Below are 57,671 nucleotides of genomic sequence, written 5' to 3'. Positions count from 1 at the left end.
GCGGTGGGTCTGCCCCGCTGGCGGGCAGGGGCCGCCATAGCCCTTGGGGCCGAAATCGTTCAAGGCCTGTACGGCCCCCTGGGGCAGGCCCTTGCCGTCGGCCGCCCCGGCGCCGGCCGGCAGGCTATGCACCCCCGCCGGGATGTTGAACACCATCCAGTGGCGGAAGCCCTTCTTCACGTCGGCGTCCATGACGATCAGGGCGAAGCTCTTGGCCATCGGCGCCTCTCCCCCCCAACGCAGGGCGGGGGACAGGTTCTTGCCGCCGCAGCCGTCACGGTCCCAGGCCTGCGGCGCCGCCAGGGTGCCGTCCGCCGCCAGGTCCGGGCTGCTCAGCCACATGCCGGCCTGCGCCTCGCCCGCCGCCAGGCCGGCGGCCAGGGTCAGGGCTATCGCCAGCCGGCGCGGCATGCTCACACCCGCTCCGACAGGCGCCGCTCCCGCAAGGGGCGCTTCACCCGGGCCAGGTTCTCACCCATGGCCGTCCCCTGGCGCAGGGCGACGGCCACCTGCAGCACGTCGATGACGGCCAGGTGCGACAGGCGCGAGGTGCGCGGGGTGTAGATGCTGGTGTCCTCATCCACATCCACCAGCAGGGGCACGGTCGCCCGCTCCGCCAGCGGCGACCCGCCGGAGGTGATGGCCACCACCGGCGCCCCGCCGTCCAGCGCCAGATCGACGGAGCGCAGCAGCTCCCGCGTACGCCCCGTGTGGGAAATGGCGATGACGGCGCCGTCGGGGCCCAGGATGCTGGCGGCCATGGCCTGCACGTGCACGTCGGTATGGGCGATGACGGGCACGCCCAGGCGGAAGAACTTGTTCTGCGCGTCCTGCGCCACGACGCCGGAGGCGCCGAACCCGTAAATCTCGATGCGGCGGGCGGCGGCCAGGATGTCCACCGCGCGGCTCAGGTTTTCGGTGTTCAACTGGTTGCGCATGCGGGAAAAGGCGCTGATGGCCCGGCCGATGACCTTGGCCGCCACCTCCGCCACCGGGTCGTCGGGCATGAGGTCGGCATCGACGAAGGGCGTGCCCGTGGCCAAATCCTGCGCCAGGCGCAGCTTGAAGTCCTGATAGCCGCTGCACCCGATGGACCGGCAGAAGCGCACCACGGTGGGCTGGCTGACGTCGGCCTCGCGCGCCACCTCCGCCACCGAGGCGGTGACGACGGCGTGTGGCCGCTTCAGGACGATTTCCGCGATCTTGCGCTCCGAAGGACGCAAGCCGTCCATCATCCCGCGTATGCGACCCAGCATGAAGCTAACCCCCGACCCTGCCGATGACGTGGCGAACGATGACGTGGCGAAGGAACCAGGCACGCTGCGGCGGCGTTCCTCCCCGTTTGTAGTGAAATTACCGGAAATTGTGCGGCCGTGTCACGCGCGCCGTGGCACTGGTTCCATAAGGGCTAAAGGCCGGCCACCCGCTGGACCGTCCAGAACAGCCCGGTGGCGGCGATGGCGGAGGAGGCGGGGATGACCACGCGGCGGCGGTACCACGGCTTGTCCGTGTATCCCCCTGAAGCGCAGGCCAGGGCCACGGCGCCATAGGCGGCGGCGATGATGGACAGTTGCGCTAGCTCGATGCCGGCGTTGAAGCTGACCAGGGCGGGGATGATGTCGCGCCGGGCCAGGCGCAGGTCGGCCAGCGCGCCGGCGAAGCCCATGCCGTGCAGCAGGCCGAAGCCGAAGACCACCAGGGGCCGCCACGGCGTCAGCCGCGCGGTCAGCAAATTCTCCACCGCGACATAGGCGACCGACAGGGCGATCAACGGCTCCACAACCCGCGACGGCAGGCTGATGACCCCGTACAAGGTCAGGCCCAGGGTGACAGAATGGGCCAGGGTGAAGGCCGTGACCTGCACCAGGATGGAGCGCAGGCGCGTGCTCAGCAGAAAGATGCCCAGCACGAACAGGATATGGTCCAACCCCTCCGGCAGGATGTGCAGGAAGCCCAGCGCCAGATACTGGGCCGCCAGTTGGGGCAGGGCTACCGGCGTCGGGTTGGCGGCCAGGTCGAAGGGGGCGCTGGTGGCGTCGCCCTCCAGCCATTGGGTCCGCGCCGCGCCGCCGGCGGCATCGGTGAAGACGACGCCATAGGTGCTGTGCACCAGGCCGTAGCGCCAGGTGAGGGCGCGGGTGCCGGGCGGCAGGGTGCCGCTGGCCCGCAGCACCACGAAGGCCGGCAGGGTGATGTCGCTGGGCATCTCCACCCGCTCCACCATCACAGTGGTGGGCCGGGGGGTGCCATCGGCACGCACCTCCACCTGGGCGGCGATGGCGGCGCTGTGGCCGGGCAGGATGGCGGCCACCCGCTCCGCCGTCAGATCGTGGCTCAGCGGCTGGCCGGCCGCCGCCTCCAGCCGGTTCACCAGCGCGGTTGGGGCCGTGGTGATGACGGCGGACCAGGTTTCCCCGGGGCCCGTCGACAGCTGTACCTGCGTGGTGCCGATCTCATGGGCCTGGGCGGCGCCCCCAAGCCATGCCAGCGCCAGCAGTGCCGCGCACAGCCGGCGGATCATGACGCCCTCCCGGGCGCGGGCTGGGCTGGGCCGGGCCAATCGAAGGTCAGTGAGGCCCAATGGCTTTCCCAGTCCCGCGCGTGCAGCCAGCGGGCCAGCATGCCCGCCCGCACCATGTGCACCGACCGCACTAGCCAGACGCCGCCGCGCCGCAAGGGGAAGGTGAACGCGCCCCGCGCGTCGCTGCGGGTGGCCAGACGCGCCGTCGGCTCGCCCTGCAAATGGGCGGTGACGACCGCGCCCGCCACCGGTTGGCCCTGGAACAGCACATGGCCGCGCAGGGGCGCGCCTCCAGGCACGGTGGGGTCGGTGTCGGGCACGATCTCATAGGTGAAGCCCAGGGGGCGGGTGACGGCGGGATCGGGAGCAGCGCCGGCCAGCAGCGACTTGGCATAGCGGTAGAAACATTCGCGCCCGGCCAGGCCGCTTTCGCCCCGCCGTTCCCGATCCACCACGATGGATTCCAGCCCGTATTGCCGCAGGTAGGCGGTGAAGCGGTCGGCCGGCAGGGTAAGGTCGCTGCCGGTGCTGGTGTAGGCGATCAGCGCCGTGGTCCGGCCATCAGCCCGCACGAAGCCCGCCGGATCGATATTGTCGGCGCCGCTGATCGCCTGTTCCTCCCCCGCCTGGCGGATGAAAAAGCGGTCGATCAGGCTGGCGGTGCGGGGCACCGGGTCGCCGATGAAATCCTCCCCCACGCGCAGTCCCACAGCCACGGCGGTGCCGGGACCGGGCCGGAAGGACGACGGCTCGATCCAGAAGTCGTGCGCCAGGGCGCCGGCCCCCCAGGCGAGCGCCCACAATGCCAGCAGCCCCGCCAACCCTCTCCGCGGCCCACGCCGGGACATCGTCATCAGGCGTCGACCCGGCGCCACCACCACCGGATCAAATGCCGGATCAGGCGCCGGATGATCTCCACCACCCCCCACGCCACCAGGAACAGCACGACCAGACCCAGGATGACCCAGGGCAGCACGCTGTGGGCATTGGAGGGCGCCGGCTTCTGGTCCGGCCACTGCTGGGCCAGGTAGGGCCACTCGGCGGTGAAGGGCTTGTCGTTCACGGTGGCGCGGGGCCAACCGCCCTCGATGAAGGAAATCTCCTGCAGCAGGCAGTCGCCGAAGGCGCAGGTCTGCGCCACCACGTCATCGGTCAGCAGGCGGCCGTTGGGATACCCCACCGGGAAACGGTCAGTATAGACCATGACGTCGGGCTGCAGGTCGTAGGGCCGCAGCTGCAGGGTGAACTGCAGGAAATCGGCCGCCGCCACCGCCCACCATTCCTTGGCGCTGTGCAGGTAGTTGTAGATATTGTCCAGCTTGGCCTTGCGCGCCATCAGCGCCTTCAACTGGTCCTTGGGGGCCATGGTGTTGATGAAGCCGAAGCGCGGCAGCTGGGTGCGGATGGACCGGCCGACATGGTCGATCTCCGTCCCGTCCTTCGCCGTGGTGCCCCACAGGATGAAGTCGTGCTGGTCCGCCGGGAACGCGCTCTTGGGGATGCGCATGACCATGGCGATGACGTTCTTCTTGAAGAAGCGCGGGAAGACGAAGGGATCGTCGCGCACGCCGAAGTAGGTCTTGATCTTGTCGGTGTCCTTCAGCCCGGTGTAGGTGACGCTTTTCAGCGTCACGTCATCCTGCAGCTTCACCTTGATGGTGACGTCGGGATGGATCTGGTCGGGCACCAGCACGGTGCCGCCATAGCGGGCGCGGATGGCCGCATCCTGGAAGGACAGCGGCGTGGTGAGGTCCATATGGATCTCATAGTCGTACGGCGCCAGGTCGTAGGGCTTGGGCGCCAGCAGGGCGCGGTTGACGTCGAAGATCAGGATCATGTCGTCCCCGTCTGGGTAGAAGAACAGATCCGTGATGTTGGCGGTCGGGTCCGTCAGGTTCGTGGGGTCGGCGTGGTCCGATGCGCGCGCCGGTTGTGGCGCGCCCAGGCCCAGCAGCACCAGGACGGCCGCCCCCATGATTCCCGCCCATGGCAGCGCCTTCTTTAACGTATTCAAGCCCATGTCCTGTAGGAACCGATGGCCCATCCTCATCCTCCGTCAATCCCGCCGCTGGCGGCTATTGGGCATCAACCATCTGATTATGAAAGGAAATGTGCGATATTCCGGCTCCCCTGCCTTATAGGGCGTCTACCTCTTTATGGGCAGAGACCACTGCACTTTAGGGATGGGATCGCCTTATACATTTCGAGATAAACGGTACAATAACCTGAGCAACATTTCCTGTAAGTTGTAGGTTTGGCTTGAGCCTAGTTCGCCCGGCGTATAATGTCCAGACCAACGAACAACCTTTCGGGGTGCGAGGTGGGGCATGAAGCGGACTGGTTTGGGGGCCCTGGCGGCCTTGCTGACGGCGGGAATGCTGCTGTCGGGATGCGGTGACAAGCAGGTGGTGGACGAGGCCCGGCAGGCCGGGCGCGCGGCCGACACCTTCCCCGCCGCGGACGAGGACTATTTCAAGGACATGGATGGCGGCTACAAGCTGACCCAGACCGAAGTCATCGGCCGCAACAACTGGATCGTGTGGACGGCCGGCAACGACCGCTTCTGGGATGTCATCACCGACACCGCCTTCGGCAACTTCGACCTGCTGAAGACCATTTCCAGCCATCCCTCCATGGCCTTCGGCCGCCACAACCGCTTCAACCAGCTGGGCCTGATGAACGAGCCCTGCTTCGTGGAACCGACGGGCCCGTCCGAGGATCAGTTCGGCCTGTGGCTGGACCAGCGGGTGAAGGACGATCCCAATTGCCCGGCCGATCCCTTCGCCAATGAGAAGAAATATCCCGGTGTGAAGATCGGTGCCCGTGGCACCACGGTCCCCGTGGGCTCCTTCTACGGCTATCCCACCGGCATCGTGGGCCTGCGCCTGTTCCCCAACCCCGCCTTCGATGAGAAGGCGAAGAAGCGCTGGGACCCGGTGCGCTATTACACCGACCCCAGCTACTACAACGACAAGACGCTGGTGCGGCCCTACCGCGTCGGCATGGCCTGCGGCTTCTGCCATGTCGGGCCCAGCCCGACCAATCCGCCGGCCGACCCGGAAAACCCGAAGTTCGAGAACATGAGCGCGGTGGTCGGCGCCCAGTATTTCTGGATCGACCGCATCTTCGGCTGGAACTACGGCAAGCCCGGCTCGCCGGAGCGCGAGAAGAACGAGCGCAACTACCTGATCCAGCTGGTGCACACCTCCCGTCCGGGGGCGCTGGACACCTCGCTGGTCTCCACCGACTACATCAACAACCCGCGCACCATGAATGCCGTCTATGGCCTTGGCGCCCGCATGAAGCTGGCCATGGAGCGGGGGCAGGAAACCCTGGGCGGCGGGGAGCTGAACAACAAGTTCCTGCCCGGTGACTTCAACGACGCCACCCGCCAGGTGCAGACGCCCCACGTGCTGAAGGACGGGTCGGACAGCGTCGGTGTCCTGGGCGCGCTGAACCGCGTCTACATCAACATTGGCCTGTTCAGCGAGGAATGGCTGCGCCATTTCAACGCCCTGTTCGGCGGCGTGCCCAACACCGCCATCCAGATTTCCGTGGGCCGCGCCAATTCCAGCTATTGGCAGGCGACGGAGGCGCAGACGCCGGCCTTGGCCGCCTACTTCCTGAACAAGGACATCCAGAAGGGCCACAAGCTGGCCGACGCGCCGGGTGGCGCCTCACTGATCGCCCTCGACTCCGCCGTCCTGGACCGGGGCAAGGAGGTGTTCGCCGAGACCTGCGCCGGCTGCCATTCCAGCAAGCAGCCGCCGGTGCCGAAGGATATCGACTTCGCCACCTGCAACGGCCCCAACTACCTGGCTTGCTGGGACAAGTATTGGGCTTGGGTGAAGTCGCCCGAGTTCAAGGAGAAGATGAAGCAGATCGTGAAGTCGCCCGATTTCCTGGACGGGAACTACCTGTCCACGGACATGCGGGTGCCGGTGACCCTGTTGCAGACCAACGCCTGCAGCCCGCTGGCCACCAACGCCATCGCCGGCAACATCTGGGACAACTTCTCCTCCGACTCTTACAAGCAGCTGCCCTCGGTCGGGACCATCAAGATCCACGACCCCTTCACGGGTGAGGAAAAGGACTACGTCATGCCGGCCGGCGGCCGCGGCTACACCCGCGTGCCCTCGCTGGTGTCCCTGTGGTCGACGGCGCCCTATCTGGTGAACAACTCGGTGGGCGAGTTCGTGAACGACCCCTCCGTCGCCGGGCGCTTGCAGTCGTTCAACAGCTCCATCCGGCAGATGCTGTGGCCCGAGCGGCGGGCCCACGACAAGTTCCTGGGCGACAAGGGCGTGTTCCTGATCGACCGCACCACCGTCAACAGCTACCTGGTCGTTCCCGGCGGCTTCCTGCCCGACTTCCTCAAGCCGCTGCTCAGCCCGCTGCACCGCTGGCTGCCCAGCATCTTCGGCGATGGCGACCTGATGGTGGGCCCCATCCCGAAGGACACGCCCGTCAACCTGCTGTCCAACACGGAACTGTACAAGGACGACGCCACCCTGGCGCAGAACCTGCCCCGCTATGTCGAGCTGTTCCAGCTGCTGAAGAAGGCGACCCACGACCTGAAGCAGTTGCCGCCCAACGCGACGGATGAGGAGGCGCGCAAGGTGTTCGCCAACCTGCGGGCGCCGCTGCTGAGCTTCAGCAAGTGCCCGGATTTCGAGGTCAACCGCGGCCACTACTTCGGCACCAGCTTCACGACCGAAACCACGGCGCTCAGCGATGCCGACAAGGAAGCGCTGATCCAGTTCCTGACGACCTTCTGATCATCCTCCGTCCACCGCCGGCCCCCAGCGCAAGGGGGCCGGCGACAGGGGCGGCAAATCCACGGCCAGGCACGGGGGATAGGCTATGGCAAACGTGAGCGACACGTCCGCTGAGTATGATTTCATCGTCGTCGGCTCGGGCGCCGGCGGCGGCACGGTGGCGGCCCGCCTGGCGGAGGCAGGGTATTCCGTGCTGGTGCTGGAGGCGGGGGGCGACCCGCGCAAGAGCCAGGGCGGCGACCCCGCCTATCCCAACGACAACCGTTTGCCGGACGATTACGACGTGCCGGTGTTCCACCCCTTCGCGTCCGAGAACACCGGCATGCGGTGGGATTTCTTCGTGCGCCACTACACCTCGCAGGCCGCGCAGACGGCGGACCCCAAATACGTGCAGGATTTCGAGGGCAAGCCCGTCAACGGCATCCTCTATCCCCGTTCCGGCACGTTGGGCGGCTGCACCGCCCACAACGCCCAGATCATCGTCTATCCCAACAATGAGGATTGGCAGTTCATCGCCGACCTCACCGGTGACGCCAGCTGGCAGCCCAGGGCCATGCGCCGCCTGTTCAACAAGCTGGAGAACTGCCATTACCGCTGGCCCTATCGCCTGCTGTATTGGCTGAGCTTCGGGCTCATCAATCCCACGGGCCACGGCTTCCGCGGCTGGCTGCACACCCAGAAGGCCATCCCCTTGCAGGCGCTCGGGGACAAGCCCCTGATCCAGGGGCTGCTGGACTGCGCCAAGGCGGTGCTGCGGCGCGAGCCCAACCCCGACCAGGGCTTCGAATGGCTGCTGGAGGGGCAGGGCGACCCCAACGACGTGCGCCTGGTGAATGCCGACGCCTTCGGCCTGCGCTACGTGCCCCTGTCCAACCACAACCACGCCCGCACCGGCACGCGCGAACGCCTGCTGGACGTGGCGGCCCGCCATCCCGACCGGCTGCACATCGAGCTGGACGCCCTGGCGACGCGGGTGCTGTTCGATGACGACAAGCGCGCCATCGGGGTGGAATACCTCAAGGGCGAACGGCTGTACGCCGCCTCCTACGAGCAGGCGCCTGGCGGGGAACGCCGCGCCGTCTACGCCAAGCGCGAGGTCATTCTGTCGGGCGGCGCCTTCAACACCCCGCAGTTGCTGATGCTGTCGGGCATCGGGCCGAAGGAGACGCTGGCCAAGTTCGACATCCCCATCCTGGTCGACCTGCCGGGCGTGGGCCGCAACATGCAGGACCGGTACGAGGTGGGCGTCGTCAATGAGATGACCGAGGATTGGGAGGTGCTGAAGGGCGCCAAGTTCGCCCCCGGCGATCCCCAGTACAAGCAGTGGAAGGACAGCCGCGAGGGTGTCTACACCACCAACGGGGCCGTGCTGGCGGTGACCAAGCGCTCCTTCCCCGAACGGCCCATGCCGGACCTGTTCTGCTTCGGCCTGCTGGGCCTTTTCCGGGGCTATTTCCCGGGATACTCGGCCCTGTTCCCGGCGCACCTCAACATGCTGACCTGGGCCATCCTGAAGGCCCACACCCTGAACCGCGGTGGCGAGGTCACCCTGCGCTCCGCCGACCCGCGCGACACCCCCTACATCAACTTCCATTACTTCGAGGAAGGCACGGACAAGGAGGGGCAGGACCTGGACAGCGTGGTGGAGGGCATCCGCTTCGTGCGCGCGGTGACGCGCAAGCTGTACGACCAGGGCATCGCCAAGCGGGAACTGCTGCCCGGACCCGAGGTCCAGACGGATGAACAGCTGAAGACCTTCGTGCGCGACCAGGCCTGGGGGCACCACGCCTCCTGCACCTGCGCCATCGGCAGCGCCACGGGGGGTGGCGTGCTGTCCAGCGACTTCCGCGTCCATGGCGTGCGGGGGCTGCGGGTGGTCGACGCCTCCGTTTTCCCGCGCATCCCCGGCTACTTCATCGTCAGCGCCGTCTACATGATCGGCGAAAAGGCGGCCGAGGTGATCATCCAGCAAACCCGCCGCACGCAGACCCGCAGCCGCTCGGCGCGGGCGTGAGAGACCAGGGGGCAAACCAATGACCAATCCGCTCAGCACCATCGAGGTCTTGCGCGCCGAGGCCAAGGAAATCCATGGCGACCACGCGCTCGACGGGGTGCAGGACGACCAGCTCAACCTGGGGCTCAACGCCCTGGAATCCACCGCCCTCTGCCTGTCGGGCGGCGGCATCCGCAGCGCCACCTTCGCCCTGGGCATCATCCAGGCGCTGGCGGCGCGGCCCCGGCCCTGCAAGGACTTCCGCCTGCCGTCCCCGGACAAGGCGCTGCTGGGGCAGTTCAACTATCTGTCCACCGTGTCGGGCGGCGGCTATATCGGCAGCTGGCTGTCGGCCTGGCTTTTCCGCCAGCCCTATGCCGATGTGCTGCCGCAGCTGAACACGCGCGGTCATGAGGTCAGCGCGGTGGAGCCGACGGCCATCGGCGACCTGCGCCGCGACAGCAACTATCTGACGCCCAAGGTGGGCCTGGTTTCCGCCGACACCTGGGCGGCGGCGGCCATGATCCTGCGCAACCTGGTGCTGAACTGGGTGCTGCTGATCCCCCTGTTCCTTCTGAGCCTGGTGGTGGTGAAGCTGGCGGCGGTGGGCGTGGCCTGGCTGCCCCATCCCTTCGGCGACCAGAAATACGGGGTGGCGCTGGCCATCCTCGCGGCCATTTCCCTGGTCCTGGTCCTCACGGGGCTGCGCTTCACCTTGCGCAGCATGCGGCTCAGCGGCACAGCCAGCGCCACCCAGGAACAGTTCCTCTGGGGCAACCTCCTGCCCATGTTCCTGGGCGGGGTCGCCTGGACCGGGGCGCTGGACACCACCATCGGCTATCAACTGCTGATCGTGACGCCGCTGGCCGACCTGCTGGTCTTCGGCGGGCTGTTCGGGGTGGTGGTCTATGGCGCCGCCCAGGTCGTCACCCTGGTGACAACGGGTGAGTTCTTCAGCGCCCTGCTGGACCTCGGCCGCTGGGCGCGGCTGAAGCATCGCACCACCTGGGGCTGGCTGGTGGCCGGCTTCGCCTATGGCGCCTTCCTGGGCTTTGGCGCCCACCTGCTGGGCTCCGGCGGCGATGCGCCCTTGCGCCTGTTGCTGCTGCTGATGTTCGCCACCCCCTGGCTGTTGCTGTCGCAACTGGTGGCGGAAACCTGCTACGTGGCCCTGACCAGCAACACGCCCCGCTCGGACGAGCAACGGGAGTGGTTCGCCCGCTCCGCCGGCTGGTACCTGGCGGTCTGCCTCGCCTGGATCGCCGGCGTGGCGCTGGCCCTGCTGGGGTCGTGGACGGCGGGGCAGGTGGAACGGGGCGCCGACGCCCTGTTCGATTGGCTGGTGGCCGGTGGCGGCGCCACGGCGGTGATCGGCTGGCTGACGGGCGCCAGCGGCCGCAGCTCGGCCCAGCCCGCCACCCAGGCGCCCAACCGCAGCCCGGTGGCCTTGCTCTACAGCGTGGTGGCCAGCCTGGCGGCGCCCCTGTTCTTCGCCCTGCTGCTGGTCGTCGGCTCCGCCGTCATCGACCTGGTGGTGCTGCGCGACTCCCTGTTCACCTACCTCATCTCCTATGGCAACTACGTGCCGCTGCCGGACAGCACCGGGTCGGTGCTGTTCCAGGGCATGGCGGAGCCGCAGGACCGCAGCATGGTGGTGCCGCTGCTGCTCATCGCCGCCGCCATCCTGGGCGCCATCGCCTGGTTCGCGTCGAAATACATCAATATCAATCGCTTTTCCCTGCACGGCCTGTACCGCAACCGGCTGGTCCGGGCCTTCCTCGGCGCTTCGCACATCGGGCGCAAGCCCGACCGCTTCACCGGCTTCGACATGGACGACAACCCGCCCATGGCGGCGCTGTGGCCCAAGGACCGGGCCCGGCGCACGGGCGACCTGTGGCGGCCTTTCCATGTGCTGACCACCACGCTGAACATCGTGTCCACCCGCAATCTGGCGTGGCAGCAGCGCAAGGCCATGCCCTTCACCATCAGCCCCCTGCACAGCGGGGCTGCGTCGCTGTGCCCCTTGCTGGACCAGCCAGGCGGCACGCTGGCGACCTACCGCGGCGCCTATCGCCCGTCCGCCAAGTACGGCGGCGCCTCGCACAGCGGACGCCAGTGGATCCTGTGGCCCTTCCTGTGGCGCAAGGCGCGCCGCCCGGTGGAGGAGGATGAGCAGAACACCGGCATCACGCTGGGTACGGCCATGGCCATTTCCGGCGCCGCCGTGAACCCCAACATGGGCTATCACTCCTCCCCCACCGTGTCCTTGCTGCTGACGCTGCTGAACGTGCGGTTGGGCTGGTGGCTGGGCAACCCGTCGCCGGTCGGCGACAAGTCCTGGTACCGCAACGGGCCGCCCACGGCCGCCCTGCCGCTGGTCAAGGACGCGTTCGGCCTGACCACCGACACGCAGCCTTATGTCAACCTGTCGGATGGCGGCCATTTCGAGAACCTGGGACTGTATGAGATGGTGCGGCGCCGCTGCCGCTACATCGTGGTCAGCGACGCCGGCTGCGACCCGACCTTCACCTACAGCGATCTGGGCGACACGGTGCGCAAGATCGGCATCGACTTCGGCATTCCCGTCCGCTTCCATGAGTTGCAGGCCATGAAGCCGCGCCCGGCCAACCCGGCGGAGGTGCTGGCCAACGTGCCCTATCACGCCATGGGCATCATCGACTACGCGGCCGCCGACGGCCCGACCGCCAAGCCGGGCATCCTGCTGTACGTCAAGGCCAGCTTCCACAACTGCGAGGAAAGCGCCGGGGTCAAGGCCTATGCCAACAGCCACCCCACCTTCCCGCACGAGTCCACCACCGATCAGTGGTTCTCCGAAAGCCAGTTTGAGAGCTATCGGTCGCTGGGCTTCGAGATCATGGACAGCATCCTGGCCGAGGCCCAGGGCTGCGCCACCGATCTCGCCACCCTGAAGCAGATCCTCGACCGCCTGGCCGAGCCCGCGCTGAGGGAGGCGTGTGACGAGTGTGATCCGCCGGTCATCGCCGGCGCGTGAGGACGCGGAGCTTGGCCATGGCCCGGGTCAGCGCACCTTGGTCTGAACGGAACAAGGTATCGCCCCTGCATCTTTAGGGGCGGGGATAGGCCGCACGGTAGGCGGGTGGCCCATCCCGGCTTCGACACTGAGCGGGGAGGCACGCCTTGGACACGCTGGAGCCGGATTCGGCGCCATCCGCAACCGCGACCGGCCCGCGCAAGCCCCGTACCATTTGGCAGTGCCTGGGCCCCGGACTGGTCACCGGCGCCTCCGACGACGACCCCAGCGGCATCGCCACCTATTCCCAGGCGGGCGCCCAGTTCGGCTATGGCTTGGCCTGGACGCTGGTGCTGACCTATCCGCTGATGGCGGCCATCCAGGAGATCAGCGCCCGCATCGGCCGGGTGACGGGCCACGGCATCGCCGGCAACCTGCGCCGGCATTACCCGCCGCTGACCATCAACGCCATCGTCTTCCTGCTGGTGGCGGCCAACGTGGTCAACATCGGCGCCGACCTGGGCGCCATGGCGGCCGCGTTGGGCCTGCTGATTGGCGGGCCGCAGTGGTTGTACGTCATCGCCTTCGGCGGGGCGTCGGCGGCCCTGCAGATCCTGGTGCCCTATTGCCGCTACGTCTCCATCCTCAAATGGCTGACCCTGTCCCTGTTCGCCTATGTCGCCACCGTGCTGGTGGTGCCCATCCCGTGGGGCGAGCTGGGGCGGGCCATCGCGCGGCCGCACATCGCCTGGACCTCTCCCGATTATCTTGTGGCGGTGGTGGCCGTCTTCGGCACCACCATCAGCCCTTACCTGTTCTTCTGGCAGGCCGACCAGGAGGTGGAGGAGGAAAAGGACGACCCCGCCGCCCAACCCTTGAAAAAGGCGCCGGAGCAGGGGCCGGAGGAACTGCGGCGCATCCGCCTCGACACCTACATCGGCATGCTGCTGTCCAACGGTGTGGCCCTGTTCATCATCATCACCACGGCCGCCACCCTGCACACCCACGGCGTCACCGACATCCAAACCTCGTCGCAGGCGGCGGAAGCGTTGCGGCCCATCGCCGGCACCTTCGCCTTCGCCATCTTCGCCCTGGGCATCATCGGCACCGGCCTGCTGGCCCTGCCGGTGCTGGCGGGCTCCGCGGCCTATGCGCTGGGGGAGGCGCGGCGCTGGCCGGTGGGCCTGGCGCGGCCCTGGAACAAGGCTAAGGCCTTCTACGGCGCCATCCTGGCCGCCATGGCTGTGGGTTCGGTCATGAATGTCATCGACATGGACCCGGTGAAGGCCCTGTTCTGGAGCGCCGTGGTCAACGGCCTGGTCGCGGTGCCGGTCATCGTCATGATGATGCGTATGGCGACCAAGCGCGAGATCATGGGCGACTTCGTCCTGCCGCCGGCCTTGCGCGCCCTGGGCTGGGCCTGTATGGCCGCGATGGCGGTGGTCGACACCGCCATGGTGGTCACCTGGGTGATGTGATCGCCGCCGCCATGATTGCCGCCCGGGGAGTCGCCGCGTGGGCGGCGACTCCCCGGGGCGCAGCAAGACGGCGGGGTCCACGGGCGGTCCCAGGGCGTCGACCAGATCACAGAAATAGCGGTGGCCGCCCCACAGCTCATGGCTGCCAACCACGTACAGCCGCTCCCGCGCCCGGGTGATGGCCACGTTCAACAGATTGGGCTGTGACGATGCCCAGGTGAAGGCGCCTGGGCTGTCCGGGTTGCCGCCCAGGACCAAGATGACGACGTCGGCCTCCTTGCCCTGAAAGGTATGGACGGTGCCGACATGTTTCTCCGCCCACTCCTCCGCGTCCGGCAGGGTGCCGCTGCGGGCTTGGGATCGCAACCCTTCGACCACCGTTCGGAAGGGCGAGATGGCGAAGATGGACTGCTGCGGCTGGTCGCGTCGGATGCGGGCCACGAGATCCAGCGCGACCGCGCCCTGCGCCGCGATGTAGTGCCCGTTCGTCGCTGCTCCCGCCACGTCAACCCAGGCGCTGTCGCCCAGGGGGGCGGGGAACCCCTCACGTTTGCCGCGGCCCCAGACCATCAGATCGTTATAGGCAATGGCGTTGGCCACGCGGAACATGGGGTCGTCACAACGGCGATGCACCCGCAAGGGACTGCCGACCCACATGCCCTTGGTTTCGTCGTTGGGATTGTCCTGGGCGCCGCCGGTGGCGGCGTCGCCACCCAGATAGGCGCCGATAGGGTTGGCCAAGTCCGCCAGCCGCTGGGCGGACACGTCGCCGGGCAGAAAGCCGGGCGGCAGGCCCGCCCGATTGGCCATCATGGTCAGGGCTTTGCGCGGCACCGTCACCACTGGTTCGATCTGCAGCGGATCACCGATGATCACCGACCGTCGTGCCCGCCACAGGGCGCCCAGCACCGCTTGCGGGGGCGCTTGGCCCGCCTCGTCCACGAACAGCCAGCCTAGGCTTTCCCGGCCCAGGCCGGCGAACAGGCGTCCGCATGAGGCGAAGGTGGTGGAAACCAGGGGCACGACCAGGAACAGGGAGGTCCAGGCATCCCCCAGATATTCCAATGTCTCTGGCGGCTGCGTTTGCTTCAGGATGTCGAGGAACAAACCCAGATTGGTCCGCATCTGCGTCCAGGCGGCAAACAGGAAGGCGCGGTGCAGGCGGAGCGCGGCCAGGAACAGCTGCGTGCGGCTATCCCGCAGGGCGGCGTGCATCCAGGGTGAGGATTTCTGCTGTTCCGCTGTTGACCGTGCCCGGAAACGATCATCCACGCAGGCGACCTCCCCGGGAATCTGAGCGAGCAGGGCGGCCAGTTTGGCCTCCCGCGCCTGCACGGCCTTCAGGGCGGTCTGGCATTCTCGGAGATCGATTTCCGCCACCTGCCGCCGTTGCAGGGCTGCCTGCGCATCGGCCTCGGCCTCGGCAACGCTGATCTCGTAACTGGCCAGCGCCTGCATCGCCGCTTGGCTTGCCTCCTCGGCGTCGCGGAGAAAGCGGCCAGGGGCTTGCGGCGCCATCAGCTCGACCACCCGCCGTGCCATGCTATGGCGGCGTTCGGTCAGAGTGTCCAGCTGGGCTGTCGCCTCCGCCAAGGCGTCGGCCTCTTGTTCGGCCGCCCTTTTCAGCCAGGCGACGGAGGCCGTCGCCATGGCCAGCCGTTCCCCTTCATGTATGATGGCCGCGGCCATGGCATCGCGCCGGGCGTACCATTCCTGCCGGGCGCCGGTGTTAATGAACAGAATCCAGGCCTTGGGGGCGCGCCCCAGTTCCAGCGCCTGTATCTCCTTTCGCAGATTCAGCGCCGCCTGTGCCACCGCCGCGTCGCTCTCCGCTTTCCGCAGCCCCTCCCGCGCCTTGAGAATGGTCTGTTCTCCGGCTTGCAAGGCTTGACGGGCGGCCGTTTCCCGCTGCTGGGCGGCCAGGGCCTCGGCGTAGGCATCCAGTACCGCCCGCAGGGCCGGTGCGGCTGCGGCCAGGGCCGCCCGCTTGTCCCGCAGCGTTGCGGTCGCCTGCTGGTCCTGGGCCTCGGCATCGGCCAGCCGGTGCCGGACTGCGGCGACGGCCTCTTCCGCCTGTTGGCACGCCGCCCGCAGCGCCGGCAGTTCCTCCGCCTGGTCCGCCCAAGTGGTGAGTTCCGCCTTCAGTGCCTCGAACAGGACCAGCTTTTCCTTGAAGTTCCGCTGGGCCTCGGTGAATTCCTCCGCCGCGCGGGCGGTGCCCCGCCTACCGATCAGTTCCGGCAGTCCGGTAAAGCCAATCCGCTTGGCGGTCGCCTTCCGACCCCACCAGAACCGTGAGGCGAAAGTGTTGCGGTTGCGGGTATTGCCCAGCACGGCGCTCATCAAGGCCCAGGCGGGTTCGCCGTCGGCGGGGGTGTCGGTGGACGTGTCGGTGAGGGGAACGGTGCTTTCATCCCCCTCTTCCAGGGCCGCCTCCAGGTCCGACGGCTCGATGGGCATCAGCAGGTTGGTTGCGATTTCGGCCAGGGGGTCCGCAGCGCCCGTCTCGGCATTGGCGGCGGCCAGCCACGAGCCGTCCACTTCCTTGGCGGCCGGCAGCTCCCGCGAGATGTTCTCCACGGCGCCGTTATTGGCCGAGGCGACAACGATCTCAAAGCCCTTCAGCGCGTCGATGACGGGATGGACGTAGATCTTGTCCGCCAACCGGACCCTCGGGGCGAAGGCGTCTCGCGCTTTCGGCAGCTCGGCCAGTACCTGGGCCCGTTGGACCACGATGCCAGCCACCAAGTCCCGCAACATCGTGGTCTTGCCGGTTCCCGGCGGGCCGTTGACCGAGAAAAGGCCGCTCTCAGCCGCCAGGCGGTCGAACACGGCGTTGACCGCCATCTGTTGGGCATAGACCAGGGTGTGGCCACCCTTGGCGGGCCAGGTTCCGCCTGGCAGAAGACCAGGGTGCAGCAGGCGTTCGGCATGGCTGGGGTTGGCGATGACATCACGCCGGACGCCGTCGGGCGGCTTTTCCAGCGGCGCGCGCAGATAATGCTCCAACCCCGCCCCGATGTTCCAGTCATCCAGGGCGAGCCGCACCCGCGCCAGGTCGTCCAACAGGAAGCTGTTGAGCATATCGGGGCTTACGGGCTTGCGCTTCTTACCGGGCTTGGTGCGTCGCTTGACCGTGTGGGTCCTGGCGATGTCCCATTGGCCGCTGGGTCGCCACCCGAAATGGTCCAGCAGGCCCTGCGCCACCGCGCGTGCCGTCGCAAGGGTAAGCGGAACCCGGGGGGTGTCGTCCGCAGGACCCGCATCCTCGGCATCGGCCTCATCCTCCGCCCCGTCGCCGTTCCCCGCCAGTAGGCTCTCCAGCCTATCGCGGGCCGCATCGGCGATCACATCGAAGGATCCCAGTTCCGGCAATCCTTGGCGCCTGTCGGCCTTGGCGACGCCGCCCATGGCCCAAGGCAGGGCCGCCAGCTCCAGATAGCGGGCCGGCACCTCGGGCATGCCCCGGCCGGCTGCGGCGGCTTCGCGGCGCAGGGTATCCCGCTTGTCGGCATTGAGGTCAAAGAGGTGGCCACTGCCGTCGATGACAGCGGCGGCAAAGGCGATATGCCCCTTGGGCGCCCGACCACCCCGATCCTCCAGCGGTTCTTCGAAGACTGCGAAGATGTCCTTCTGAACCTGCGGGGCGGGGTAAATCCCGAAATAGACGATGTGGAACCAGTCGACCTGATAGCCGTCCTTGTCCAGAAGGGGCCGACCATCCTGGTCCAGGATGGGATGGTATTTCTGATTCAGCCAGGGCCACTGGTCGTCGTTGGTGATGTCGCGCACCAGACCCTTGGCCGATGGGGCCGGCAGTTCGTTGATGTTGAAGCATTCAACGATACGCCAATACTCGACAGCACGGCGGATGGTGGCACGCATCGCAGCGTTGGGAGTGGGGGCTTCGGCGGGCGTGGGACGGCGGCTCATCCCATGATGGCTATGGGATTTGGGGCGGCATGTCTACCCATGGCATGTGGTGCCCAGATTTTTCCAATCAGCGCGGGTGAGCTCACCGCCCTCGCCCCGCCGTCAATGCGTTGCCAGCTTCAGCCCGGCGATGCCGGCCACGATCAGGCCAATGCAGGCCAGGCGCAGGGCGGTCGCCGGCTCATTGAACAGGACGATGCCGGCGATGACCGTGCCTAGGGTGCCGATTCCCGTCCACACCGCGTAGGCCGTGCCCAGTGGCAGGGTGCGTAGGGCCAGGCCCAGCATGCCGAGGCTGACGCCCATGGCGGCGAGGGTGAGGACGGACGGGATGAGGCGGGTGAAGCCCTCGGTGTATTTCAGGCCCACGGCCCAGCCCACTTCGGACAGGCCGGCCATCAGCAACCATAGCCAAGCCACGGGGGTTCTCCGGTGTGTGAAGGGGCGGGGGTGTCCCCGGTTGGGAAAGCATGGCGGCCCGTAACCGGAATGCCAAGATTATAAAAAAGAGAAAGACTTTATTGGCGCATGTCTCTTTAATTGAGTTCTTGGGATGGGGAGGGACGGCCATGACCGATGGGACGAACGCGGAGGGGACCGGTGCGGCGCCGGCCGCGATGGATGCGCGCGACCACCAGCGGTGGGATGAATGGCAGGAAGACCTGCGCATCATGCTGAGCTACGCCGCCGGCCGGGGCCTGGCGCTGGAGCGGGCGGTAGTCGACACGGCGGTGCGCGTCACCGCCATCCCGCCGGAGCGCTTGAGCCTGGAAGATAAGCAGGAGCTTTGGGTGGCCTACCAGGCACTGTCGGTGGTGATTGCACCAGCCACCAGCGCCAGCCTGCGTCATCTGCGGGAGTTTCGGCGCGACATGGGCCTGGCCGGCTGGTGGCGCTCGCTGACGCGGGCGGGCCTGGTGCAACGGACCATCCGCAGCGGCGTCGCCTGGCTGGTGGGCGTGGCGCTGGTGACGGCCATCGTGCAGATACACGCCGTCAACGGCACCAACCTCCTGACCCAGACCGGCGTGCGCAAGCTGCTGTTCATCGAGGGCGCGGTGGCGCAGCGGCCCATGGACGATACGGCCGCCGCTGGCGGCGGTCCCACCCAGCCGGCGGCCGAGGAGCCCCTGGTCCAGCTGCGGCGGCATGCTGCGGCGCAGTTGCTGGCGCCGTGGATCTGTCATCCGCTGTCCCGCGTCGTCACGCTCAGCTTCGACGCCCATGGCTATTGCCAGCGGCGGGAGACGGCGCCGTCGGCAGGTTCCCTGCCGGCACCTGTGGTGGCCTCCCCGGAGGATGCCGACACCATCCTGCTGCACACGGTGGAACTGGCCTGGAGCGCCGGCACGGCGCTGACCCTCTACGTCCTGCCGGCCCTGTTCGGCCTGCTGGGCGCCTGCGCCTATATCGCGCGGGTGCTGACGGACGCGGTGGTCAACGCCTCCCTCCTGCCGCAGCTGGGTTTTCGCATGGTGCTGCGCCGGGCGCTGGGCCTGACCCTGGGGCTGTCCACCGGACTTTTCTACAAGAGCGTGGTCGCCACCATCGAACCCACGGCCTCGGCCCAAATCTCGCTGCTGGGCGCCGCCTTCCTCGCGGGCTATAGCGTGGAGGCGGTGTTCACCATGTTCGATTCCGCGGTCGACAAGTTGCGCGACGTGTTCAAGACGCGCGACACCGCCCCGCGCCCTGCCGCCCTTGGGTCCGCTACTCTTGTGCCCGCCGCCCATCGGCAGGCGGCCCCCAAGGTGGCGGAGGGTTGAGCCGGACTTAGGCGGAGGGGGCCGCCACGGCGGGCAGTGGCAGGTGGATGCCGCATTCCGTCTTGCCCAGACCGGCCCAGCGGCCGGACCGTCCGTCCTCGCCCGCGGCGACGCGGTCGGTGCAGGGCATGCAGCCGATGGACAGATAGCCGTCGGCCTCCAGCGGATGGTGGGGCAAGTCGTGGCGGTCCATGTAGGCCACCAAATCGTCGCGGCCCCAGTCCGCCAGGGGATTGATCTTCAGCCGGCCCTCGGTGGCCTCGATGATCACCAGGTCGGCGCGGGTGGCGGCCTGGAAGCGCTTGCGGCCGGTGATCCAGGCGCCAAAGCCCTCCAGCGCGCGGTTTAGCGGCTCCACCTTGCGGAAGCGGCAGCAGGCGTCCGGGTTGGCGCGCCACAACAGGCCGTCGGCGTCGCGGGCGGCCTCATCCTCGGGCAGCGGCTTGATCTCCCGGGCATCGGTCAGGCCCAGCTTGGCCACCAGCTCCCGGCGATAGCGCAGGGTCTCGCCGAACAGCTTGCCGGTGTTCAGGAAAAGGACGGGCGTGGCCGGGTCGATCGCCGCCACCATGTGCAGCAGCACGGCGGACTCCGCCCCGAAGGAAGAGACCAGCGCGATCTCGCCCTTCAGTTCCCGCGTCAGCAGGGGTTCCAGCAGCGCCGGGCCCGTCAGGCCGGCGTAGGTCCGGGCCAAATCGGCCGCCCGGTCGCCCACCCCGGTCACGCCGCGTGCTCCGTCGTCTTGTGGCGCGCCAGGCGCGCCATGGACAGGGGCCCGGCCACCGACACCTGATAGGCGGTGTCGATCTCCGTCAGGGCGTGCGCCCACAGGGCGGGGTCGCGGCCTTCCGGGATTTCCACCTGGTTGACGCCGCACCGGGTCAGGAACAGGTACTGGTCCGGCAGGGTGTGGCCGGTGGCGCGGATGACGCCGCGATAGCCCAAATGCTCCCGCAGTTCACGCGCGATGGTGAAGCCGCGGCCATCGCGGAACTTGGGGAAGTCCAGCGCCACCAGGGCGAAATCCGCCAAATGGTCCGCGATGTCCTTGGGGTGCTGGTTGCTGGCGAGCCAGACGCCCAGGCCGCCATTGCGACCCGCCAGGCTGGCGCGGTCCTTGTGGAACCGGGCGAGGCTGACGATGACGGGCACGTCCGCCGCCGGCAGGGCGTCGTCGTCACCCAGGCGCACCCAGGCGTCGTCGACCAGTTTCCCGGAGTCAATGAGAGGCATAGACCTTGTCCTTGAACGGGGTGTGACCGATGCGGGCCAGGGTGTCGAGGAAGCGTTCCCCATCCTGGCGCTGTTCCAGATAAATGCCGACCACGGACTCGATGGCGTCCACCGTCTCATCCGCCGACAGGGCCGGGCCCATGATGTCGCCGATGGCGCCCACCTCGGCCGCCGAGCCGCCCAGCGTCAACTGGTAGGCCTCCACACCCTTCTTATCGACACCCAGGATGCCGATGTGGCCGACATGATGATGGCCGCAGGCGTTGATGCAGCCGCTGATCTTGATCTTCAGCTCGCCGATGTCGTGCTGCCGGTCCAGGTCGGCGAAGCGCTCGGAAATGCGCTGGGCCAGGGGAATGGAGCGGGCGTTGGCCAGGGCGCAGTAGTCCAGGCCGGGGCAGGCGATGATGTCGGTGATCAGGCCGGAATTGGCCTCGCCGAAGCCGATGGCCGACAGCGCCCGCCACAGGGCGGGCAGGTCGTCCTGGCGGACATGGGCCAGCACCAGGTTCTGCTCATGCGTCACGCGGATTTCGCCGAAGCTGTAGCGGTCGGCCAGGTCGGCGATCGTGTCCATCTGGTCCGCCGAGACATCGCCCGGGATGCCGCCCGCCGGCTTCAGGGTGATGGTGGCGATGGCGTAGCCGGGTTGCCGGTGGGCGGCGACGTTGGTGCGGACCCAGCGGTTGAAGGCTTGGTCCTCCAGCCGCGTGCGGGCCAGGACGCCGGAGATGGGCTCCAGCGCCTCGTACGGCTGGCTGGCGAAGCGGGCGCGGATGCCGTCGATGATGGCCGGTTCCAGTCGGTATTCGGCCACCGGCATGCGGGCGAACTCGGCCTCCACCTCGTCGCGGAAGGTGTCGATGCCCAGTTCATGCACCAGGATCTTGATGCGCGCCTTATAGATGTTGTCGCGCCGGCCATAGGCGTTGTAGACGCGCAGCACCGCCTCGAGATAGGCGATCAGCTGATCTTCCGGCAGCCAGTCACGCAGCTTCTTGGCGATGAAGGGGGTACGGCCCAGGCCACCGCCGACATAGACCTCGAAGCCAACTTTACCCTCCACGTCGCGCTTGGCGATCAGCCCCACATCGTGGATGCAGATGGCGGCGCGGTCGGCGCTGCTGCCGGTGATGGCGATTTTGAACTTGCGCGGCAGGAACGAGAATTCGGGGTGCAGCGTCGACCATTGGCGCAGCACTTCGGCATAGTGGCGCGGGTCCACCACCTCGTCGCTGGCGACACCGGCGAACTGGTCCGAGGTCACGTTGCGGATGCAGTTGCCGCTGGTCTGGATGGCGTGCAGATCCACCTCCGCCAGCAGATCCAGGATGGCCGGCACGTCCACCAGCTTGATCCAGTTGAACTGCAGGTTCTGACGGGTGGTGAAGTGGCCGAAGCCCTTGTCGTACTGCCGGGCGATGCGGCCGAACTGGCGCACCTGGCGGCTGGTCAGCACGCCATAGGGCACGGCGACGCGCAGCATGTAGGCGTGCAGCTGCAGGTACAGGCCGTTCATCAGGCGCAGCGGCTTGAACTCGTCCTCCGTCAGCTCACCGGCCAGGCGGCGGGCCACCTGGCGGCGGAACTGCTCCACCCGTTGCTTCAGGAAATCGCGGTCCACCTGGTCGTAGTGGTAGATGCCGGCGTGGCTGGGCAGGCCGTTGGCGGGTGGGTCGATCTGGCGGGCGGCGGCGGTGGGGCTCATGACGGCAAGCTCGATGTGGTCTTTATTCATGCGGTAAGGAGGGGCGCCGACTCAGGCCGCCGTGGGGATGGCGTCGATGCTGGGGCCGGCGGCGCGGATCCATTCCCGTGTCTTCAGGGGGCGGGGGCCACCGGCCTCCGCTGCCACATCCACCGCGTAGGGCTCCACCACCTCCTGCCGGGCGGCGGAGGCGCGGGCGATGCCCAGGGCCGCTTCTGCGCCGGCGGCGTCCGCCTGCACCTGGGCGTCCGCGATGCGGGTCGACCAGTCGCCGGCGGCGGTCAGCCAGACGACGGCGCCGTCCTGCAGGCGGTTGGCGGTGACGACCTTGGGGGCGTCGGTGACGCGGGCCATGGGACTATCCTCTTCAGACGGCGGCTTTGAAACCCGTGCCCGGGGTCGTGTCCGCATCGCGGCCCGGAACGGGGACGGTGGTCAGAATATCGGCGGCGATTTTGGCGGGGTGGGCCAGGGTCACGACCTGGCCCACCAGGATCAGGGCGGGACCGGCCAGGCCGGCGGCCAGGGCCCCCAGCCGGTCCAGCGTGCCGACGATCAGGGTCTGGTCCGGCCGGGTGCCGTTCTCGATCACCGCGACCGGGGTGTCGGGCGCCTTGCCGGCGGCGATCAGGCGATCGGCCACCAGGCCGGCCTTGCTCAGGCCCATATAGATGGCCAGGGTGTGGTCCAGGCGCGCCAGGGCCGTCCAGTCGATGGCCGGCTCCGACGGGCTGCCGTCGGCACCCGGGCCGCTGTGCGCGGCGCCGTGGGCGGTCACCAGGGTGATGCCCTGGGCCAGGCCGCGGTGGGTCAGGGGAATGCCGGTGGCGGCGGCGCAGCCCGCGGCGGCGGTGATGCCGGGCACCAGTTCCACCGCCACGCCGGCGGCGCGCAGCACCGCCATTTCCTCACCCCCCCGGCCGAAGACGAAGGGGTCGCCGCCTTTCAGGCGCACGACGCGGTGGCCGGCCTGGGCCTCACGCACCAGGATGGCGTTGATCTCGTCCTGGCTGACGGTGTGGCAGGATTTGGCCTTGCCGACATAGATGCGGCGGGCGTCCCGGCGCACATAGTCCAGGATGCGGTCGTCGACCAGCTTGTCATGCACCACGACGTCGGCGTTCTGCAGCACGCGCAGGGCCCGCAGGGTCAGCAGGTCGGGATCGCCGGGGCCGGCGCCCACCAGGGCGACGGATCCCCCCTCCGCCGCGTCGCCGGCGGCCGCCGCGTCCGTGTTCAGGGTTTTCACCAGCTGCTCATGCGCGCCGGCCTCATCCCCCGCCAGGAAGCGCTGGGCGATGGGGCCGTCGATGACCCGTTCCCAGAAGCGGCGGCGCGCCGTCTCGTCCGACTTCACCGCGCGGACGGCGCCCCGGAAACTGTCCAGGAAGGTGGCCAGGCGGCCCAGGCCGGGTTCCAGCGCCGCCTCGATGCGGGCGCGCAGGCGGCGGGCCAGGACGGGGGAGGTGCCATTGGTCGAGATGGCCACCGTGATCGGCCCCCGGTCCACGATAGCCGGCATGATGAAGGTGGACAGGTGCGGCCGGTCCGGCACGTTGACCAGCAGGCCGCGCGCCCGGGCCAGGGCCGCGACCTTGGCGGCCTCGTCCTCATCCTCCCCCGCGGCGAACACCAGGGTCACGCCGTCCAGGTCGTCGGGGGTGAAGGGGCGGTGACGGACCTCGGCGGCCAGGGACGCAAGGTCGGGATGCACCTCGGGCGCTACCACCACCAAGCGGGCGCCCCGGCCTTGCGCGGCGGACCCCGCCACCAGCCGCGCCTTGCGCAGGGCCAATTCCCCCCACCGACGATCAGCGCCGTCTGGCCAGTCAGCGTCAGGAACAGGGGGAAGGCGGACGACATTATACAAAAACACCATGTGAAAGCATTGACGTTCCCTCTTAATGTGTTCGTAAACAGCATATTTGTCGAGGTTGAAGCGGGGGGCGTTTCCATGGACGGCGGCGGCCTGTGGCGCGGCCGCCCCAGCCGGGTCCATTATGGAAAACCACGGTATGTCAACGAACTGAGGTGCCTGGCGGCTTCCGCGGCGCGCAGGTCGGCGCCGCGTCGCAATACTGCCATGCATGGCGCCGGTGTTGTGGCTGGATTATTTCACGCGCTGGAAGTGGTTAATCCGCCGTCATGCAGGCAAAGCCTTGGCTCGGCTGGGGTCTGGGAAGCCAGGTTATCAGCGCGCCTCATAATAACATCAATGAACTGTTATTAATGTTTCGGTTGACACAGATTGCGGTGTCGTTTGTCATGGGCGTCAACAACACGGAAGGGGTGCGCCATCCTGTCACAGGGGGTGCCTTCGCTCCGCCGGGGTGGGCCACCGGGCCTCGCCCGAACGCTTGAGGGGGATACCGAATGCATCGCAGAACACTGTTGACCGCCATGGCGGGTGCCGCCGGCGTGGCCATGCTGGGGTCGGTGCGCGCGCGCTCCGCCTCGCAGTTGCTGAACGTGTCCTATGACCCGACACGGGAATTCTACAAGGAATATAACGACCTGTTCGCCAAGGAATGGGCCAAGGCGTCCGGCGGCGACCAGGTCAGCGTCAACACCTCCCACGGCGGGTCGGGCAAGCAGGCCCGCGCCGTCATCGATGGGCTGGAGGCGGACGTCGTCACCCTGGCGCTGGCCTACGACATCGACGCCATCGTCGAGAATGGCGGCCTGATCAACAAGGATTGGCAGAAGCGCCTGCCCTATAACTCCACGCCCTACACCAGCACCATCGTGTTTCTGGTGCGCAAGGGCAACCCCAAGGGCATCAAGGATTGGCCGGACCTGCTGAAGCCGGGGGTGGAGGTCATCACCCCCAACCCGAAGACGTCCGGCGGCGCCCGCTGGAACTATCTGGCGGCCTGGGGCTATGCCCGCGCCAAGGGCGGTGACGCGGCGGCCCGCGACTACATCAAGGCGCTGTTCAAGAAGGTGCCGGTGCTGGACACCGGGGCGCGTGGCGCCACCACCACCTTCGTGCAGCGCGGTCTGGGCGACGTGCTGCTGGCCTGGGAGAACGAGGCCTACCTCGCCATCCAGGAACTGGGCCCGGGCGAGTTCGAGCTGGTGACCCCGTCCGTCTCCGTCCTGGCGGAACCGCCGGTGGCGGTGGTGGACAAGGTGGTGGACCGCCACGGCACCCGCCGGGTGGCGGAGGCCTACCTGCAGACCCTGTACACCCAGCCGGCGCAAATTCTGGCGACCAAGCACTTCTACCGCCCGCGTGATCCCGTGGTGCTGCAAGAGGTGGTGAACAAGTTCGCCAAGGTGGAACTGTTCGACATCTCCACCTTCGGCGGCTGGCACGATGCCCACAAGGCCCACTTCGCCGATGGCGGCAGTTTCGACCAACTGTACCAGCCGGGCTGAGGCCGGCCCCTTCACTTCGGTGCCAAGCGCGCCGCCGTCCGGGATGCCGGGCGGCGGCGTTTGGCATTTAGATGTAGAGGGCCGCCGCGCCTCTTCCGCATCCTGCCGTCCCAACGGTACTGTCATCGGCTTAAAGCCACGGAAGTGGCAACAGGGAAGGGGATGGACGTGCGCAAGGGACTGTTTGCCGGCGTGGCCGGCCTGGGTGTGGCCGCGATCCTGTGGGCGGGGGCAGGGCTGGCGCAGTCCCCGGCGCCCACCCCCAAGGCATTGGAACTGGCACGGGCGCTGGCCGACAGGGTCAACGCCGACGACCTGATGCAACAGGTGCTGGCCGCCACGGTGCAGCCGCTGACCTTCAACCTGAAGGCCGCGAATCCGGGGCGGGAGGCCGAAGTGGACGCCCTGTTCGAGCACACGCTGCTGCCGGCGTTCCGTAAGGCCATGGCGCCGGTCATCGACAGCTATGCCCAGGCCTACGCTGCGCGCTTCACCGAGGCGGAGCTGAAAACCATCCTGGACTTCTACGACTCACCCACGGGCGCCAAGATGCTGAAGGAAATGCCGGTGGTGCAGCAGCGCGGCCGGGGCCGGGCGCAGGCCCTGCTGCCCCAGGCCCTGGGGCCGGTGGTGAGCGATTTCATCACCACCTGCAAGGGCAAGGGCCTGGCCATCCCCCAGGGGTGAGGGGGCGTCGGCCCGACCAGAGCTACCGATGTAAGCCCCCCTGCGACATTCAGCCCAGAGTGGTGGTGGATGATGTTCGTCGGCCGGCCGCTGCGCTACCCTGACGCACTCAATCCACCATCATAAGTGGCCGTGAGGCCAGAAGGGGAGTGCGGGTGTTTAAGAGAATTGCCGCCGGTTTGATCGGCGTGTGCATCATGGCCGCCGTGCCGGCTTATGCCCAGACCGCCGCGCCGCCGTCACCCAAGGCGTTGGAACTGGCGCATAAACTGGTGGCCAAGACGAATGCCGCCAACCTGATGCAGCAGCTCATCCCCACGGTCATCGAACCCGTGGTGCAAAAGCTGAAGATCGTCAATCCGGGGCGCGAGGCCGACGTGCAGGCCCTGGTGGACAAGCGCCTGCTGCCCGATTTCAATACGGCGATGGTTCCGTTCTTCGACGCCGTCGCCGCGACCTATGCGGACCATTTCACGGAAGCGGAACTCGGGCAGATCCTGGCCTTCTATGACACGCCGGCCGGGGCCAAGCTGCTCACCGAAATGCCGGCGCTGCTGCAGCAGACCATGGCCAAGTCCAAGACCATGCTGCCGCCCGTCCTGGGCAAGGTGATGAATGACTTCGCCGCCGCCTGCAAGGGCGAGGGCCTGACGGTGCCCCAAGGCTGATCCTGCACCGAAGAGGGGGCGGTGCCCATCGGCGCCGCCCAATCCCCAGGGGGCGTCCTCACCTGGTGGCAATTCGCCCTATGAGCGGCTGGCGTCCCGGCCACATCGCCAGTAAAGTGCCCCCGCCGTTTCGATCCGCCCCATGCGCGCCCCGCTATCGGGTGGCCCTGACCCCCCTGAATGCCAAGGGGGCGGCCCCGTCGTCGACCGCGACGCTGGCATGCTGCGACTGCAAACGGCTCTCAATTTTTATAATTGGAATTATTCTAAGATGCGGCTATGGTCCTGTTCGTCGGTAGGGCGAACGCCGCAGGGCCCCGGATGGGGATCGCGGCCGGTGCGCCCCACCGAAAACAACGCGATTGCCAATCCGCGACTGACCAATTTCAACCAGCCAAGGAATTAATGATGTCCCTCATCAATACCGAAGTGAAGCCCTTCAAGGCGACCGCTTATCACAACGGCAAGTTCGTGCCCGTTACCGAGGCCGACCTGAAGGGCAAGTGGTCCGTGGTGGTGTTCTACCCGGCCGACTTCACCTTCGTATGCCCGACCGAGCTGGGCGACCTGGCTGACAACTACGCCGAGTTCCAGAAGCTGGGCGTGGAGATCTACGGCGTGTCGACCGACACCCATTTCACCCACAAGGCCTGGCACGACACCTCCGACACCATCGCCAAGGTGCAGTACCCGCTGGTCGGCGACCCGACCGCCACGCTGGCCCGCAACTTCGACGTCCTGATCGAGGAAGAGGGCCTGGCCCTGCGCGGCACCTTCGTGATCAATCCCGAAGGCCAGATCAAGCTGTGCGAGATCCACGACAATGGCATCGGCCGTGACGCGTCGGAGCTGCTGCGCAAGGTGAAGGCCGCCCAGTACGTGGCCAGCCACCCCGGCGAAGTGTGCCCGGCCAAGTGGACCGAGGGTGCCGAGACCCTGAAGCCGTCGCTGGATCTGGTCGGCAAGATCTGATCCCGCGCTGGTTGATGCCGGACCGGGACGGTGACGTCCCGGTCCCTGTCCGGGGGCCCTCGGGTCCCCGGATGCCTCCGGGCCCTGCGCCCTTGGAGGCTTAGGTCCGGGCCGTGACGCCGCCGTGACGCTATGGGTGGCGCGCCCGCTTGAACAGTCCGCCTGCGATATTACGTTTCCAAAATGCGCACCTGGCCGCCGCATGGCGCCGGTGACCGCCCCCTCTTTGCCCGCCCTTCCCCTCCCTCTCCGCCAGAAAGCCCGCCCCGATGTTGGACGCCAATCTCAAGACCCAATTGAAGGCCTACCTGGAACGGGTGAAGCAGCCGATCGAGATTGTTGCTTACCCGGACGATAGCGCCACCTCCCGCCAGATGATGGAGTTGCTGGCCGATATCGCCGAAGCCTCCACCCTGGTGAACATCAACGAGAACGTGGACGGCGCCGGCCGCCGCCCGTCCTTTACCGTGAACCGTCCGGCCGGCGACATCGGCATCCGCTTCAGCGGCCTGCCCATGGGCCACGAGTTCACCTCGCTGGTGCTGGCGCTGCTGCAGGCCGGCGGCTATCCGCCCAAGGTCAGCGACGAGGTGATCGAGCAGATCAAGGCCATCGAGGGCGACTACCACTTCGAGACCTTCATCTCGCTGACCTGCCACAACTGCCCCGACGTGGTGCAGGCGCTGAACCTGATGGCGGTGCTGAACCCCCGCATCCGCCATGAGATGATCGATGGCGGCGTCTTCCAGGATGAGGTGACCAAGCGCCAGATCATGGGCGTGCCGGCCATCTTCCTGAACGGCGAACCCTTCGGCCAGGGCCGCATGGACCTGGAGGAGATCCTGGCGAAGCTGGACACCAGCTCCGTCGCCCGTGAGGCCGCCAAGATCGACGCCAAGGACCCGTTCGACGTGCTGGTGGTGGGCGGTGGCCCCGCCGGCGCCGCGGCCGCCATCTACGCCGCCCGCAAGGGCATCCGCACCGGCATCGTGGCGGAGCGCTTCGGCGGCCAGGTCATGGACACGCTGGGCATCGAGAACTTCATCTCCGTCACCGCGACGGAGGGGCCCAAGCTGGTGCGCAGCCTGGAAGAGCATGTCCGCAGCTATGAGGTGGACATCATGAACCAGCAGCGCGCCAAGGCCCTGGCCACGGTCGACGGCCTGCACGAGGTGACGCTGGAAAGCGGCGCCAAGCTGAAGGCCAAGGCCCTGATCCTGGCCACCGGCGCCCGCTGGCGCGAAATGAAGGTGCCGGGCGAGGAGCAGTACAAGACCAAGGGCGTGGCCTTCTGCCCGCACTGCGACGGCCCGCTGTTCAAGGGCAAGCGCGTGGCGGTGATCGGCGGCGGCAACTCCGGTGTCGAGGCGGCCATCGACCTGGCCGGCATCGTCGCCCACGTCACGCTGCTGGAGTTCGACAGCCAGTTGCGCGCCGACGCTGTGCTGGTGACCAAGCTGAAGAGCCTGGCCAACGTCACCATCCTGACCCAGGCCCAGACCACCGAGGTCACGGGCGACGGCCAGAAGGTGAACGGCCTGGTCTATAAGGACCGCGCCTCGGGCGAGACGCACCGCCTGGCGCTGGAAGGCATCTTCGTGCAGATCGGCCTGCTGCCCAACACCGATTGGCTGCGCGGCACGGTGGAACTGACCCAGCGCGGCGAGGTGATCGTCGGCCACCATGGTGAAACCTCCGTCCCCGGCATCTTCGCCGCCGGCGACGTCACCACGGTGCCCTACAAGCAGATCATCATCGCCATGGGCGAGGGGGCCAAGGCCTCCCTGGGCGCCTTCGACCACCTGATCCGGTCGTCGGTGCAGGCCGCCTGAGTCGCACCCGCGTCAAGTACAGCGCCCACCTGGGGTGGCGCCGGACCGGTCCGGCGCCCTCTCCAGGTGGGCGTTTTTATTGGGGGAATCGGGGTTGCCGAGAGGACAGGTGACGGGCCTGCCACCACGTCCCTAAACTGCCCGCCTGACCCCCCATCCGGACTATTCCACCTCATGTCCCATCCCGGCTTCATCCACCTGCGCACCCATTCCGCCTACTCGTTGTCCGAGGGGGCGATCAAGGTGAAGGAGCTGGTGAAGCTGTGCACCAAGAACGCCATGCCGGCGGTGGCGGTGACGGACACCGGCAATCTGTTCGGCAGCCTGGAATTCGCCATGGCGGCGTCCGACGCGGGCGTGCAGCCCATCGTCGGCTGCCAGATGTGGATCGGCCGCTGGGGCCCGGCGGCAACCACGCGCGGGCCACAGCGCCCCGGCACCTTCGGCGCGGACCAACTGGTGCTGCTGGCCCAGAACGCCCAGGGCTACGCCAACCTGATGGAACTGATCAGCAAGGCGTACATGGAGACGGAGCCGGGGCTGGAACCCCAGGTGTCCGTGGCGGCGCTGGACGGGCACAGCGACGGCCTGATCGCGCTGACCGGCGGCATCCATGGCGGGGTGGGGCGCCTGCTGCTGGAAGGCCAGGCCCCAGCCGCGACCGAGCTGTTGCTGGAACTGAAGCGCCTGTTCCCGGGCCGTCTCTATGTCGAGCTGATGCGGCATGACAAGGACACCGCCATCGGCCGGGCGGAGCGGCGCATCGAGGGCGCGCTGGTCGATCTGGCCTATGCCCACGACCTGCCGCTGGTCGCCACCAACGACTGCTACTTCGCCACCGCCGACATGTACGAGGCGCACGACGCCCTGCTGTGCATCGCCGACGGCGCCTTCATCATGCAGGACGACCGCCGGCGCCTGACCCCCGACCACTACTTCAAGAGCGCGAAGGAGATGCGGGAGTTGTTCGCCGACCTGCCGGAAGCGGTGGACAACACGGTGGTGGTGGCCCAGCGCTGCGCCTACATGCCGCGCAAGATCAACCCCATCCTGCCCAACTTTCCCACCGTGGAAGGCCGGACGGAGGCGGAGGAACTGCGCGCCCAGGCCCATGACGGCCTGACCTTCCGCCTGAACCGCTACGTCTTCACGGCGGAGATGACGGAGGAGGAGAAGGCGGACACGGAGAAGCGCTACCGCGAGCGCCTGGATTACGAACTGTCCGTCATCGAGCGGATGAAGTTCCCCGGCTACTTCCTCATCGTGTCGGACTTCATCAAGTGGGCCAAGGACAACGGCATCCCCGTGGGGCCGGGCCGTGGCTCGGGCGCCGGCTCGCTGGTCGCCTGGTCGTTGCTCATCACCGACCTGGACCCCATCCGCTTCGGCCTGCTGTTCGAGCGTTTCCTGAATCCGGAACGCGTGTCCATGCCCGACTTCGACGTGGACTTCTGCCAGGACCGCCGCGACGAGGTCATCCGCTACGTCCAGGCCAAGTACGGCCACGACCGCGTCGCCCAGATCATCACCTTCGGTAAGCTGCAGGCCCGCGCCGTGCTGCGCGACGTGGGGCGCGTGCTGCAGATGCCCTATGGCCAGGTCGACCGCATCTGCAAGATGGTGCCTAACAACCCGGCCAACCCCGTCACCCTGCAGGAGGCGCTGGACGGCGAGCCGCTGTTGCAGGAGATGCGCCGCCAGGATGAGACGGTGGACCGCCTGATCGGCGTGGCGCTGAAGCTGGAAGGGTTGTACCGCCACGCCTCCACCCACGCCGCCGGCGTGGTGATCGGCGACCGCCCGCTGGACCAGCTGGTGCCGCTGTACCGCGATCCGCGGTCCGACATGCCGGTCACCCAGTTCAACATGAAGTATGTGGAACTGGCCGGCCTGGTGAAGTTCGACTTCCTGGGCCTGAAGACCCTGACGGTACTGCAGAAGGCGGTGGAGCTGATCCGGCCGCTCAACCCCGACCTGGACCTGCTGAACCTCGACCTGTACGACGAGAAGACCTACAGGCTGTTGGGCCGGGCCGAGGCGTCGGGCGTGTTCCAGCTGGAAAGTTCGGGCATGCGCGACGTGCTGCGCCGCATGAAGCCCAACCGCATCGAGGACATCATCGCGCTGGTCTCGCTGTATCGGCCGGGCCCGATGGACAACATCCCCAAGTACATCAAGGTGAAGGACGGGCAGGAAGAGCCCGACTACATGCATCCCTCGCTGGAGCCCATCCTGAAGGAGACCTTCGGGATCATGGTGTACCAGGAACAGGTGATGCAGATCGCCCAGGTGCTGGCGGGCTACAGCCTGGGCGGCGCCGACCTGCTGCGCCGCGCCATGGGCAAGAAGATCAAGGAGGAGATGGAGAAGGAGCGTTCCAAGTTCGTCGACGGCGCCACGGCGCGCGGCGTGGACGCGGAGCAGGCGGGCCTGATCTTCGACCAGGTCAACAAGTTCGCAGGGTACGGCTTCAACAAGTCGCACGCCGCCGCCTACGCCCTGGTCGCCTACCAGACGGCCTACCTCAAGGCCAATTACCCGGTGGAGTTCATGGCCGCGTCCATGACGCTGGATCTGGGCAACACCGACAAGCTGAACCAGTTCCGCCAGGAACTGGACCGGCTGAAGATCAAGCTGCTGCCGCCGGACATCAACAGATCGGGCGACATCTTCCGCGTGGAGGACCTGCCCAACGGCGATCGCGCCGTGCGCTATGCCTTGGCGGCGGTCAAAGGGGTGGGTGGCCCTGCCATGGCGGCGGTGGTGGCGGAGCGGGACGCGGGCGGCCCCTACCGCGACCTGTTCGACTTCGCCCGCCGCCTGGACAACAAGGTCATCAACAAGCGCCAGCTGGAGAACCTGGCCGCCGCCGGCGCCTTCGACAGCCTGGTGCCCAACCGCCACCAGGTTCATTCCGCCATCGAAATCATGTTGCGCTACGCGCAGGCGGAGGCGGCGGAGCGCGAGAGCGGCATGAACAGCCTGTTCGGCGCGTCGGCGCCGCTGAAGGCGCCGGAGCTGCCGCGCGTGGTGGATTGGGAGCCGCTGGAAAAGTTGCGGCACGAGTTCGAGGCCATCGGCTTCTACCTGTCGGCCCACCCGCTGGACGCCTTTGCCGCCCCTCTGGCCAAGCTGAAGGTGGTGCGTTTCGCCGACCTGCCCGGCATCGTGGCGCGCGGTGGCGGGTCCACCCGCTTCCGCATGGCCGGCATCGTCGTCGCCCGGCAGGAGCGTACGGCCAAGAGCGGCAACCGCTTCGCCTTCATCGGCATGTCCGACGCGTCAGGCGTTTACGAGGTGACGCTGTTCTCCGAGGCGCTGGCCCCGGCGCGCGAGCATCTGGAGCCGGGCAAGGCCGTGCTGATGACGGTGGACGTGCAGCAGAACGGGGAGGAGTTGCGCCTCACCGGCAGCGGCGTGCAGTTGCTGGAGGATGAGGTCGCCAAGGTGGCGTCTGGCCTGCGCGTGACCGTGAAGGATGAGACGCCGGTGGAAGGCTTGCAGACGGTGCTGAAGCGCCTGCCGGCGGGCCGGGGCAAGATCCACCTGATGGTGGAGGTCGACCGGCTGGAGGTGGAACTGGTGCTGCCCCAAGCCTATCAGATCAGCAGCGCCAGCCGCTCCGCCCTGCGCTCCATTCCCGGCGTGATCGATGTCCAGGATATCTGAGCCCAAACGAAAAAAGGCGGCTCCCGTGATGGGAGCCGCCCTTTCATGCCTGGCGGTGGCGCCTTAGTTCATCGCGCCCTGCATGCCGCCGGCCGCACGCTCGCTGTCCGGGATGCCCGGGGTGGCGCACATGGTGCTGACCTGCACCCAGCCGCCCTGGCCCTGGTCGCTGACGGGGGCGTCACCCTCGCCGGCCCGCATGGACGACTTGATGACCCACTGGCCACCCTGGCTTTCAACCCAGGTGTCGATACCTTCCACACGGCCCTTGCCCTGCGGCATGCCGAACACCACCGGGGCGGTCCACACGCGGGGCTCGGTGCCTTCCAGGCAAACCGGCTTGGGCACGGTGTCGCCCGGCTTCATGGCCGTGTTCACCTTGCCGGTGCCGGTGGAAATCATGCCCTGCGGCCGGATGATGTAGGTGCGGGTTTCGGTGCTGTACGACGACGTGCTCGTCGTCGTGGCCGGGCCGATGGCCCCCTCGTCACCCATGGGGGCCGGCGGCGGGGCGTTGGCCTCGGGCGGGGCCATGGTGGTGTCATTGGGGTCGTTCGCGGTCGGGGCCCCGGTCTGGGCCAGGGCCGTGCCGCCGATCAGACCAGTGGCCAACAGCGTGGCCGCAAGCAGGTGCATCCGCATGTCCATCTCCTTCGTGTTCGATCGGCCTGATCCAGGTTGGCGCGCCGCCTGATACCAAACCCCAAACAGACGGGGAGGGTTCCCGCACGCTATGGGGCGCGGGCTGGCGGCGACATCAGCCGTGAACCTGGATCGGCCATCGGTGAAACTTGGCGGTTCAATGTGTGGGCGGGGGGAATACTGTAAAGCTGCCCTGCGGTTATTGATGCCGCCGGATTGTGTCCACCGTTGGGCCGAATCTGGATGGTGATGGGGCTTGTTTGTTACAACCCTGCCGGAAATTTCCCACCGTGGTCCGGCGTCAGGCCGCCGGGCCGACATCCTCCGCCGCGGGGTCATAGGCGTTGACGTGGGGAATGCGGGCCAGCAGGCGGCCCAGCAGGTTGATCAGGGTGTCGACCTCGCGCGGGCTGAGGTCCGCCAACAGCCGCCGTTCCCGCTCCAGCGCCATGACCAGGATGCGGTCATGCAGGTCACGGCCGGCCACGGTCAGCGCTGCCTCGCGGCCGCGGGGTTCCGCCGGGCGGAACTGGATCAGGCCACGATCCTCCATCAGGGCATAGCTGCGGCTGACGGCCGCCTTGTCCATGCCGATGATCTGGCAGATGCGGGCGGCGGTGCACCAAGGCTCCGCCACCAGGTGGACGATGATGCGCCATTCCACCACCCCGATGCCGAAATGCTTGAAGTAGAGCCGTGAGGCGCCGCTGGACAGCTTGTTGGCGATGGAGTTCAGAAAGGCCGGAACATAGCGGTCCATGTCCAGCTTGGGACCCATGTCCAAGGTCAGGTCGTTGACCGGCAGCGCCACCGGCTGCGGGCGGGAAGGGGGCATGGTGGGTCCTGTCCTCATGCGCGACCCCGTCTTCGGGGGGTCTTGTTCCCACGAACACCAGGCCGGGGCCGAACCCCGTCCAGGCTTGTGATCGCAATGACCTTGGCACCATGGCCCGGAATGCACAAGACCCGGTTCGCGGTGCGAACCGGGTCTTGCGAGGAGAATGATGGCGCCCAGGGGCCGGCTTACTTGCTGTCGTAGTCGGGGATGGACGGGAACTGGTCCGGGTCCACCTTGCCGTTGCGGATGTAGTTGTTCTGCCGCTGGCGGTACAGGGACCGCATCGTGGCGTAATAGTCCACGCTGTTGCGCTTCATGTCGTCCAGCACATCCAGGTACTGGGCGCGCAGGTCGACCGCGTACACACCGGCGCGGGTGTAGCTGGCCCAGTCGTCATGGGTGTTGCTCAGGTACCGCGACACCGGGTCGCCATAGGCCTCGACACCGAAGCCGACGGCGTCGCGCAACGTGCTGGACCCCAGGAAGGGCAGCACCAGGTAGAAGCCCTCGGGCACGCCCCAGACGGCCAGGGTTTGGTCGAAGCTCTCATACTCGTAGGTCAGCCCGTGATCGCCCGCCACGTCGATCAGCCCGCCCAGCCCGATGGTCGAGTTGATCAGGAAGCGTTCGGTCGCGACGCTGGCGCCGTCCCAGTCGCCTTGCAGCAGCTTGTTGGCCAGCGTCAGGGGGGAGCGCAGGTTCCACAGCACGTTGCGGATGCCCGTCTGCGCGAAGTCCGGCATCACGGTGCGGTAGACCTTGGCGGCCGGACGCAACAGCACCGTGTCCACGCCCTCGTTGAACCAGAAGATGGCGCGGTTCATCCCCTCCAGCGGGTCGTTGGCGTCCTCCTCCTGTGCGGCGGCGATGGCGGCGCGCGCCTCGGCCGTCTTGGCCTCGGCCACCTCCGTGCGGGCTTCGCCGCCGGCGGCATCGGCCGCCGGCGCGGTGGGCTGGCTGGCGTCCGCCGCCGTTGTTTCCTGCGCACGACCGGCGGCCGGCAGCAGCAGGGGCAGCGCCAGCAGGCCCGCCAGGGCGGTGGCCTTCAGGCCCGGCCGGCGGGTCCGGACGGCCCGGGGGGCGGCCAACGGGGCGATCAGGGGGGTGGACGGAACAGTGGTGGAACCGGGACGCAGCATCGGGGGGATGCCTCCAGCAACGGGATAGGAAAGGCCGGAACCGGCCGGGGGTGGGATGCCGTCTGGCCTGGGCACGCGGGCCCATGCTCCATACGGATGGAACGGCCAGAACCTGTCATGCCGTCCAAACTCAACCATAACGGGGCGCCGGCCAGGCCCAAATGGGAAAATTTGCGGCCCTGTTGCCGCCTGCGCATGGCGGCTTTGTCATTTGGGGGGCGTTGTAAAAGTGTTGTTTACCAACGGGGCAGCGCCAACCATGCTGGGCGCCGGCGGGTTTCACGGCCCAGGCTGCGACAGTTTGCGCGGCCAGGGGGCGTAAAAGAGCCGATTACGCGGCTGTGCCGGGCGGAAAAGCAGCCACGCCGCACCGTTGAGACCGCGCGCTTCGCGCAACATAAAGGAACACCCGATGCATCGCCATCCCGCGCCGCGCCATCGCCTCCTTCGTCCGGCCCTGCTCGGCGTCCTGACGCTGACGGCGGCGTGCTCCAGCCATAAGACCTTCTACAACGTCACCACGCCGCTGGGGCAGACGTTGGGCCGCACCCCGTCGGAGGATGCGGCCAAGGTGGCCTTGCGCGCCTGGTTCATCCGCGTGGACAGCAACCAGGATGGCAAGCTGTCGCGTGAGGAATTCCAGGCGGAGGCCGACGCGGTGTTCGCCCATTACGACCTGAACGGCGACGGCGCCCTGAACGTGACGGAACTGGAGAAGGTGCGCCAGGCCGACCGCATGGCCATGATGGGCCAGGACGGCCGGCCGCCGCGGGGAGGGCCTGGTGGCGGACCTGACGGCAATCCGCAAGGCGCCGGCCCGGATGGAACGCCGCCCGAGGACGGCCCAAGCGGGATGCCAAGCGGGATGGGGGGGCCTGGTGGCCGGGGCGGCGGCATGGGTGGTGGCCGGGGCGGGGTCGACCCCATCATGGCCGCCGACACCAACCTGGATTTCCGGGTGACCCGGGAAGAGTTCCGCGCCTATGCCCAGGCCCTGTTCGAGGTCATCGATGCCAACCACGATGGCCAGTTGACGCTGGAGGAGATCGAGAAGGTCGACCTGACGGTGCAGGAACCGGGTGGTGGCGGCCGGGGCGGCCCCGGCGGCGGCCCCGGTGGGGGCATGGGCGGTGGTCGTCACGGCGGTGGGGGCATGGGGGGTGGCGGTATGGGGGGTGGCCCCGGCGGTATGTGACCATCCCGCGTCAGCCGATGAAGGCGGTCGAAATCGGCCGCCGGAATCGGTTAAGGTCCTTTCCGACAAGGCTTTGGCCCCATCATGCCCTCCGCCGCCAGCCGGCGGTCAGCCCCTCGGAAGGATGCTCATGGACCGGTGGATCGAAAGCGTGCTGTTCGCCAGCCGCTGGCTGCTTGCCCCCCTTTACATTGGCCTGGTGGTGGCCCTGCTGCTGCCGCTCGCCGGCTTCGTCCATGAGCTGTGGCTGCTGGTCAACCACCTGCTCACCGCCACCTCGCATGAAATCATCCTGGGCCTGCTGTCGCTGATCGACCTGTCGCTGATCGCCAACCTGGCGCTGATGGTGATCTTCGCGGGCTATGAGAATTTCGTCTCCAAGATCAGCGTCGCCAGCCACGCCGACCGCCTGGAATGGATGGGTGAGGTCGACTTCGGCGGCCTGAAGCTGCGCCTCATCGCCTCCATCGTCGCCATCTCCGGCATCCAGTTGCTGCGCGCCTTCATGAGCGTCGGCGACTACAGCGACCGCGACCTGATGTGGTCGACCCTCATCCATGTGGTCTTCGTGATGTCCGGCGTGCTGCTGGCCCTGATGGACTACCTGACGGCGAAGGCCCACAAGCTGGAGCATTGAGAGGGGGAGGGGCGCGGCATGCCCCTCACGCCGCCCGCCCTTCCGCGTGCCGCGCCCGGAGTGCCGTCACCACCCGCTGGATGACGGGCGCCCAGTCGCCCTGCCTCTGCTGGCGGAACAGGCGGGTGGCGGGATACCAGGGGGTGTCCTGGCTATCCAGGCGCCAGCGCCAGTCGGGCGCGAACGGCAGCAGCAGCCACACAGGTCGGCCCAGCGCTCCCGCCAGATGGGCCACCGCCGTATCGACCGTGATCACCAGGTCCAGCGCCGCCAGCAGCGCCGCCGTGTCGGTGAAGCCGTCCAGCGCGATGTCGGCCATGCCCAGCGCCGCCAGCGTTTCCTCATCCCCCTGCCGCCGATCCGTCTGCACGGGCCAGAGCGCCATGTCGGACATGGCGGCCAAGGGGCTGGCCAGGTCGGCGAGAGGGATGCTGCGCAGCCGGTCGGCCCGGTGCGCCGGGTTCCCCGACCACGCCAGGCCGACGTTGAGCGTCCCAGCGGTCAACCTGCCGCGCCAGGCGCGCACCCGGTCGGGGTCCGCGGCCAGGTAGGGCGCCGGTACCGTCAGGTCCTCGGCACTTCGTACCCCCAGCGCCGCCGGCAGGCTCATCAGCGGCACGTGCAGGTCGAAGGCCGGCAAGGGGCGCCCCCGCGCCGTCACCTCCACCCCGGTTACCCCCATCCCCGCCAGTCCGCCGCGCAGCAGGGCCAGCAGCGGGGGCTGCACCTCCAGCACCACCCTTCCGCTTCCGGCGTCACCGATGGGTAGACGCGCCAGGAAACGGGCGAACTGCAGGGTGTCACCCAGCCCTTGCTCGGCATGCACCAGCAGGGTGCGGCCCGCGAGATCCTCCCCTTGCCATTCCGGCACGGTGAATCCCCGGTCGGCCAGATCCTCCACCCCACCGCGCCAGCGCCAGCCATAGGCGGACCATCCCCGGGCGTCGTCGCCGGCCAGCAGCCAGGCCAGCGCCTCGTTGAAGCGCACCACGCCATTGTCCGGCGCCAGGTCGGCGGCCCGTGCATGTACGGCCAACGCCTCTTCCACCTTTCCCTGTTCCGCCAGGGCCTGTCCCAGGTTGGACAGATAGGTCGCGTCCATGGGCGCCAGGGCGACGGCGCGGCGGTAGCTCTCCACCGCCGCCGCGCCGTGTCCCGCCAGTTGCAGCGCTGTGCCCAGATTGACATGGACGTTGGCGGCGTCGGGCGCCAGCGCCGCGGCCCGCCGGTGCAGGGCCAGCGCCTGCTCCAGCTGCCCCTCCGCCTGCAGCACCAGGCCCAGGTTGGTCAGGGCGTCCGGCCACTCGGGATGCAGACGCAGGGCGCGGCCATAGGCGGCCTTGGCCTCGGCCCGCCGCGCCTGGTCGGCCAGGACGTTGCCGAGGCCCAGGAAGGCGGCGGCGTTGTCGGCGTCGCGGCGGATGGCGTCGGCATAGGCCGCCAGGGCGGCGGCCTTGTCACCCGCCCCCTCCAGGGCCATGCCCAGCGTGACGCGGATATCGGCGTCCCCGGGGGCCAGCGCCGCCGCCATGCGGAAGGCGGCGATGGCTCCGGCCAGCTCGCCCATGCCCTGGCGCGACAGGCCCAGGCGCAGATGGGCGTCGGCGTCGCCCGGTTGCAGGAACAGGATGCGCTGATAGGCGATGACGCTGTCGGCCAGGTGCCCCAGGGCATGGAAGGCGTCACCCAGGGCCCGCAGGGCCGCGACGTTGCCCGGCTGGGCCGCCGCCACTCCGGAGAGCATCTCCGCCCCCTCGACCAGCCGTCCGGTCCGACAGAGGATGACGCCCAGCAGGTGCAGCACGGCCGTTTCATTGGGCAGGCGGTGCAGGATGATCCGGCACAGCCGTTCCGCCTCATCCAGGCGGCCGGCACGGTCATGATGCTGCGCCTGCCCGAACAGGGCCGCCAGCTCCGGCGATACCATCAATCGTTCCTTGGATACCGCCGTCATGTCGCTGCCCCCAATTCCCCCGATGCTTGCAGTGTGGCGAGAAGGGGGCGGCCCACCACCGGCGGGGCGGCGCCCGCCCCTTGCGGAAATACCGCGCCAGCTTTGGCGTCCTCATCCGTGTAGCTAAAATTGAATCTATTTTTGCCGGTTGGGGCGGGGCAGTGCTCCGAGTTGCCGGCAGGGGGTGGGGGCGGCGATGCTGAGCAGTCTGGCGATCTCCGGAGCCGGGGTGGAGTCCTTCGATTTCCGCTTCTCCAGCGGCGTGCTCACCCCCAACGACATCCTGGACAGCGCCACCACCCCGCCGGGGCGATATGTGTGGGAGGTGGCGCGCCGCACCCTGGCCGCTTGCCCGGATGCCGATGCCGTGGTGGTCGCCAACCCCATCCTGCCCATTCGCGGCAGCCGCCTGGCCAAGCTGGCGCTGGCGGGTGGGCCCTTGCCCTGCCCGGCGGTGCTGACGGACGAGGGCACCTTCCCCATCGCCTACATCCTGCCGCGCCGGCTGCTGGACGAGGGGCTGGGGCGCTTCCTCTGCCTGCTGTCGGTCAGCCGCTCCGCCGCCGACGCCCAGCTGCTGTCGCGCCTGACGGGGGGTGGCTTCGTGCCCCGGCGGCCCACCACCCTGCGCGCCATCGGCACCCTGCCGGAAAGCACGCCCCAGGGCTATGTCCTGGGCGACAATCTGCAGGCCTGGCTGGTCCAGTGCGTCAACGCCGTCACCCTGATGCGCCAGCGCGACGATTGGCGCGACCTGCCGTTCGCCGCCCACCATCCCGGCCACGCCGGCGACGTGCTGTTCTTCAGCCTGGCCTCCCGCCTGGTGCGGGATGAGCATCTGGCCTTTCAAAGCCAGGTGGTGTGCAGCGCCTACCTGGATATCTTCCATGATTGCGGCAACCGGCTGGCGCCCATCGTGCTGGACATCCCGCCGGCCCCCCGCAACACCGACGTCGGCGATGGGCAGTATTTCATCGACAGCCTGGCCCACCTGCCGCCCGGCGTGGCGGAGGAGACCTTCATCGTCTTCTCCCGCTATTCCAAGGCCTACGCCAAGTCGCCTTTCAACCTGATCGACCATGCGCGGTTCAGCCTGGGCGACCCGGTGGCCACCTTCGCCGATACGCTTTATGGGCGCCCGCCCCCGCTCCCCCATCATACCGCCGCAAGTCAGGCGGCTCCTTTGACGCCGGACGCGCCGCTCAAGGTGCTGATGCAGCTGACTGGCGGCTGGGACCTCAAGACCTATCCGGCCAAGGAGCGCCGCGTGCTGATCCGCGCCCTGATCGATTTGGGCTGCGCCGTGACGGTCATCGACCTGCCCGACGCCGCCGCCGACGGCGCAACGGTTGTCACGGCCGGCAGCACGGCGGCGCTGAAGGCCCTGCTGGCCGACCATCACGTCTTCCTCAGCGTCGACAGTTTCCCCCTGCATTTCGCCAGCCAAATCCTGGGCCACCCCACGGTGGCCATCTTCGGCTGCACGGCACCCGGCAATTCCGACGCGCCCCGGCGCGCCGGCTACCGCCTGCCGGCACCCGCCTTGCCCTGCGGCCCCTGCGGCTGCCTGGACTATTGCCCCGTGCTGATGATCCGGGAATGCACCAACCAGCCGCGCCCCGCGCAGCTGGTGGCCGCCATCCTGGACGTGGCGGCGGAGGTTTATGGCGCCGGGACCGGCGTGGCGCCGGGCCTGGGCGACGCCGCGTAGACGGGGGAGGGGACCGATGCTGGGCGGTATCGCGATCACCGGTGGACGACTGGAAGCGTTCGACTTCCGTTTTTCCATGGGCCCGCTGTCCCCGGGGGAATTACTGGACAGCGCCACTTCGCCCCCTGGCCGTTATGTGTGGGAGGTGGCGCGCCGTACCCTGGCGCGCGTGCCCCAGGCCGACGCGGTGGTGGTCAGCAACCCCCTGCTGGCCTCGCGCGGGGCCCGGCTGGCCGACCTGCTGCGCGGTGGCGACACGCTGCGCTGCCCGGCGGTGCTGACCGATGCCGAAACCTTCCCCGTCGCCTACGTCCTGCCGCGCACCCTGTTCGACCAGGGGCTGGGCCGCTTCCTCTGCCTGCTTTCCGCCAACCGCGCGGCGACGGACGCGCAACTGCTGTCGCAGCTGACGGGGCAGATCGTCCCCCGGCGCCAGACGCCGCTGAAGCCCCTGGCGCCCCTGCCGAAGATCACCGCGCAGGGCTATATCCTGGGCGACAATCTGGCAGCCTGGCAGACGCAGTGCGCCGACGCCGTACGGCTGATCCGGTCGCGGGCGGATTGGCGCGACCTGCCCTTTGCGGCCCATCATCCGGGCCATGCCGGCGATGTGCTGTTCTTCAGCCTGGCGTCGCGCCTGGTGCCGCCGGAGCGCCTGGCCTTCCGCGCCCAGGTGGTATGCCGCACCTACCTGGACATCTTCCGGGACTGCGGCAACCGGCTGGACCCCATCGTGCTGGACATCCCGCCCGTCAGCCGCACCGGCGACGTCTCGGATGGGCGCTATTACCTGGACAGCCTGGCGCATATCGATCCCCAGGTGCGGGCCGGCACCTTCATGGTTTATTGCCGCTTTTCCAAATCCTATTCCCGGACGCCGTTCAACCTGCTGGACCAGGCGCGCTTCGCCCTGGGCGACCCAGTGGCGACCCTGGATGACACGCTGTATGGCCGGGCCGCGGCTCGGCTTCCCCTGGGGCACAGCCGCTGCGCCCGGCCCCCGGCCCCCTTGCGCGTACTGATGCAGCTGTCGGGCGGCTGGCCGTTGAAGGCCTATCCGGCGCGTCCCGCCCGGGTGCTGATCCAGGCGCTGGCGCGGCTGGGTTGCGCCGTCACCGTGCTGGACGCGCCGGCGGATCTGGTGGCGGCGGGCGCCACCCCGGCCACGGCGGGCAGCACCGACCGGCTGGCCGCCCTGATCCGCGACCATCACGTCGTCCTCAGCGTCGACAGCTTCCCCCTGCATTTCGCCAGCCAGGTGCTGGGTCATCCCACGGTGGCGGTGTTCGGTCCCACCTTTCCCGGCAATTCCGATGCGCCCCGCCGCCTGGGCTATCGCGTTCCATCGCCGGCGCTGCCCTGCGCCCCCTGCGGCGGCTACAAGGCCTGCCCGCTGGATGAGGGGCCGGAGTGCCACAACCATCCCCCACCCGCCGACCTGGTCGCGGCCATCCTGGAGGTGGCGGCGGAGGCGTACGGCGGCGCCGTCCTGCAAAGAGGAGACGCGGCATGATCCCGCCCCTGAGCTTGCGCGTCCTGGCCTTCTTCGACGCCCGTTTCCAGTCCGGTCCCTTGGGTCAGGCCTGCGGCGGCGGCGACCCCTGGGCGCGGGCCCTGGATGCCTATCCCGCCCGCCGCCATCACAGCCCCCTGTTGCAGCCGGGCAAGGCGCTGGGCCGCTATGACCTGGCCGATGCCGCCAGCGCCGGCCGGGTGGTGGCGGTGGCGCGGGCCACGGGCATCGGCGGCTTCGTCCTGGACTGCCACCGTGTCGGCGACCAGTACCTGACCGGCGCGGAGTGCCTGGACGCCTGGTGCGATGACAATTTCGGCCTGGCCTTCCGCTGGACCCCGCCGGCGGGGCCGGTGACGGCGGCGGACGCCGCCGCCCTCATGGCGGCCATCACGGGGTTCAGCCCGCTGTTGGCCGATGGGCGCCAGGTGTTGGTGGTGAATGAGCCCTACCGCCTGCCCGATCCGGCGGGCGCGGTGGCCCTGCTGCGCCAGGTGGCCAGCGTCGCCGGACTGGGCGGCCTTTACCTCGTCGCCACGGCGGCGGAGGCGCGCGGCGGGCTGCTGGATGCCGGCTTTGACGCCTTACTGGACCCCGGGCCGGCGCAGTGGCGCTCCTGCAAGCCGGCGGATCTGCTGAACGGCTACACGTTCTTGCAGGCGGAGGCCGGGCAGGCCGATGGCGGCATGTTCGACGACACCATCATGACCTATGCCCATTTCGTGAACAGCCGCATGGTGGACCGGCCCTCCCGCGGCAAGGTCCTGCCCCGCGTGGTGCTGGACTATGCCGACTGGCCCGACCATCCCCAGGGGGGCGCCACCCTGCTGGCCAGCACGTCCCCCACCCTGTACCGCCGCTTCCTGGCCGGGGCCCTGACCTATGTGGCCCAGCATTTCCCGGAGGACGAGCGGCTGGTCTTCATCGACAGCTGGAACCATTGGCGCCAGCGCAGCCAGATCGAACCCACCACCCAGTTCGGCAGCACCGTGCTGGATGAAACCGCCAACGGCATCCGCCAGGGCGGCTATGTCGCCCTGACCCGCGTGGGCGAGCCCACCCCCGGCCGCACGCCCGGGGTGGATTACGACGCCATCGCCGCGCTCTGCCGCCGGATCGAGGAGGAACTATCAGTCCCCGCCTGATGGTTCGCCCTGTGAAAAGGCGCTGGTGAAGAAGTCGAGCAGGCCGAAGGGGGCGCTGTCGCCCAGGCAGAGATCCAGGATGTGGTGCGCACCCTCGGCCGCCGCCGCACTGCGCGGGAACATCAGGGATTCATAGGCGGCCAGCGCCGCCTCAGTGTCATCGGGATGCGCCACGATGGCCTGCGCCAGTTCGGCGCCGTCCAGCATGGCCAGGTTCGCGCCGTCGCCGGCGGGCGGGGCCAGGTGGGCGGCGTCCCCCAACAGCGTAACGCCCGGCACGCGAGGCCAACGGTGATCGCTGGGCGAAGTATGGAGCAGGCGCGGAACAGGTGGGGTGTCGCTGTGGGTGATCAGCGTGGTCAGGGCCGGGGCCCAGCCCCCGAACTCGGCCGCGATGCGGGCCTTGGCGTCGTCGCCGCCGAAGTCGATGGCGGTGATCCACTCGGCCGGGCGCTTCAGGGCGATGTAGGCGTGCAGGGTGCCGCCTGGTTCGCGGTGGGCGAAGATGCCCTGGCCGGGCATCAGGGCGAACATCCCTCCGCCGCCCACCGCCTCAGCCGTCGCCGGATACCGCGTGTCGGCGTCGAACAGATAGGTGTCGATGAAGGTGGCGCCGACATACACGGGCGCGGCGTCTGATAGCAGCGGCCGGACCTTGGACCAAGCACCGTCGGCCCCGACCAGCACATTGGTGGTGACGGTCGACCCGTCCGTGAAGGTCAGCGTGTGCCGGCCGTCGCCTAGGCCCTTGGCGTTCGCCAGCTTCCGGCCCCACTGGATGGCTCCTGCCGGCAGGCTGTCTAGCAGGATGCGCCGCAGTTCCCCTCGCAGCACCTCGGGCCGGCCGCCGGTGCCGTCGTCCGGCTGGTCCAACAGCAGCCGCCCCTGCGGGTCCAACACCCGCGACGCTTCCCCGCCCGGGTGGATCAGGGCGCGGAACTGGTCGAACAGGCCGGCGGCCTTCAGCGCCATCTGCCCATCCCGTTCATGGATATCCAGCATGCCCCCCTGGGTGCGGGCGCCGGCCGACGCCTCCGCCTCATAGACGGTCGCGGGGATGCCGTTGAGGTGCAGGACGCGGGCGAGGACCAGGCCGCCCAGGCCAGCGCCGACGATGGTGACGGATGGCGTCATCGTGCTTCCTTCAGGGAGAACAAGTTAATGGAACGGCGTTCCACAGATATCAATTGGAACGATGTTCCATGAATGTCAAGATGGCGCCCATGACAAAACGGACCGAGCGGCGCGCGGACGCGCTTTCCAAGGAAAAGATCGTGGCGGCGGCTATCCTCCTTCTCGATACGGAGGGGGAAGGGGGGCTCACCTTCCGCGCCCTGGCCAGCCGCCTGGCGACGGGCAGCGGGGCGATTTACTGGCACATCGCCGACAAGGGGGAATTGCTGGCGGCGGCGACCGACCATGTCGTCACGCGGGCCATGGCGGGGGCCGTATCTGGGGCCATGTCCGCGATTGAGGCCGGCGGGGCGGAACCGCGTGCGGCGATCCGAACCATCGCGCTGGGGATGTTCGATGCCATCGACGCGCACCCTTGGGTGGGCGCCCAGTTTTCCCGTGCGCCGTGGCAGCCGGCGATGCTGCGGGTTTTTGAGGCCATCGGCGCGCGGCTGGGGCAGCTCGGCGTGCCGGAAAGGGCCTGGTTCAACGCCTGGTCGGCGCTGGTGACCTTTATCTTCGGCGCCGCCGGGCAGAACGCGGCGAACGCGCGCATGCAGGCGCCGGGGACGGATCGATCGGCGGCGCTGGCCGACATCGCCGGGGGGTGGTCGCGGCTGGATGCGGCCGAATACCCCTTCCTGCGTCAGGTGGCGCCGCAACTGGGCGCGCACGACGACCGTGACCAATTCCTGGCCGGCGTCGACCTCATCCTGGCGGGGATCGGGACGGTGCGATAAGGAGTCCCCGCCGGCTTGGGACCGGCGGGGACCGAAGGAACTCAGGGCGTGTGATAAATTTCCGCACCCTGGGCCAGGAAGGCCTCCGACATCTCGGCCATGCCCTTCTCGGCTTCCACGAAGCTTCCCTCCACGCCGGCCAGGTCGCGCACCTCCTGGCTGATCTTCATGGAGCAGAACTTCGGCCCGCACATGCTGCAGAAGTGCGCCAGTTTGGCGCCGTCGGCGGGCAGGGTCTGGTCGTGGAACTTCTCCGCCGTTTCCGGGTCCAGCGACAGGTTGAACTGGTCGCGCCAGCGGAACTCGAACCGGGCGCGGCTCAGCGCGTCGTCGCGCAGGCGGGCGGCGGGATGGCCCTTGGCGAGATCCGCCGCGTGCGCCGCGATCTTATAGGTGACGACACCCACCTTCACGTCGTCACGGTCGGGCAGGCCCAGATGCTCCTTGGGCGTGACGTAGCAGAGCATGGCGGTGCCGAACCAGCCGATCTGGGCGGCGCCGATGGCGCTGGTGATGTGGTCATAGCCGGGCGCAATGTCGGTGGTGAGCGGCCCCAGCGTGTAGAACGGCGCCTCGCCGCACCACTTCAGCTGCAGGTCCATGTTCTCCTTGATCTTGTGCATGGGCACGTGGCCCGGGCCCTCGATCATCACCTGCACGTCGTGCTTCCAGGCGATCTGCGTCAGCTCGCCCAGGGTCTTCAGCTCGGCGAACTGGGCGGCGTCGTTGGCGTCGGCGATGCTGCCGGGCCGCAGGCCGTCGCCTAAGGAGAAGGCCACGTCATAGGCCTTCATGATCTCGCAGATTTCCTCAAAGCGGGTGTAGAGGAAATTCTCCTTGTGGTGCGCCAGGCACCACTTGGCCATGATGGACCCGCCGCGCGAGACGATGCCGGTGACGCGCTTGGCGGTCAGGGGAATGTGGGCCAGGCGCACGCCGGCATGGATGGTGAAATAGTCCACGCCCTGTTCGCACTGTTCGATCAGGGTGTCGCGGAACACCTCCCACGTCAGGTCCTCGGCCTTGCCGTTCACCTTCTCCAGCGCCTGGTAGATGGGCACGGTGCCGATGGGCACGGGACTGTTGCGGATGATCCATTCGCGGATGGTGTGGATGTTGCGGCCGGTGGACAGGTCCATGACCGTGTCCGCCCCCCAGCGGATGGACCACACCAGCTTGTCCACCTCTTCCGCCACCGATGAGGTGACGGCGGAATTGCCGATGTTGGCGTTGATCTTGACCAGGAAGTTGCGGCCGATGGCCATCGGCTCCGATTCCGGGTGGTTGATGTTGTTGGGGATGATGGCGCGGCCGCGCGCGATCTCATCCCGCACGAACTCAGGGGTCACGAAGTCCGGGATGGATGCCCCAAAGCTCTCGCCATCACGCTCCAGCTGTTCCTTCAGCGCCTGGCGGCCAAGGTTTTCGCGGATGGCGACGTATTCCATCTCCGGCGTCACGATGCCAGCGCGGGCGTAGGCCAACTGGGTGACGGCCTTCCCACCTTTGGCGCGCAGGGGCAGGCGGCCGGCGCGGTCGAACACCGGCACGGGGCTGCTCTCGCCTTCCTTCAGGCCGTTGTCCACCGCCTTGATGGCGCGGCCGTCATAGCGCTCCACATCGCCCCGGGCCTCGACCCAGGGGCGGCGCAGCTCGGCCAGGCCCTGGCGGATGTCGGTGGTCACGGCCGGGTCGGTGTAGGGGCCGGACGGGTCATAGACGCGCACCGGCGGCTCATTGGCGCTGGGGCTCAGGTCGATCTCGCGCATGGCCACGCGCAGGTCGGGGTGCAGGGTGCCCGGGATATGGACCTTGCGGGAGGCGGGCAGGGGCCCGGTGGTGACGGCGAAGCCGTCGCTTCCCGGAATCGCGGCCGGGGTCAGGGTGTCGGGCATAGGGTCGTGCTCCTCCGTAGTCCGGCGCCCTTGGCTCTCTGGCCAATGATGCGTCCGGCACGTCACATGTCGCCAACCCGGGGCAACGACGATGGGGAGGAAGGAAGACGGCCGCTTGCGGTTCGCGGCCTACAGGGCGGATGCGCGTGTGATCCCGGTGCCGGGCAGATACGCGAAGGCCCCTGTTCCCATCCCTACGCCGGTACGATCCGGATCAGGTTCAAAGGGTCCCCGCGTCTCTCCGCGGATCTCAGCGCCCTCCGGCGCACCCCTGGAACGAAGGCCGCACTGTGCGCGCCCTGGGGCGCGGGTGTCAATGGGTGGGAAAATGGGGCGGTGGGGGAATGGTTGGGGGGCGTTCAGTTCCGCTGGCCGGTTCGCATCAGTCGGCTTGGACGGCGGAGACGGTCTTGATGCTGGGGTGGCCGATGCGCACCCGGTCGATGACGTAGCCGGCCACGGGTATCAGTGAGTCGCCTTGCTGCCGCCAGACGCCCAAGATCATGGCACCTACCCGCCAGCCCAATGTGCCCGGCGCGACGCGCACGGTCAGCGGCCCGTCCTGACTTTGCCAGGTCATCAATGGCGACGACATCTCGAACGCCAAGAAACCACGATAATGCCAGCCGGGAAAGTCTGGCACATCATAGGTCCCTTCCGGCCCCGCGCCGTCCATCTCCTGGGGTGTCAGATTGGACAGGGCGGGGTAAGCGGGCCCGCCAGCCGGATGAAAGGGGCCGGCCTTCGCCCACGGGCTGGCGCCCACCGTGGCCGCCCAACCGGGCGCCGCTTCCCGCAGGGCTTGGCAGACGGGCGCGCTGGCAGTGCAGGAGCCCTCGCCCAGGCGGAAGGCGGCTTGATAGGTCACCTCGATGTTGCAGGAATCGCCCCAGCGACTTTTTCCGGCCAGTCGGATGAACAGGGTTGAGCGTTCAGGGCCGGCCTCTGACCGGACGCTGTCCGCGTTTTGGGTGAAGAACAGGGGCCGTCCGCTGCCGTCCGTGCCGAAGCCGACGGTTTCCGTCCAGCAGTACGGCTGGGGGCGGTTTTCCGGCCGCGGCAGGGCGGGACCGGCTTTCCCGTTGGCGTCCAAGGGAAAGGCGGTGACGCTGACACAATTGGCCGTGCCCCCCGTTGCCGTCACCGCCACATGCGACGCGCCGAAGGGAATGATGGCTATGGCGTCGCCCCGGCGCTGGACCGCCGTTGCCGGCAGCCGATGGCGCCAAGCGGGGCTGAGCTTTTCCTCCGGCGCCGGAAACACAAGCCCGGCCGCGATCATCTGTCGATCCAGGGGAATTTGCAGGGGGGCGTCGTCAGCGGTGCGGGCCAGGGTCAGCGTCGTCGATGCGCGATGGCAAAGCGACGGGTTGTCTTCCCCTTCGCTCAGGGCTGTCAGCGCCGCCTGGCGCAGGATCATGGTCTGGGACAGGCACTCCGCCTCGGTCGACCATCCCACCGTCAGGGGCGATGTCGGCTTGGCGGGTCCTTGGCACAGATGGTCCCGTGTGGCCAGCCAGCGGCGCTGTTCGCCGGCCAGTGCCGCCACGTCCGGGCCGGCCTGGGTCAACACCTGCCTGTAAAGCCGCGCGACCTCCCTGTCCTGGGCCGCCAACTTCGGATCAGCGCAAATCGCCCGTTCGGTTGACGTCTTGGCGGCGGCGCAGTCAAAGCTGGGGCCGCTGGTGGCCGCTTGGGCAATGCCGGAGAGGAACAGGGCGGCGGCGCTCAAAATCGGCAGGCGGGTCATGGTGGCAGGCAACCGGCGGTGGAGGGTGTCGCCAGAATTAAGCATCCCCGCCAGGAACGCCATAGGATGTTGGCGGCGGATGTCAGGGCCCCGCCGCCACCGTCACCGCCGGCACCCCCACCCGCACCTGGTTGATGGTGTAGGCGGCCACCGGAACCAGTGTCCCACCCTCCCGCCGCCAAGCGCCCAGGATCATGGGGCCGGGGCGCCAGTTCAGCATGCCGGGCGACAGGCGCAGGATCAGGGGGCCGCCGGGGCTGTGCCACACCAGCGGCGGCGCCTCCTCCTCGAAATTGGGCAGGCCGGTGTAGGTCCAGCCCTTCACGCGCGGAATGGTCAGGAAGGCGGGGACGAAGGGGCCGGTGTAGGGGGCCAGGCCGTCCAGGGCGGGATAGTCGGGGCGGCCCGGCGGATGGTCGGCGCCGATGGACCAGGGGCTGGTGGCCAGGGCGGTGGCCCAGCGCGGCGCCGCCTCGGTCAGCGCCTTGCAGGTGGCGGCGTCGGCGGCGCAACGGCCGTCGCCCAGGCGGAACTCGGTCTGGTAGGTCGCCTCGATGCGGCAGGCCGCGCCCCAGCGGTCGCGGTGCACTTGGTGGATGCGGATCTCGGCGCGGATGGGGCGGGCCATGGGGCGGCTGGGACCGGAATCCTGGGCGAAGAAAACCGGGATGCCGGTGGCGTCCAGGCCGAAGCCGGCGCTTTCCGACCAGCAATAGGCCGGCTTGTCCGCCGGGTGCGGCTCGGGCGGCGGCAGGGCGGGGCCGCCATTGCCGGCCGTGTCCAGCCAATGGACGCTGAAGCTGGTGCAGGAGGCGGCATCGTCCAGCGCCGTCACCGCCACATGGGCACGGCCGAAGGGCACCACGGCCATCTGGTCGCCGGCGTCCTGGGTCGCCTCGGGCGGCAGCCGGTCGCGCCACGCCTGGGTCAGTTCCTGCTCCGGAGCCGGGGTCAGCAGGCCCGCGCCGATGAGCTGCTCATCCAGATCGCCCACGGGCGGGCCGCCGTCCAGGCTGCGCGCGTCGGCCAGGGTGGCGGCGGCGCGCTCGCAGAAGGGCTGGTCCGGTTTGGCCGCCTGGACGGCCAGGGCCGCGCGGCGCAAGGGCAGGGCGCGGGCCAGGCAGGTGCGCGCCCGTTCGTCATCCGCCGGGGTCAGGTCACCGCACAGCCGGTCGCGTGTCGCCAGCCAGCGTGCCTGCTCGGCGATCACGGCCGCCGCGTGGGCGCCCGCCTTGGCCACGGCCAGCCTGTACAACCGCATGATCTCCGCATCCTCGGCCCGCAGCGCCGGGCTGGCGCAGATCATGCGGTCCGTGGGCTTGACCGCCGTGACGCAGGGGGTAGCCGACAAGGCTGATGGCGCCAGCAGGAGGGCGGCGGCGATGGCGGGCAGAACACGGTGTCGGATCACGGGACGGGGTTAACCTGCGTCGTCGGCGGGGCCGACAAGATCAGGCATAACGGCCGCGATTGCCACAGGATCGTTGGGCCTGGGCCCCTATCGCTTGGCCAGATAGTCGACGATGGCCGGAACGTCGCCGGCGTCGATGGGCGCCTTGTAGGTCTGGATCATCTTGTTGACGATTTCCGCCCATTTCGCCCGCGGGAAGGGGGGCTGCCTCAACACCATCCCGGCCGAATGGCAGGTCAGGCAGTTGTTGTTGATGGCCGCCGCGTTGGCGCCGGGAAACTCCCGGTCTGATTCCGGCAGGTCCACGGTCACGGACCGCAGGGTGACACCCCCGGGCCCGGTCACCGTGCTGGTCTTCGGGGCGGCGAGGGCCGGCGTGGCGATACTGGCGGTGGCGAGGCCGGCGGTGGCGATGGCCAGAAGAATCCAGGCGCGGGTCATGGTGCGACCTTCTCCGTCAGGCGGCCGTCAACGTGGTCGTCTCGACCACGTTGCGCATGAAGCCGTTGGGGTTCCAGTTGGCCTCCAGGGGTTGGGCCTCCCCGGCGGTGTTGGTGCAGCGGACCATCAGCCGCACCGGGCCAGCGGCCGGGCCGGGGGCGGTGAGGTGCCATTGGCGGAAGCTGTAGCGCCCCTCGTCCCGGTCCAGGTGCGCCCGGCGCCAGGTGGCCCCGCCGTCGGCCGACACCGCCACCGCCGCCACCCCCTGGTCACCGCCGAAGGCCAGGCCGCGCAGGGCCAGGGGCTTGCCCGCGGTCACCCGTGCGCCGTCCATCAGGTTGGTGATGAAGGAACGCGGCACCATGCGGTTGATGGGAACCTGGGCGTAGCCCGTTTCCCCCGGCGTCACCGACGCGTGCGGCGTGTCCGGGATGCGGTAGGCGACCTTGGTCCAGTACTGGTCGTCGGCGCTGGCCAGCACCTCGATATCGCACAGCATCTTGACCCAGTAGGTGGAATACCAGCCCGGCACCACCAGCCGCAGGGGGAAGCCGTTCAGCAGGGGCAATTGCTCGCCGTTCATCTGGAAGGCGATCATGACCTCGCCATCCCGGGCGTGGTCGATGGCCAGGGATTTGCCGAAGGCGGGGGCGTCGGGCACCACCGGCTCATCCAACCCCCGGGCGCGGATGGCCACGGCGCCGGCCTTGACGCCGGCCCGGTCCAGCACGGCCTTCAGCGGCACGCCCACCCAGCGGGCGTTGCCCATGGCCCCATGTCGCCATTGCGCCCCGGCGACGCGGGGGGTGAACAGGCTGCGCGAATTGCCGGAGCATTGGTTGACCGCCGCGTATTCGATGCGCGGCATGGCCAGCAGGTCCCGCAGGCTTGGGGTCAGGGGGCGGTCCACATGGCCGTGCACCGTCAGCGTGAAGGTGGCCACATCCACCTGCTCGGGAATGCCTGCCCAGTGCCAGCGGACGAAGAAGCGGTCGTTGGGGGTGAAGACACCCTGGTCGAACACCTCGAACGGCGTCTCCAGCAGGGGTGGGCGGGTCCGCTGCAGGATCATCCGCCCCTTTTGCGGGAAGGCGGAGGTGAAGACGGTGTCATCCGTCTCACGGGCTAGGGCGCCCAGCGCACCCCCGGAGGCCGGCAGCGCCCCAAGGGCCGCCGCGCCCGCGATGAATCCCCGTCTGCCGATCATGGGGAACCGATAGCCGTGGCCCATGGTCCCGACCTCCTCAATTGGGTGGCGCCATGGCCGGAACCATCGGTCCCGGCCTGGATGCTGCCCCCATTGAGACGGAGAACAACCGATCTATCCAACGCTCAATTTGCGTTGTACCGTTCGGTTAAACAGAACAATCTACTGTGGACCGAGGCGGTTCGTCAGCCCGGGTTCTTCTTGTAGGCGTCGATGACGCCGTTCCATTCCTCGATCACGCCCTTGTGCTCGGTCATGGCGTCGGTCTTGGCCTTGTCCAGGCACTTCAGGTAGGCGGTCATCTTGGTGGTGTAGTCGGTCACCTTCTTTTCCGCCGCCTCCATTTCCGGCCCCTTGGTCTTCTTGCCGGGGGGCAGCTTGGGGCGGTCGGGGCGGGTACAGGCGGGGCCTTGCGCCGCCGCCGGCAGGGCGGTGGCGATGACGGGGGTGGCGGCCAGCAGGGCGGCCAGGGCCAGGGTGATGCGGCGGGTCATGTCGATAGATTGATCAATGTTGACGATGAGTCGGCGGATGGAATCACGCTCAGCCGCGCGCCAGGTTTTCCCGTGCCAGGTTCTCCAGGGCGTGGGCATAGGGGCTCAGGTCATAGCCCTGGCGGCCGGCGGCCGTGATGATGTCGTTCACCGGGGTGCCGCTGGCGGCGGCGCCCAGCGACCACAGGATGGTGCTGCGCGTGCCGGACCGGCAGTGGGCCAGCACGGGGCCCGGCAGCTTGGCCAGGGCCTCGGCGAAGGCGGCGGCCGTCTGCGGGCCCAGGTTCATGTTGTTGACCGGCAGGTAGACGTAGTCCAGGCCGGCCTCTTTGGCCAACTCGGCGGCACGGGTGGAGGTCAGCTGGCCCGGTTCTTCGCCGTCGGGGCGGTTGTTGATGATGGTGCGGAAGCCCAACGCCTTGGCCTGGGCGATATCCGCCTCTTCGATTTGCGGTGCGACGCTGAGGCTGTCGGTCAGGGGGCGGGGGGTCAGCATGGGGGGCTCCGGTCATGGGAACGGGCGGAAAGGTCGGGGTGAAGCTACCCCCATTCCCCCGTCCGGTTCCAGTATCTGCTTACGTCAATGGATTCTCGAGCGACAAGGCCGGCGACCGCCGGCCCGGGGTTCACAAGCTGGCGCCGGCCGCCTGAGGGAACTGACAGGCCCTCAGCGCTGGTCCTTCACCACCTCGCCGCCCTTGATGACGACGGGGATGTGTTCCAGCAGGGTCACGTCGGCCAGCGGGTCACCCTTCACCGCCACCAGATCGCCATAGCGGCCCACGGCCACGGCGCCGATGTCCTGGGTGGTGCCCATGGCCTCCGCCGCGTTCCGGGTGGCGGTGCGGATGGCCTCCAGCGGCGTCATGCCCCACTGCACCATCTTGGCGAACTGCTTGCCGTTGTCGCCATGGGGATAGACGCCGGCATCGGTGCTGAAGATCATCTTGACGCCGGCCTTGACCGCCTTGGCGAAGTTCTCGCGCTGCACGCGGCCGATCTTGCGCTCCTTCTCCAGGCTTTCGGGCAGCATGCCGGCCTTCGCGCCCTCCGCCAGGATGTAGTCGTCATCGTAGATGTCCATGCCCAGCCAGGTGCCGCGCTTCTTGGCCATCTCGATGCCCTCGTCGTCGATCAGGCTGGCGTGCTCGATGGTGTCGATGCCGGCGCGGATGGAGGCCTTGATGCCGTCGGTCCCGTGGGCGTGGGCGGCCACCCTCATGCCCAGGGCGTGGGCCTCCTTGGCGATGGCGTCCAGCTCCTCCTGCGTCAGTTGCTGGGCGCCGGGGCTGTCGCCCTTGGACAGCACGCCGCCGGTGGCGCAGACCTTCACCAGGTCGGCGCCGAACTTCTTGACCCAGCGCACCTTCTGCACCATGGCCCAGGGGCCGTCGGCCACCCCCTCGCCCACGCGGCCATAATCGGCGGGCAGCAGGTTCTCATCGCAATGGCCGCCGGTGGCGCCCAGCAGGGGGCCGGACACCTTCATGCGCGGGCCGGGGACCAGGCCGCTGTCGATGGCGTTGCGCAGGGCCACGTCGGTGAAGCCGTCGGCGCCCACGTTGCGCACGGCGGTGAAGCCGGCCATCAGTGTCAGCCTGGCGTTGGCCACGCCGGCGATGGCCTTGTCGGCCGTGCTCACGCCCAGCGATTCATACCCGTTCCAGGTGGGCTGGATGGTCAGGTGGGTGTGCATGTCGATCAGGCCCGGCAGCAGGGTCAGGCCGGGCAGCGCCACCGTGCGCGCGTCGGCCGGGGCCGTCACCGCGCCCTGAATGCCCACCGCCGCGATACGGCCATCGACGATCAGCACGGCCGGCCGGTCCACCACCTTGCCCGACAGCACGTCCACCATGTGATCCGCCGTCACCAGCACCGCCTCCGCCTGGGCGGCGCCGGCGGTGGCCAGCAGGCCCAGGGCCAAGGCGCCCAGGCCGGCCATCAGGCGCCGGGCGGGCTTCGGCCAGGCGGACTTCGGAACGGTCGTGCGATTGGACATGATGCGGAGAACCCCTGTCGATTTGGATTTTGGATATTCGTTGCGGCGAAAGGTGCCGTTCCGTTCCCGGGCCGTCAACGTGACAATTGGGGTGACAATCGGGTGGGGTGACCATCGGGCCGTCCGCGCCTTCCGTCCGGCCCAAGATTAAAATTCTGTCATGACATTAAAAAAATGTCAGGAAGCGGCGACAGGTTGGCGCCGTCCGCGCGTGAAAGGGGTGTGGCGACCGAAAAACGGCCGCCCCTCTCAAAGCCCAGCGCAAAGGCGCGGGCTTCCTCTCCTTCTCCCAAATTGGGGTTCCATATCCGTCCGGGTGCCATCCAGGCGATCCCCGGGCGCGACGGAGGCATCCACCGACCGGCCAGTGGCGAGAGGGCCGGGCGGATGGGCCACCGAAGCGCCGGGAATGTCAGTCGCGATGGGGTTCGGGGACCTGCCGCCGCCCTCGGGCGGACGGGGCCTGCTCCGTGTCGCTGTTGGCGGCGGCGGGCGATGCCGGCTGGGCGGGTGGTGCCGAAACCGGCTTAAAAAAACGACCGGCGGCCGGGCGGGCACCCGATCCGGCGCGGTGTCAGGTGGGGGGGCCAATCCTTCAGGGCGGCGGCGACCAGCCTGCGCTCCACCCGCTCCATCATGCCGGGTGGCGGCTCGAGCTCCGGCCCATCCTGGGCGACCAGCCGCTCCAGGCGGCGCATCTCGCGCACACGGGCCCGCGCCTCGGCGGAAGATAGCAGGAACGCCACGACAGCCCGCTGCTGCTCGACCGGCCATGCGCGCAACTGCGCCCCGTACTGGCACAGCAGGTCGTCGAGTTCCTCAGGCGTCATCAAATGCATCCCGCGGCCGTATCGCGGTCTTGCGGAAAGCGGAGCGAAGGCGCTGGCGTGCGCGCTTCAACAGGGCCTCCGCCGCCACGACGGTAGTGTTCATGGCCGCCGCCACTTCGGCTGCGGACATCGATTGGTCGTAATATAGGGCCAGCGCCACCTGCTGACTAGCCGGAAGTCGTTGCCGGGCTGTGTGCAGAACTGTGGCCAATTCCTTTTCCAGGACGATTTCGTCAAAGCTTTGACTGTCGTCCATGATGTCTTCGGTCAGTTCCAATGTATTTTCCGCCGGCCGGCGGCGGTAGTCGATACAGCGGTTGATGACGATGCGGTGGATCCAGGTGGTGAACTTGGCGCTGATGGGCTGCCAGGTTTCCCGGTGGTTCCACACCTGCAGGAAGGCGTCCTGCACCACGTCTTCCGCGTCGCTGTCGTTGGGCAGGATACGGCGGGCCACGGCGTACAGGCGGCGGAAATAGCGGCGGATCAGCAGGCGATAGGCGTCGACGTTCCCCGTTTTCAGCAGGGCCATCAGCATCTCGTCCGTGGCGTTGGCCAGGTCGGCGCCGTCCAGGATGGGGGTCAACACCGGCGCCAGCACCGTAAGGCTGGCTCCACCCCCGGCGGCCAGGCCGCGAGTGTCCCGTGCCCCGGCGTCCAGGGTCGCCCCGGCGGGGATGCCGTGCGAGTAAGGGGAGCTCGTCATAATCACCGCCATCTGTTTCTTGGCCCCTCCGAGGGCGCTGCCGTCGCCCTGGATTCTCATGGAATTTGCACGCTGGCCCCAGGACGGTCCCCACCCCGCCCGGGCCTCGTCCCGCGATCCCGCCCCGCGCAGATCCCCGGACGATGTGTATTAAACGGTACAGAAGCCGTTACCTGTTCCTGAAACCTGGCCCTGTGACCGCATGCCGCCCTTCATTTTCTCAGGTCCGGGGCGGACGCGCCCATAGCCGGCGGTGCAGCGCCAGCCGCTCCTGGATGCGGCGCACCCGGTTGGGCACGTCGCGTCCACCGGCCGCCCGGCCCAGCGCCATGATGAAGGCGCCATAGAGCTGGCTCAGCGCCTTGCCGCTGGGACCGCCCACCTGGTTGGTCATGACGACCTGCAGGCCGGTGTAGATGCGGATGGCGTGGACGATGTCGGCATGGAACTGGTCGAACTGGCCGTCGGCGGCGTGGCGCTCGGCGGAGGTGCACAACTGCAACGCCCGGTCCTGCAGCGCCTCCACCAGCTTGTGCGGGGGCAGGGTCTGCTTGGCCGATCCGTAGGCGCTGGTGGCGCGCTGGAACGCGGTGTGGTTCATGGCCGCTCTTTTCAACTCTCTGGAGGAAGGGAATGTCCG

44 protein-coding genes, 1 pseudogene and 1 riboswitch (1 of these 46 cut by a window edge) are annotated in these 57,671 nt (G+C 68.5%); of the genes and pseudogenes, 17 read left to right on the top strand and 28 right to left on the bottom strand.

Translation table 11 applies throughout. The features are described from left to right. The 5 genes from UCD39_RS02535 to UCD39_RS02515 all read right to left on the bottom strand — a co-directional run. Positions 1–411: the 5' portion of a YbhB/YbcL family Raf kinase inhibitor-like protein gene (locus tag UCD39_RS02535; protein WP_330495477.1), read on the bottom strand. The gene continues 327 nt to the left of window position 1, outside the view; the window shows 411 of its 738 coding nt (coding positions 1–411); it begins with the start codon at positions 409–411; its stop codon lies beyond the left edge, outside the window. 2 nt (positions 412–413) lie between these two features. Then, positions 414–1,256 (bottom strand): transcriptional regulator HexR, encoded by an 843-nt coding sequence (gene hexR / locus UCD39_RS02530; protein ID WP_145732134.1) that lies wholly within the window; start codon positions 1,254–1,256, stop codon positions 414–416. A gap of 152 nt (positions 1,257–1,408) precedes the next feature. Next, positions 1,409–2,521, bottom strand: a complete 1,113-nt coding sequence (locus UCD39_RS02525; RefSeq protein ID WP_330494557.1) for a HupE/UreJ family protein — start codon at positions 2,519–2,521, stop codon at positions 1,409–1,411. After that, on the bottom strand, positions 2,518–3,342 hold the full coding sequence (locus UCD39_RS02520; protein WP_330494556.1) for a DUF4198 domain-containing protein: 825 nt from the start codon (positions 3,340–3,342) through the stop codon (positions 2,518–2,520). Before UCD39_RS02520 ends, UCD39_RS02525 begins: the two co-directional genes overlap by 4 nt. Before the next feature lie 32 nt (positions 3,343–3,374). Next, a complete protein-coding gene (locus UCD39_RS02515; RefSeq protein WP_330494555.1) occupies positions 3,375–4,496 on the bottom strand; it encodes a hypothetical protein in 1,122 nt (373 codons plus the stop codon). A gap of 352 nt (positions 4,497–4,848) precedes the next feature. On the opposite strand from UCD39_RS02515, the gene UCD39_RS02510 reads away from it, so the two are divergent. The 4 genes from UCD39_RS02510 (at position 4,849) to UCD39_RS02495 (ending at position 13,762) form a co-directional block, all read left to right on the top strand. Beyond that, a complete protein-coding gene (locus UCD39_RS02510; protein WP_330494554.1) occupies positions 4,849–7,299 on the top strand; it encodes a hypothetical protein in 2,451 nt (816 codons plus the stop codon). A 94-nt stretch (positions 7,300–7,393) separates the two neighbouring features. Then, positions 7,394–9,313 carry a GMC family oxidoreductase gene (locus tag UCD39_RS02505; RefSeq protein WP_330494553.1) on the top strand — a complete coding sequence of 640 codons (1,920 nt, stop codon included), beginning with the start codon at positions 7,394–7,396 and terminating at the stop codon, positions 9,311–9,313. A gap of 19 nt (positions 9,314–9,332) precedes the next feature. Beyond that, positions 9,333–12,305: a hypothetical protein gene (locus UCD39_RS02500; RefSeq protein ID WP_330494552.1), complete on the top strand. Its 2,973-nt coding sequence runs from the start codon at positions 9,333–9,335 to the stop codon at positions 12,303–12,305. Positions 12,306–12,451: 146 nt separating this feature from the next. Next, a complete protein-coding gene (locus UCD39_RS02495) occupies positions 12,452–13,762 on the top strand; it encodes an NRAMP family divalent metal transporter (RefSeq protein WP_503629719.1) in 1,311 nt (436 codons plus the stop codon). 150 nt (positions 13,763–13,912) lie between these two features. On the opposite strand, the pseudogene UCD39_RS02490 reads toward UCD39_RS02495, so the two are convergent. Both UCD39_RS02490 and sugE read right to left on the bottom strand, forming a co-directional pair. After that, positions 13,913–14,332, bottom strand: a pseudogene (locus tag UCD39_RS02490) (AAA domain-containing protein); the annotation flags it as partial. A gap of 3,465 nt (positions 14,333–17,797) precedes the next feature. After that, a complete protein-coding gene (sugE, locus tag UCD39_RS02485) occupies positions 17,798–18,115 on the bottom strand; it encodes a quaternary ammonium compound efflux SMR transporter SugE (RefSeq protein ID WP_330494551.1) in 318 nt (105 codons plus the stop codon). Positions 18,116–18,264: 149 nt separating this feature from the next. On the opposite strand from sugE, the gene UCD39_RS02480 reads away from it, so the two are divergent. After that, complete coding sequence (locus UCD39_RS02480; protein ID WP_330494550.1) at positions 18,265–19,461, top strand: hypothetical protein; 1,197 nt, start codon at positions 18,265–18,267, stop codon at positions 19,459–19,461. 7 nt (positions 19,462–19,468) lie between these two features. Here UCD39_RS02480 and UCD39_RS02475 read toward each other — a convergent pair whose 3' ends face one another. The 5 genes from UCD39_RS02475 to cysG are packed head-to-tail and all read right to left on the bottom strand — an operon-like array spanning position 19,469 to position 24,197. Then, entirely contained in the window at positions 19,469–20,176 is a 708-nt protein-coding gene (locus UCD39_RS02475; protein ID WP_442943588.1) for a phosphoadenylyl-sulfate reductase, read from the bottom strand. Positions 20,177–20,181: 5 nt separating this feature from the next. Further along, entirely contained in the window at positions 20,182–20,694 is a 513-nt protein-coding gene (locus UCD39_RS02470; protein ID WP_330494548.1) for a DUF934 domain-containing protein, read from the bottom strand. Beyond that, positions 20,681–22,402, bottom strand: a complete 1,722-nt coding sequence (locus tag UCD39_RS02465; protein WP_330494547.1) for a nitrite/sulfite reductase — start codon at positions 22,400–22,402, stop codon at positions 20,681–20,683. The genes UCD39_RS02470 and UCD39_RS02465 overlap by 14 nt, the downstream gene beginning before the upstream one ends. 51 nt (positions 22,403–22,453) lie before the next feature. Continuing rightward, positions 22,454–22,756 carry a DUF2849 domain-containing protein gene (locus UCD39_RS02460; protein ID WP_330494546.1) on the bottom strand — a complete coding sequence of 101 codons (303 nt, stop codon included), beginning with the start codon at positions 22,754–22,756 and terminating at the stop codon, positions 22,454–22,456. A 13-nt stretch (positions 22,757–22,769) separates the two neighbouring features. After that, on the bottom strand, positions 22,770–24,197 hold the full coding sequence (gene cysG, locus UCD39_RS02455; RefSeq protein ID WP_330494545.1) for a siroheme synthase CysG: 1,428 nt from the start codon (positions 24,195–24,197) through the stop codon (positions 22,770–22,772). 578 nt (positions 24,198–24,775) lie between these two features. On the opposite strand from cysG, the gene UCD39_RS02450 reads away from it, so the two are divergent. The 6 genes from UCD39_RS02450 to dnaE all read left to right on the top strand — a co-directional run bounded on the left by UCD39_RS02450 (position 24,776) and on the right by dnaE (position 33,611). Beyond that, the gene (locus UCD39_RS02450) at positions 24,776–25,783 is read left to right on the top strand and encodes a sulfate ABC transporter substrate-binding protein (RefSeq protein WP_211101996.1); all 1,008 of its coding nucleotides are present in this window, start codon (positions 24,776–24,778) and stop codon (positions 25,781–25,783) included. Between the two features lie 168 nt (positions 25,784–25,951). Further along, a complete protein-coding gene (locus UCD39_RS02445; RefSeq protein WP_330494544.1) occupies positions 25,952–26,470 on the top strand; it encodes a DUF2059 domain-containing protein in 519 nt (172 codons plus the stop codon). A gap of 155 nt (positions 26,471–26,625) precedes the next feature. Further along, the gene (locus tag UCD39_RS02440) at positions 26,626–27,138 is read left to right on the top strand and encodes a DUF2059 domain-containing protein (protein ID WP_330494543.1); all 513 of its coding nucleotides are present in this window, start codon (positions 26,626–26,628) and stop codon (positions 27,136–27,138) included. A 408-nt stretch (positions 27,139–27,546) separates the two neighbouring features. After that, on the top strand, positions 27,547–28,110 hold the full coding sequence (gene ahpC / locus UCD39_RS02435; protein ID WP_145608432.1) for an alkyl hydroperoxide reductase subunit C: 564 nt from the start codon (positions 27,547–27,549) through the stop codon (positions 28,108–28,110). Between the two features lie 269 nt (positions 28,111–28,379). Next, positions 28,380–29,942 (top strand): alkyl hydroperoxide reductase subunit F, encoded by a 1,563-nt coding sequence (ahpF, locus tag UCD39_RS02430; RefSeq protein WP_330494542.1) that lies wholly within the window; start codon positions 28,380–28,382, stop codon positions 29,940–29,942. Between the two features lie 174 nt (positions 29,943–30,116). Next, positions 30,117–33,611 carry a DNA polymerase III subunit alpha gene (gene dnaE / locus UCD39_RS02425; RefSeq protein ID WP_330494541.1) on the top strand — a complete coding sequence of 1,165 codons (3,495 nt, stop codon included), beginning with the start codon at positions 30,117–30,119 and terminating at the stop codon, positions 33,609–33,611. A gap of 63 nt (positions 33,612–33,674) precedes the next feature. Here the strand turns inward: dnaE and UCD39_RS02420 are convergent, their stop codons facing one another. The 3 genes from UCD39_RS02420 to UCD39_RS02410 all read right to left on the bottom strand — a co-directional run bounded on the left by UCD39_RS02420 (position 33,675) and on the right by UCD39_RS02410 (position 36,230). Beyond that, the gene (locus tag UCD39_RS02420) at positions 33,675–34,253 is read right to left on the bottom strand and encodes a hypothetical protein (RefSeq protein ID WP_330494540.1); all 579 of its coding nucleotides are present in this window, start codon (positions 34,251–34,253) and stop codon (positions 33,675–33,677) included. Between the two features lie 301 nt (positions 34,254–34,554). Beyond that, on the bottom strand, positions 34,555–35,088 hold the full coding sequence (locus UCD39_RS02415) for a MarR family winged helix-turn-helix transcriptional regulator (RefSeq protein WP_330494539.1): 534 nt from the start codon (positions 35,086–35,088) through the stop codon (positions 34,555–34,557). A gap of 188 nt (positions 35,089–35,276) precedes the next feature. After that, positions 35,277–36,230, bottom strand: a complete 954-nt coding sequence (locus tag UCD39_RS02410) for an MlaA family lipoprotein (RefSeq protein ID WP_330494538.1) — start codon at positions 36,228–36,230, stop codon at positions 35,277–35,279. Positions 36,231–36,642: 412 nt separating this feature from the next. Between UCD39_RS02410 and UCD39_RS02405 the strand changes: the two genes are divergently transcribed. Continuing rightward, positions 36,643–37,425: an EF-hand domain-containing protein gene (locus tag UCD39_RS02405; protein WP_330494537.1), complete on the top strand. Its 783-nt coding sequence runs from the start codon at positions 36,643–36,645 to the stop codon at positions 37,423–37,425. A gap of 130 nt (positions 37,426–37,555) precedes the next feature. Next, positions 37,556–38,062 (top strand): TIGR00645 family protein, encoded by a 507-nt coding sequence (locus UCD39_RS02400; protein WP_145732096.1) that lies wholly within the window; start codon positions 37,556–37,558, stop codon positions 38,060–38,062. Positions 38,063–38,087: 25 nt separating this feature from the next. Here UCD39_RS02400 and UCD39_RS02395 read toward each other — a convergent pair whose 3' ends face one another. Continuing rightward, positions 38,088–39,989, bottom strand: coding sequence for a tetratricopeptide repeat protein (locus UCD39_RS02395; protein ID WP_330494536.1), 1,902 nt, complete (start codon positions 39,987–39,989; stop codon positions 38,088–38,090). 223 nt (positions 39,990–40,212) lie between these two features. Here UCD39_RS02395 and UCD39_RS02390 point away from each other — a divergent pair, with 223 nt between their 5' ends. From UCD39_RS02390 to UCD39_RS02380, 3 genes are read left to right on the top strand one after another with little or no spacing between them, the layout of a single operon-like run. After that, the gene (locus tag UCD39_RS02390) at positions 40,213–41,727 is read left to right on the top strand and encodes a glycosyltransferase family 9 protein (protein ID WP_330494535.1); all 1,515 of its coding nucleotides are present in this window, start codon (positions 40,213–40,215) and stop codon (positions 41,725–41,727) included. A 16-nt stretch (positions 41,728–41,743) separates the two neighbouring features. Further along, on the top strand, positions 41,744–43,240 hold the full coding sequence (locus UCD39_RS02385) for a glycosyltransferase family 9 protein (RefSeq protein WP_330494534.1): 1,497 nt from the start codon (positions 41,744–41,746) through the stop codon (positions 43,238–43,240). After that, on the top strand, positions 43,237–44,385 hold the full coding sequence (locus UCD39_RS02380; RefSeq protein WP_330494533.1) for a glycoside hydrolase family 99-like domain-containing protein: 1,149 nt from the start codon (positions 43,237–43,239) through the stop codon (positions 44,383–44,385). The genes UCD39_RS02385 and UCD39_RS02380 overlap by 4 nt, the downstream gene beginning before the upstream one ends. Here the strand turns inward: UCD39_RS02380 and UCD39_RS02375 are convergent. Next, positions 44,371–45,519 (bottom strand): FAD-dependent oxidoreductase, encoded by a 1,149-nt coding sequence (locus tag UCD39_RS02375; RefSeq protein ID WP_330494532.1) that lies wholly within the window; start codon positions 45,517–45,519, stop codon positions 44,371–44,373. The genes UCD39_RS02380 and UCD39_RS02375 overlap by 15 nt on opposite strands. Here UCD39_RS02375 and UCD39_RS02370 point away from each other — a divergent pair. Then, positions 45,510–46,298 carry a TetR/AcrR family transcriptional regulator gene (locus UCD39_RS02370; protein ID WP_330494531.1) on the top strand — a complete coding sequence of 263 codons (789 nt, stop codon included), beginning with the start codon at positions 45,510–45,512 and terminating at the stop codon, positions 46,296–46,298. The genes UCD39_RS02375 and UCD39_RS02370 overlap by 10 nt on opposite strands. Positions 46,299–46,339: 41 nt before the next feature. Here the strand turns inward: UCD39_RS02370 and thiC are convergent, their stop codons facing one another. From thiC to UCD39_RS02315, 11 genes are all read right to left on the bottom strand, one after another. Further along, positions 46,340–48,193, bottom strand: coding sequence for a phosphomethylpyrimidine synthase ThiC (thiC, locus tag UCD39_RS02365; RefSeq protein WP_330494530.1), 1,854 nt, complete (start codon positions 48,191–48,193; stop codon positions 46,340–46,342). 172 nt (positions 48,194–48,365) lie between these two features. After that, positions 48,366–48,476, bottom strand: a riboswitch (TPP riboswitch). A 99-nt stretch (positions 48,477–48,575) separates the two neighbouring features. Further along, positions 48,576–49,943 (bottom strand): lysozyme inhibitor LprI family protein, encoded by a 1,368-nt coding sequence (locus UCD39_RS02360; protein WP_330494529.1) that lies wholly within the window; start codon positions 49,941–49,943, stop codon positions 48,576–48,578. An 82-nt stretch (positions 49,944–50,025) separates the two neighbouring features. Continuing rightward, positions 50,026–51,354 (bottom strand): lysozyme inhibitor LprI family protein, encoded by a 1,329-nt coding sequence (locus UCD39_RS02355; RefSeq protein ID WP_330494528.1) that lies wholly within the window; start codon positions 51,352–51,354, stop codon positions 50,026–50,028. 87 nt (positions 51,355–51,441) lie between these two features. Next, positions 51,442–51,795 carry a hypothetical protein gene (locus UCD39_RS02350; protein ID WP_330494527.1) on the bottom strand — a complete coding sequence of 118 codons (354 nt, stop codon included), beginning with the start codon at positions 51,793–51,795 and terminating at the stop codon, positions 51,442–51,444. Between the two features lie 16 nt (positions 51,796–51,811). Beyond that, positions 51,812–53,026 carry a molybdopterin-dependent oxidoreductase gene (locus tag UCD39_RS02345; protein ID WP_330494526.1) on the bottom strand — a complete coding sequence of 405 codons (1,215 nt, stop codon included), beginning with the start codon at positions 53,024–53,026 and terminating at the stop codon, positions 51,812–51,814. Between the two features lie 161 nt (positions 53,027–53,187). Next, positions 53,188–53,496, bottom strand: coding sequence for a hypothetical protein (locus UCD39_RS02340; protein WP_330494525.1), 309 nt, complete (start codon positions 53,494–53,496; stop codon positions 53,188–53,190). 49 nt (positions 53,497–53,545) lie between these two features. Then, positions 53,546–53,992, bottom strand: a complete 447-nt coding sequence (locus tag UCD39_RS02335) for a protein tyrosine phosphatase family protein (RefSeq protein WP_330494524.1) — start codon at positions 53,990–53,992, stop codon at positions 53,546–53,548. A 171-nt stretch (positions 53,993–54,163) separates the two neighbouring features. Continuing rightward, the gene (locus tag UCD39_RS02330; protein WP_330494523.1) at positions 54,164–55,495 is read right to left on the bottom strand and encodes a Xaa-Pro dipeptidase; all 1,332 of its coding nucleotides are present in this window, start codon (positions 55,493–55,495) and stop codon (positions 54,164–54,166) included. A gap of 527 nt (positions 55,496–56,022) precedes the next feature. Beyond that, positions 56,023–56,325 carry a hypothetical protein gene (locus UCD39_RS02325; RefSeq protein ID WP_330494522.1) on the bottom strand — a complete coding sequence of 101 codons (303 nt, stop codon included), beginning with the start codon at positions 56,323–56,325 and terminating at the stop codon, positions 56,023–56,025. Next, entirely contained in the window at positions 56,315–57,031 is a 717-nt protein-coding gene (locus tag UCD39_RS02320; RefSeq protein WP_330494521.1) for a sigma-70 family RNA polymerase sigma factor, read from the bottom strand. The genes UCD39_RS02325 and UCD39_RS02320 overlap by 11 nt, the downstream gene beginning before the upstream one ends. A gap of 220 nt (positions 57,032–57,251) precedes the next feature. Next, the gene (locus tag UCD39_RS02315; protein ID WP_145732061.1) at positions 57,252–57,632 is read right to left on the bottom strand and encodes a flagellar export chaperone FliS; all 381 of its coding nucleotides are present in this window, start codon (positions 57,630–57,632) and stop codon (positions 57,252–57,254) included. Between the last annotated feature and the right edge of the window lie 39 nt (positions 57,633–57,671).

This window comes from Nitrospirillum karajorum, assembly GCF_036348415.1.
GTDB lineage: Bacteria > Pseudomonadota > Alphaproteobacteria > Azospirillales > Azospirillaceae > Nitrospirillum > Nitrospirillum amazonense_B.
Note: the sequence above shows the minus strand (reverse complement) of the source record. Positions and strands in the feature narration are given on the sequence as shown.

Bases quoted from the DNA above. Each gene is read 5' to 3' on its own strand.
- ahpC (WP_145608432.1), top strand. From the start codon at position 27,547: ATGTCCCTCATCAATACCGAAGTGAAGCCCTTCAAGGCGACCGCTTAT.
- UCD39_RS02390 (WP_330494535.1), top strand. From the start codon at position 40,213: ATGCTGAGCAGTCTGGCGATCTCCGGAGCCGGGGTGGAGTCCTTCGAT.
- UCD39_RS02500 (WP_330494552.1), top strand. From the start codon at position 9,333: ATGACCAATCCGCTCAGCACCATCGAGGTCTTGCGCGCCGAGGCCAAG.
- UCD39_RS02480 (WP_330494550.1), top strand. From the start codon at position 18,265: ATGACCGATGGGACGAACGCGGAGGGGACCGGTGCGGCGCCGGCCGCG.
- UCD39_RS02370 (WP_330494531.1), top strand. From the start codon at position 45,510: ATGGCGTCATCGTGCTTCCTTCAGGGAGAACAAGTTAATGGAACGGCG.
- UCD39_RS02470 (WP_330494548.1), bottom strand. From the start codon at position 20,694: ATGCCTCTCATTGACTCCGGGAAACTGGTCGACGACGCCTGGGTGCGC.
- UCD39_RS02385 (WP_330494534.1), top strand. From the start codon at position 41,744: ATGCTGGGCGGTATCGCGATCACCGGTGGACGACTGGAAGCGTTCGAC.
- UCD39_RS02375 (WP_330494532.1), bottom strand. From the start codon at position 45,519: ATGACGCCATCCGTCACCATCGTCGGCGCTGGCCTGGGCGGCCTGGTC.
- UCD39_RS02315 (WP_145732061.1), bottom strand. From the start codon at position 57,632: ATGAACCACACCGCGTTCCAGCGCGCCACCAGCGCCTACGGATCGGCC.
- ahpF (WP_330494542.1), top strand. From the start codon at position 28,380: ATGTTGGACGCCAATCTCAAGACCCAATTGAAGGCCTACCTGGAACGG.
- UCD39_RS02345 (WP_330494526.1), bottom strand. From the start codon at position 53,026: ATGGGCCACGGCTATCGGTTCCCCATGATCGGCAGACGGGGATTCATC.
- UCD39_RS02515 (WP_330494555.1), bottom strand. From the start codon at position 4,496: ATGGGGGCGGCCGTCCTGGTGCTGCTGGGCCTGGGCGCGCCACAACCG.
- UCD39_RS02400 (WP_145732096.1), top strand. From the start codon at position 37,556: ATGGACCGGTGGATCGAAAGCGTGCTGTTCGCCAGCCGCTGGCTGCTT.
- UCD39_RS02460 (WP_330494546.1), bottom strand. From the start codon at position 22,756: ATGGCCCGCGTCACCGACGCCCCCAAGGTCGTCACCGCCAACCGCCTG.
- UCD39_RS02380 (WP_330494533.1), top strand. From the start codon at position 43,237: ATGATCCCGCCCCTGAGCTTGCGCGTCCTGGCCTTCTTCGACGCCCGT.
- UCD39_RS02420 (WP_330494540.1), bottom strand. From the start codon at position 34,253: ATGCGGATGCACCTGCTTGCGGCCACGCTGTTGGCCACTGGTCTGATC.
- UCD39_RS02360 (WP_330494529.1), bottom strand. From the start codon at position 49,943: ATGACCCGCCTGCCGATTTTGAGCGCCGCCGCCCTGTTCCTCTCCGGC.
- UCD39_RS02325 (WP_330494522.1), bottom strand. From the start codon at position 56,325: ATGACGCCTGAGGAACTCGACGACCTGCTGTGCCAGTACGGGGCGCAG.
- UCD39_RS02330 (WP_330494523.1), bottom strand. From the start codon at position 55,495: ATGTCCAATCGCACGACCGTTCCGAAGTCCGCCTGGCCGAAGCCCGCC.
- UCD39_RS02465 (WP_330494547.1), bottom strand. From the start codon at position 22,402: ATGAGCCCCACCGCCGCCGCCCGCCAGATCGACCCACCCGCCAACGGC.
- UCD39_RS02450 (WP_211101996.1), top strand. From the start codon at position 24,776: ATGCATCGCAGAACACTGTTGACCGCCATGGCGGGTGCCGCCGGCGTG.
- UCD39_RS02350 (WP_330494527.1), bottom strand. From the start codon at position 51,795: ATGACCCGCGCCTGGATTCTTCTGGCCATCGCCACCGCCGGCCTCGCC.
- UCD39_RS02320 (WP_330494521.1), bottom strand. From the start codon at position 57,031: ATGACGAGCTCCCCTTACTCGCACGGCATCCCCGCCGGGGCGACCCTG.
- UCD39_RS02395 (WP_330494536.1), bottom strand. From the start codon at position 39,989: ATGGTATCGCCGGAGCTGGCGGCCCTGTTCGGGCAGGCGCAGCATCAT.
- thiC (WP_330494530.1), bottom strand. From the start codon at position 48,193: ATGCCCGACACCCTGACCCCGGCCGCGATTCCGGGAAGCGACGGCTTC.
- dnaE (WP_330494541.1), top strand. From the start codon at position 30,117: ATGTCCCATCCCGGCTTCATCCACCTGCGCACCCATTCCGCCTACTCG.
- hexR (WP_145732134.1), bottom strand. From the start codon at position 1,256: ATGCTGGGTCGCATACGCGGGATGATGGACGGCTTGCGTCCTTCGGAG.
- UCD39_RS02410 (WP_330494538.1), bottom strand. From the start codon at position 36,230: ATGCTGCGTCCCGGTTCCACCACTGTTCCGTCCACCCCCCTGATCGCC.
- UCD39_RS02415 (WP_330494539.1), bottom strand. From the start codon at position 35,088: ATGCCCCCTTCCCGCCCGCAGCCGGTGGCGCTGCCGGTCAACGACCTG.
- UCD39_RS02335 (WP_330494524.1), bottom strand. From the start codon at position 53,992: ATGCTGACCCCCCGCCCCCTGACCGACAGCCTCAGCGTCGCACCGCAA.
- UCD39_RS02510 (WP_330494554.1), top strand. From the start codon at position 4,849: ATGAAGCGGACTGGTTTGGGGGCCCTGGCGGCCTTGCTGACGGCGGGA.
- UCD39_RS02340 (WP_330494525.1), bottom strand. From the start codon at position 53,496: ATGACCCGCCGCATCACCCTGGCCCTGGCCGCCCTGCTGGCCGCCACC.
- UCD39_RS02525 (WP_330494557.1), bottom strand. From the start codon at position 2,521: ATGATCCGCCGGCTGTGCGCGGCACTGCTGGCGCTGGCATGGCTTGGG.
- UCD39_RS02405 (WP_330494537.1), top strand. From the start codon at position 36,643: ATGCATCGCCATCCCGCGCCGCGCCATCGCCTCCTTCGTCCGGCCCTG.